At 68.9% G+C, this 46777-nt stretch carries 47 protein-coding genes and 1 tRNA gene (1 of these 48 running past the window's edge); 25 read left to right on the top strand and 23 right to left on the bottom strand.

Annotated features, from left to right (window positions below; translation table 11 throughout):
• Nucleotides 1-577: 577 nt before the first annotated feature.
• Entirely contained in the window at nucleotides 578-1060 is a 483-nt protein-coding gene (locus tag HQ308_RS18765) for a Hin recombinase (RefSeq protein WP_222647486.1), read from the bottom strand.
• Nucleotides 1057-1695, bottom strand: a complete 639-nt coding sequence (locus HQ308_RS18760; protein ID WP_027505624.1) for a YoaK family protein — start codon at nucleotides 1693-1695, stop codon at nucleotides 1057-1059. Before HQ308_RS18760 ends, HQ308_RS18765 begins: the two co-directional genes overlap by 4 nt.
• A gap of 40 nt (nucleotides 1696-1735) precedes the next feature.
• Between HQ308_RS18760 and HQ308_RS18755 the strand changes: the two genes are divergently transcribed.
• The gene (locus tag HQ308_RS18755; RefSeq protein ID WP_222647485.1) at nucleotides 1736-2155 is read left to right on the top strand and encodes a DUF732 domain-containing protein; all 420 of its coding nucleotides are present in this window, start codon (nucleotides 1736-1738) and stop codon (nucleotides 2153-2155) included.
• Here the strand turns inward: HQ308_RS18755 and HQ308_RS18750 are convergent.
• Nucleotides 2119-3684: an AMP-binding protein gene (locus HQ308_RS18750; RefSeq protein WP_222647484.1), complete on the bottom strand. Its 1566-nt coding sequence runs from the start codon at nucleotides 3682-3684 to the stop codon at nucleotides 2119-2121. The two genes, HQ308_RS18755 and HQ308_RS18750, sit on opposite strands and share 37 nt — an antisense overlap.
• A 66-nt stretch (nucleotides 3685-3750) precedes the next feature.
• Between HQ308_RS18750 and HQ308_RS18745 the strand changes: the two genes are divergently transcribed.
• The gene (locus tag HQ308_RS18745; protein ID WP_222647483.1) at nucleotides 3751-4527 is read left to right on the top strand and encodes a LuxR C-terminal-related transcriptional regulator; all 777 of its coding nucleotides are present in this window, start codon (nucleotides 3751-3753) and stop codon (nucleotides 4525-4527) included.
• On the opposite strand, the gene HQ308_RS18740 is transcribed toward HQ308_RS18745, so the two are convergent.
• The 4 genes from HQ308_RS18740 to HQ308_RS18725 all read right to left on the bottom strand — a co-directional run bounded on the left by HQ308_RS18740 (nucleotide 4516) and on the right by HQ308_RS18725 (nucleotide 8507).
• A complete protein-coding gene (locus HQ308_RS18740; protein ID WP_222647482.1) occupies nucleotides 4516-5694 on the bottom strand; it encodes a winged helix DNA-binding domain-containing protein in 1179 nt (392 codons plus the stop codon). The genes HQ308_RS18745 and HQ308_RS18740 overlap by 12 nt on opposite strands.
• A gap of 189 nt (nucleotides 5695-5883) precedes the next feature.
• Nucleotides 5884-6132 carry a hypothetical protein gene (locus HQ308_RS18735; RefSeq protein WP_027505620.1) on the bottom strand — a complete coding sequence of 83 codons (249 nt, stop codon included), beginning with the start codon at nucleotides 6130-6132 and terminating at the stop codon, nucleotides 5884-5886.
• A gap of 11 nt (nucleotides 6133-6143) precedes the next feature.
• Nucleotides 6144-7355 carry an acyl-CoA desaturase gene (locus HQ308_RS18730; protein ID WP_027505619.1) on the bottom strand — a complete coding sequence of 404 codons (1212 nt, stop codon included), beginning with the start codon at nucleotides 7353-7355 and terminating at the stop codon, nucleotides 6144-6146.
• Between the two features lie 30 nt (nucleotides 7356-7385).
• Complete coding sequence (locus HQ308_RS18725; protein ID WP_222647481.1) at nucleotides 7386-8507, bottom strand: ferredoxin reductase; 1122 nt, start codon at nucleotides 8505-8507, stop codon at nucleotides 7386-7388.
• 202 nt (nucleotides 8508-8709) lie between these two features.
• On the opposite strand from HQ308_RS18725, the gene HQ308_RS18720 reads away from it, so the two are divergent.
• Both HQ308_RS18720 and HQ308_RS18715 read left to right on the top strand, forming a co-directional pair.
• The gene (locus tag HQ308_RS18720; protein WP_056446144.1) at nucleotides 8710-9387 is read left to right on the top strand and encodes a TetR family transcriptional regulator; all 678 of its coding nucleotides are present in this window, start codon (nucleotides 8710-8712) and stop codon (nucleotides 9385-9387) included.
• Nucleotides 9388-9407: 20 nt separating this feature from the next.
• Nucleotides 9408-10217: an alpha/beta fold hydrolase gene (locus HQ308_RS18715; RefSeq protein WP_222638473.1), complete on the top strand. Its 810-nt coding sequence runs from the start codon at nucleotides 9408-9410 to the stop codon at nucleotides 10215-10217.
• On the opposite strand, the gene HQ308_RS18710 is transcribed toward HQ308_RS18715, so the two are convergent.
• Together HQ308_RS18710 and HQ308_RS18705 are read right to left on the bottom strand one after the other, a co-directional pair.
• The gene (locus HQ308_RS18710; protein WP_222647480.1) at nucleotides 10214-10810 is read right to left on the bottom strand and encodes a GyrI-like domain-containing protein; all 597 of its coding nucleotides are present in this window, start codon (nucleotides 10808-10810) and stop codon (nucleotides 10214-10216) included. The genes HQ308_RS18715 and HQ308_RS18710 overlap by 4 nt on opposite strands.
• Complete coding sequence (locus tag HQ308_RS18705) at nucleotides 10807-12138, bottom strand: MFS transporter (RefSeq protein WP_235578968.1); 1332 nt, start codon at nucleotides 12136-12138, stop codon at nucleotides 10807-10809. The genes HQ308_RS18710 and HQ308_RS18705 overlap by 4 nt, the downstream gene beginning before the upstream one ends.
• 23 nt (nucleotides 12139-12161) lie before the next feature.
• Between HQ308_RS18705 and HQ308_RS18700 the strand changes: the two genes are divergently transcribed.
• The gene (locus HQ308_RS18700; protein ID WP_222647479.1) at nucleotides 12162-14174 is read left to right on the top strand and encodes an NADPH-dependent 2,4-dienoyl-CoA reductase; all 2013 of its coding nucleotides are present in this window, start codon (nucleotides 12162-12164) and stop codon (nucleotides 14172-14174) included.
• A 39-nt stretch (nucleotides 14175-14213) separates the two neighbouring features.
• Complete coding sequence (gene cmrA / locus HQ308_RS18695) at nucleotides 14214-15020, top strand: mycolate reductase (RefSeq protein ID WP_222638476.1); 807 nt, start codon at nucleotides 14214-14216, stop codon at nucleotides 15018-15020.
• 4 nt (nucleotides 15021-15024) lie between these two features.
• On the opposite strand, the gene HQ308_RS18690 is transcribed toward cmrA, so the two are convergent.
• Complete coding sequence (locus tag HQ308_RS18690; protein ID WP_222647478.1) at nucleotides 15025-16599, bottom strand: helicase HerA-like domain-containing protein; 1575 nt, start codon at nucleotides 16597-16599, stop codon at nucleotides 15025-15027.
• Between the two features lie 123 nt (nucleotides 16600-16722).
• Here HQ308_RS18690 and orn point away from each other — a divergent pair, with 123 nt between their 5' ends.
• Both orn and HQ308_RS18680 read left to right on the top strand, forming a co-directional pair.
• On the top strand, nucleotides 16723-17325 hold the full coding sequence (orn, locus tag HQ308_RS18685; RefSeq protein WP_222630093.1) for an oligoribonuclease: 603 nt from the start codon (nucleotides 16723-16725) through the stop codon (nucleotides 17323-17325).
• An 80-nt stretch (nucleotides 17326-17405) separates the two neighbouring features.
• Nucleotides 17406-17478, top strand: a tRNA-His gene (locus tag HQ308_RS18680).
• Nucleotides 17479-17532: 54 nt separating this feature from the next.
• On the opposite strand, the gene HQ308_RS18675 is transcribed toward HQ308_RS18680, so the two are convergent.
• Nucleotides 17533-18756, bottom strand: coding sequence for a DUF4185 domain-containing protein (locus HQ308_RS18675; RefSeq protein ID WP_261776299.1), 1224 nt, complete (start codon nucleotides 18754-18756; stop codon nucleotides 17533-17535).
• Nucleotides 18757-19271: 515 nt separating this feature from the next.
• Here HQ308_RS18675 and HQ308_RS18670 point away from each other — a divergent pair.
• Nucleotides 19272-20021, top strand: a complete 750-nt coding sequence (locus tag HQ308_RS18670) for a M23 family metallopeptidase (RefSeq protein ID WP_308115821.1) — start codon at nucleotides 19272-19274, stop codon at nucleotides 20019-20021.
• A 4-nt stretch (nucleotides 20022-20025) separates the two neighbouring features.
• On the opposite strand, the gene HQ308_RS18665 is transcribed toward HQ308_RS18670, so the two are convergent.
• Nucleotides 20026-21240 carry an Ig-like domain-containing protein gene (locus tag HQ308_RS18665; protein ID WP_261776298.1) on the bottom strand — a complete coding sequence of 405 codons (1215 nt, stop codon included), beginning with the start codon at nucleotides 21238-21240 and terminating at the stop codon, nucleotides 20026-20028.
• A 481-nt stretch (nucleotides 21241-21721) separates the two neighbouring features.
• On the opposite strand from HQ308_RS18665, the gene HQ308_RS18660 reads away from it, so the two are divergent.
• Genes HQ308_RS18660 through HQ308_RS18645 form a run of 4 tightly spaced genes read left to right on the top strand, consistent with a single transcriptional unit; the run spans nucleotide 21722 to nucleotide 25162 of the window.
• Nucleotides 21722-22114, top strand: coding sequence for a molybdopterin-binding protein (locus HQ308_RS18660; protein WP_027505607.1), 393 nt, complete (start codon nucleotides 21722-21724; stop codon nucleotides 22112-22114).
• Nucleotides 22114-22932, top strand: a complete 819-nt coding sequence (locus tag HQ308_RS18655; protein WP_308115822.1) for an ABC transporter permease — start codon at nucleotides 22114-22116, stop codon at nucleotides 22930-22932. The genes HQ308_RS18660 and HQ308_RS18655 overlap by 1 nt, the downstream gene beginning before the upstream one ends.
• Nucleotides 22929-24038: a sulfate/molybdate ABC transporter ATP-binding protein gene (locus HQ308_RS18650; RefSeq protein WP_222647477.1), complete on the top strand. Its 1110-nt coding sequence runs from the start codon at nucleotides 22929-22931 to the stop codon at nucleotides 24036-24038. The genes HQ308_RS18655 and HQ308_RS18650 overlap by 4 nt, the downstream gene beginning before the upstream one ends.
• Nucleotides 24035-25162: a TetR family transcriptional regulator gene (locus HQ308_RS18645; protein WP_027505604.1), complete on the top strand. Its 1128-nt coding sequence runs from the start codon at nucleotides 24035-24037 to the stop codon at nucleotides 25160-25162. Before HQ308_RS18650 ends, HQ308_RS18645 begins: the two co-directional genes overlap by 4 nt.
• Nucleotides 25163-25198: 36 nt before the next feature.
• Here the strand turns inward: HQ308_RS18645 and glgX are convergent, their stop codons facing one another.
• Entirely contained in the window at nucleotides 25199-27253 is a 2055-nt protein-coding gene (gene glgX, locus HQ308_RS18640) for a glycogen debranching protein GlgX (protein WP_222647476.1), read from the bottom strand.
• 150 nt (nucleotides 27254-27403) lie between these two features.
• Here glgX and HQ308_RS18635 point away from each other — a divergent pair, with 150 nt between their 5' ends.
• On the top strand, nucleotides 27404-28267 hold the full coding sequence (locus HQ308_RS18635; protein WP_222647475.1) for a YhjD/YihY/BrkB family envelope integrity protein: 864 nt from the start codon (nucleotides 27404-27406) through the stop codon (nucleotides 28265-28267).
• Here HQ308_RS18635 and HQ308_RS18630 read toward each other — a convergent pair.
• Nucleotides 28200-28925 (bottom strand): CDP-alcohol phosphatidyltransferase family protein, encoded by a 726-nt coding sequence (locus HQ308_RS18630; protein WP_222630079.1) that lies wholly within the window; start codon nucleotides 28923-28925, stop codon nucleotides 28200-28202. The genes HQ308_RS18635 and HQ308_RS18630 overlap by 68 nt on opposite strands.
• 10 nt (nucleotides 28926-28935) lie before the next feature.
• A complete protein-coding gene (locus HQ308_RS18625; RefSeq protein WP_027505601.1) occupies nucleotides 28936-29232 on the bottom strand; it encodes a hypothetical protein in 297 nt (98 codons plus the stop codon).
• Nucleotides 29233-29445: 213 nt separating this feature from the next.
• Between HQ308_RS18625 and HQ308_RS18620 the strand changes: the two genes are divergently transcribed.
• The 3 genes from HQ308_RS18620 to HQ308_RS18610 are packed head-to-tail and all read left to right on the top strand — an operon-like array spanning nucleotide 29446 to nucleotide 33312.
• A complete protein-coding gene (locus HQ308_RS18620; protein ID WP_056446171.1) occupies nucleotides 29446-29811 on the top strand; it encodes a PLD nuclease N-terminal domain-containing protein in 366 nt (121 codons plus the stop codon).
• Nucleotides 29812-29860: 49 nt separating this feature from the next.
• Nucleotides 29861-31564 carry an ABC transporter ATP-binding protein gene (locus HQ308_RS18615; RefSeq protein WP_222630073.1) on the top strand — a complete coding sequence of 568 codons (1704 nt, stop codon included), beginning with the start codon at nucleotides 29861-29863 and terminating at the stop codon, nucleotides 31562-31564.
• Complete coding sequence (locus HQ308_RS18610; protein WP_222647474.1) at nucleotides 31561-33312, top strand: ABC transporter ATP-binding protein; 1752 nt, start codon at nucleotides 31561-31563, stop codon at nucleotides 33310-33312. The genes HQ308_RS18615 and HQ308_RS18610 overlap by 4 nt, the downstream gene beginning before the upstream one ends.
• Nucleotides 33313-33315: 3 nt before the next feature.
• Here the strand turns inward: HQ308_RS18610 and HQ308_RS18605 are convergent, their stop codons facing one another.
• Together HQ308_RS18605 and HQ308_RS18600 are read right to left on the bottom strand one after the other, a co-directional pair.
• Complete coding sequence (locus tag HQ308_RS18605) at nucleotides 33316-34236, bottom strand: MSMEG_6728 family protein (RefSeq protein WP_222647473.1); 921 nt, start codon at nucleotides 34234-34236, stop codon at nucleotides 33316-33318.
• Between the two features lie 105 nt (nucleotides 34237-34341).
• Complete coding sequence (locus HQ308_RS18600) at nucleotides 34342-35343, bottom strand: LacI family DNA-binding transcriptional regulator (protein WP_037185774.1); 1002 nt, start codon at nucleotides 35341-35343, stop codon at nucleotides 34342-34344.
• Between the two features lie 161 nt (nucleotides 35344-35504).
• Between HQ308_RS18600 and HQ308_RS18595 the strand changes: the two genes are divergently transcribed.
• The 3 genes from HQ308_RS18595 to HQ308_RS18585 are packed head-to-tail and all read left to right on the top strand — an operon-like array spanning nucleotide 35505 to nucleotide 38372.
• Nucleotides 35505-36428 carry a sugar phosphate isomerase/epimerase gene (locus tag HQ308_RS18595; RefSeq protein ID WP_027505594.1) on the top strand — a complete coding sequence of 308 codons (924 nt, stop codon included), beginning with the start codon at nucleotides 35505-35507 and terminating at the stop codon, nucleotides 36426-36428.
• A 35-nt stretch (nucleotides 36429-36463) separates the two neighbouring features.
• A complete protein-coding gene (locus HQ308_RS18590; RefSeq protein WP_027505593.1) occupies nucleotides 36464-37498 on the top strand; it encodes a Gfo/Idh/MocA family protein in 1035 nt (344 codons plus the stop codon).
• A 1-nt stretch (nucleotide 37499) separates the two neighbouring features.
• A complete protein-coding gene (locus HQ308_RS18585; RefSeq protein ID WP_056448610.1) occupies nucleotides 37500-38372 on the top strand; it encodes a sugar phosphate isomerase/epimerase family protein in 873 nt (290 codons plus the stop codon).
• Between the two features lie 19 nt (nucleotides 38373-38391).
• Here the strand turns inward: HQ308_RS18585 and HQ308_RS18580 are convergent, their stop codons facing one another.
• Nucleotides 38392-39054, bottom strand: coding sequence for a GNAT family N-acetyltransferase (locus tag HQ308_RS18580; protein ID WP_222647472.1), 663 nt, complete (start codon nucleotides 39052-39054; stop codon nucleotides 38392-38394).
• An 82-nt stretch (nucleotides 39055-39136) separates the two neighbouring features.
• Between HQ308_RS18580 and HQ308_RS18575 the strand changes: the two genes are divergently transcribed.
• A complete protein-coding gene (locus HQ308_RS18575; RefSeq protein WP_222647471.1) occupies nucleotides 39137-40162 on the top strand; it encodes an LLM class flavin-dependent oxidoreductase in 1026 nt (341 codons plus the stop codon).
• On the opposite strand, the gene HQ308_RS18570 is transcribed toward HQ308_RS18575, so the two are convergent.
• The gene (locus HQ308_RS18570) at nucleotides 40136-40717 is read right to left on the bottom strand and encodes a TetR/AcrR family transcriptional regulator (protein ID WP_222647470.1); all 582 of its coding nucleotides are present in this window, start codon (nucleotides 40715-40717) and stop codon (nucleotides 40136-40138) included. The two genes, HQ308_RS18575 and HQ308_RS18570, sit on opposite strands and share 27 nt — an antisense overlap.
• Nucleotides 40718-40752: 35 nt before the next feature.
• Between HQ308_RS18570 and HQ308_RS18565 the strand changes: the two genes are divergently transcribed.
• The 3 genes from HQ308_RS18565 to HQ308_RS18555 are packed head-to-tail and all read left to right on the top strand — an operon-like array spanning nucleotide 40753 to nucleotide 42465.
• Nucleotides 40753-41700 carry a DMT family transporter gene (locus HQ308_RS18565; protein ID WP_222647469.1) on the top strand — a complete coding sequence of 316 codons (948 nt, stop codon included), beginning with the start codon at nucleotides 40753-40755 and terminating at the stop codon, nucleotides 41698-41700.
• Nucleotides 41697-41993 (top strand): hypothetical protein, encoded by a 297-nt coding sequence (locus HQ308_RS18560; protein ID WP_222647468.1) that lies wholly within the window; start codon nucleotides 41697-41699, stop codon nucleotides 41991-41993. The genes HQ308_RS18565 and HQ308_RS18560 overlap by 4 nt, the downstream gene beginning before the upstream one ends.
• Before the next feature lie 28 nt (nucleotides 41994-42021).
• Nucleotides 42022-42465: a Rieske 2Fe-2S domain-containing protein gene (locus tag HQ308_RS18555; protein ID WP_222647467.1), complete on the top strand. Its 444-nt coding sequence runs from the start codon at nucleotides 42022-42024 to the stop codon at nucleotides 42463-42465.
• Here the strand turns inward: HQ308_RS18555 and HQ308_RS18550 are convergent.
• The 4 genes from HQ308_RS18550 to HQ308_RS18535 form a co-directional block, all read right to left on the bottom strand.
• Nucleotides 42446-43945, bottom strand: coding sequence for an amidase (locus tag HQ308_RS18550; RefSeq protein ID WP_222647466.1), 1500 nt, complete (start codon nucleotides 43943-43945; stop codon nucleotides 42446-42448). The two genes, HQ308_RS18555 and HQ308_RS18550, sit on opposite strands and share 20 nt — an antisense overlap.
• Before the next feature lie 87 nt (nucleotides 43946-44032).
• A complete protein-coding gene (locus HQ308_RS18545) occupies nucleotides 44033-44674 on the bottom strand; it encodes a luciferase family protein (protein ID WP_222647465.1) in 642 nt (213 codons plus the stop codon).
• 92 nt (nucleotides 44675-44766) lie between these two features.
• Nucleotides 44767-45465, bottom strand: a complete 699-nt coding sequence (locus HQ308_RS18540; protein ID WP_037185699.1) for an aquaporin — start codon at nucleotides 45463-45465, stop codon at nucleotides 44767-44769.
• A 217-nt stretch (nucleotides 45466-45682) separates the two neighbouring features.
• A complete protein-coding gene (locus HQ308_RS18535; RefSeq protein ID WP_222630003.1) occupies nucleotides 45683-46102 on the bottom strand; it encodes an Asp23/Gls24 family envelope stress response protein in 420 nt (139 codons plus the stop codon).
• 232 nt (nucleotides 46103-46334) lie between these two features.
• Here HQ308_RS18535 and HQ308_RS18530 point away from each other — a divergent pair, with 232 nt between their 5' ends.
• Nucleotides 46335-46777, top strand: the 5' portion of a protein-coding gene (locus HQ308_RS18530; RefSeq protein ID WP_231476307.1) for an RNA polymerase sigma factor. 232 nt of this gene lie beyond the right edge of the window; the window shows 443 of its 675 coding nt (coding positions 1-443); its start codon is at nucleotides 46335-46337; its stop codon lies off the right edge, out of view.

Genomic DNA, 46777 nt, shown 5'->3' with positions numbered 1-46777 from the left:
TTCGGGGTGAGGGAGGCGTTAGCGTGGGACACGAGGACCTCTCGGTTGTCGGTGCAGTTGTGGTAACCACACCGATACCGGAGGTCCTCACCTATCTGTTGTCGCCACGCCGTCCACAACGTCCCTGACCATTACACGTGCGCGTCCTCGATACGTGGTAGGGCTTACCACAGTGTCGCGCCACCCGCAATCAGTGCGCGCGTGCGTTAGAGCGAACGTCTGAGCAGGAGTTATCTGTGCATCAAGCGTGGCCGAGTTGGCGTGCGAAGACAGGGCTTAGGTCTTCTGCCGGTGCGGTCAGACCGTCTAGACCTACCGATTGCGGACTTCCCCCTAGGTAGCCGCTGTGTCTACGGTCGGAGGGCTGGTCTGACGTGTCGAGAGGCTGACTTCAAGGCAAAGGCGATACTTGTACCGCCGCGCTGTCCATAGGTGCCGCGGCAGGGCCTTGGCTGTTCGATCAGTCATCAGGCCCGATCCTGACCTGCGCCAACTGGCACGAGCAATCGTCACACTGGCGATCGAGATCCAGAAAGAGGACCGCAAGAACAACGACGCCCAGGACAGAGCTGCCTGACTACGTCTCCTCATCTCGGGTTGTCCACCGGTTGAACTTGGGTGGCCGCAGCGTTACACCCGACTTCTTCAGGGCTTTGCCGACGCTGCTGGCCGCGAGGCCGCACTGCCGGCCCAGCTCCACGGTGGATTTCCCTCGCTCGTAGTGCCACGTCAGCTCAGCGAGCAGCTTTGCGTCGATGCGAGCTCGCGAACGAGTCGCCACTCCCCTGCTCGCGAGCAGCCGGGCGACAGTCTGCCGATGGATCCCGAACAACTCGGCGACTTGCGGTGCTGTCTTGCCAGACATGTACTCCGCAACGAGCTGGTCCAGCTCAGGCTCGGACAGCCGACGTTGAGGTCGGTAGTTGTGTTTCTCTACCTTGACCTGCGGTTCTCCGCGGTGCGGTGCGCCTGCAAGTAGCAGGTCCACCTCCCGACACAGCCCGGTCAACGGGGTGTTTTGTCTTGAAAGCGATTCGCGTAGGCGCACCACGGCGCTCATTCGCCCATCGAGAAGACGACGACGGCAGCCACGAGCACCGCGATCAGCGCCACCACGGGTGCGCCGAGTCCGACGATCGCGAAGGCCGCGGCGCCGAGAATCGCTCCGCCCGCGAGCGCCGCCCACATCAACAGCGGGCGGACCCAGGATTCCGAGCTGCGCCCCTGGATCCGAGCGGCGATCGTGCGTGCCATGGTCACGAGCGTCCCGGTCATGTACGTGAGGCTGATGCCGCCGTCCCGCTCGAACACCGCGTTCTCGGCGCCCATCGCTGCCGCCACGATCAGAGCGGACACCAGGGTCGCGCCGCCGCCGAGGTGCACGACGCCGGCCGCCGCCAGCAGTACCGCGACGAGCAGGAGGACGACGGTCTTACGACGCCGGCCGGCGAGGTCGCCGACGAGCGACCCGGTGACGACCCCGCCCACGAACGACACGATCACCACGAGCCCGACGGACGCCGCACCGAGATGTCCCGCAGTGAGTTCGACGGCCGCCCGAGTGGTGTTGCCCGTCATGAAGGAGACGAAGAAGCCGCCGAGAGCGAGGAAGCCGACGGCGTCGACGAAGCCCGCCACAGCGGCGAGACCCAGCGCCACGTGGGCATCGCGGCGGCGGTCGTGGGTGCGCTTCACGCGGTCATTGGATCACCACGAGAGCGGTAACGTCGCACCGGTGACCCGCCGCACCGCTACCCTTCTCCTCCTCGCGACTCTGAGCGTGGCGGGGTGCGGCGGTGACCCGGCGACACCCCCGGCCGACGACCCGGCTCCGGCGACCTCGACGTCCGAGGCGCCCAGCACGCCGTCGGTGGCCGGTCCCTCCGTGCCGACGGGGCCCGACGCCGTCGCCGCGGACGACCTCTTCATCGCAGGGTTGGACAGTGGCGCCATCGAGTACACCGACCCGGAGACGATGAAGATTCTCGGACGCGGCATCTGCGCCGAACTGCAGCAGGGGCAGCCGGTGATCGCCGAGGTGGACGCCGTCACGACGGGCAGCCGCGGCAAATGGGACGAGAGCGCCGCGGGCGCCATCGTCGGTACCGCGATCGGCGCCTACTGCCCCGAGTTCCGAGCGCTGCTGCCCGGCTGACGGCTCCGGCGCAGCAGGAAGCGCTGCACCTTGCCGCTGGGCGTCTTGGGCAGTGCGTCGACGAAGTGCACCGTGCGCGGGTAGGCGTGCGCGGCGAAGTTGGACTTCACCAGCTGCTGCAGCTCGGACTCCAACTCGGCGGTACCCGAGACGCCCTCCGCCAGAACGACGTACGCCTCGATCACCTCTCCGCGGATGTCGTCGGGTTGGCCCACCACCGCCACATCCATGACCGACGGGTGTTCCACGAGAACGCTTTCGACGTCGAAGGGCCCGATCCGGTAGCCGGCCATGATGATGACGTCGTCGTTACGCGCGGAGAAGAAGTAGGAGCCGTTCTCGATGCGTCCGGCATCGCCCGTCAGGTACCAGGACCCGTCGTCGGTGAACCGTTCGGCTGTCTTGTCGGGAGCGTCGACGTATCCGGTGAACCACATCAGCGGGCTGCCCGCCACCTCGAAGCCGATCTGATCCTCGACGACTCCGGCGGTGAAGCCCGGCAACGGCTTTCCCATCGACCCCGGGATCAGCGGCTCACGCACCGCGTCGTGCCAGGCGTTGACGATGACCATTCCGTGCTCGGTCTGGCCATAGTGATCACGCACCGGCACGCCGAGCGCCGACTCCGACCACACCAGAACGTCCGGCGTCAGCGGCTCCCCCGCCGACGACGCCCGTCGCAACGTGATGCCACCGACCGACGGGTCCTTGCTCAGGCTCCGGTACACCGTCGGCGCCGCCGCGAAGTTGGTGACCTCGAACTTCTGCATCACCGCGACCGTGAGCGCGGGGGTGAAGCCGGCATGCAGCATCAGACTGCGACGGCCCATCGCCATCGGGCCGAGAATGGCGTAGTAGAGCCCGTAGGCCCAGCCGGGGTCGGCGGCGTTCCAGAAGACGTCGTCCTCGGACACGTCCAGGCCGTAGGTCATGTAGGCAACGAACGACGCCAGCGCCGACACAGGCACCGGCACGCCCTTCGGCTTCCCCGTCGTGCCGCTGGTGAAGAGCTGGATCATCACACCGTCGCCGCCCACGGCCACCGAGGCCGCCATCGGCTCGTGCTCACGAACCAGAGCGTCGAAGCCCTCCCCCGTCTCGATCACCGTGATGCCCTCGATCGAGTAGAGCTTCTCGCGCTGGTCGGTCTCGGTGATGACGACGCGCGCCTGCGCGGCCTCGACGCGCATCGCGATCGCCGGAGTAGCGAAGGCGGTGAACAGCGGGACGTGCACCGCGCCGAGTCGCCAGAGCCCGAGCAGGGCGACGACCAGTTCGAGCCGCTTGCTCATCAACACTCCCACGCGGTCACCCCGGCCGACGCCCATCTCGGCGAGGCCCGTCGCGAATCGCGCCGACAGCTCGTGCAGCTCGCCGTAGGTGAGGTCGCGCGCCGTGAGATCGCCTTCGATGAAGGTGAACGCGATCGCCGCCGGGTCGTGGTCGTCGCACAGCAGGGCGGCGAGGTCGGCGTCGGCGGATCCGTAGGTCGCCAGCAGGCGTGCGACATCGTCGGTCAAGGTCGTCATGGTGAGAGTGTGGCGCGGAACACTCGCGGCCCGATACCCTCCGAAGAGGGTAGGAAGACGGAGAACATGATCGACACACATTTCGACGCCGCCGTGGACCGGTTGCGCGCCGGTTCGGGCGTCACGCTCGCTTTCGGCGGAGTCATGACCGCGGGACGGCGATTGACACTGCGCCATTTCGCCGGGCAGTCCGTCGGGGCGCTCGACGGTGTCGAACTCGAGGCAGGTCACGGTCTCGGCGGCAAGGTGTTGCAGGTCAATCGCACCGTCGCGCTCGACGACTACATGCGGACTCCGAAGATCAGCCACCGATATGACGCCATCATCTCCGCCGAGGGCCTGCGCGCCATGATCGCCGCCCCCGTCGTCGTCGGGCGGACAGCCGTCGGCGTGCTCTACGGCGCGATGCACACGGCCGGGCACATCGGGGATCGCGTGCTCGACGTGCTGACCCTCGAAGCGGGGGTTCTGGGCCAGGACCTCGCCGTCGACGAGGCGCGGCGCGATGCCGACCGGCTGCGCGAGGACGTCCGTCAGACGTACACGCGGCTGCGGGCAGTCGCGGCACGGTCGGACGCACCCGAGCTCACGTCCGTGCTCGACTCGATGCGCGCCTTCCTGGAACCCGCCGCACCGACACCGTCCGCTCCGCACGTGACGGCCCGCGAACGGGACGTGTTGTCGCTGGTGGCGCTGGGCCGGTCGAACATCGCCATCGCCGAGGAGCTCGGCCTCACCGTGTCCACAGTCAAGAGCTACATGAAGTCGATCATGGCCAAGCTCGACGCGTCGACCAGACACGAAGCCGCGCACGCCGCCCGGCGTGCAGGCCTAGTTCCCTGATCCTGTCCGCAGCGCCTTCTCGAGCGGAGTCGGAAAGGTCGGGGTGATGGACGCGCCGTCGAGATGGGTCTCGAGACGTGCAGCCTCCGCCGCGACCTGCTCCTCGTCGGCCTTCTCGAACAACCGGAACACCACCTCACCGGCGCCGCATACGGCCCAACCGCCGACCACCCGGCCGTTCGACCACACCGTGGGGCCGACGTTGCCGAACGTGTCGAACAGATCCGGTCGGTACTCGTCCGGCAGGAACCATCGCCGATCCTTCCACCCCATCGGCGTCGGATCCAGCGCGGGCAGCAGCGCCACACCCCCGTCGGCACCGCTGATGTCGCCGCTGCGCAGCATGATTCCCCCACCCGACGACAGCTCGACCTCCTCGACGTCGAGAGCGGCGAGGGCTTTGACGGTGTGACCCTTGTTCCATCCGGTCCACCACTGGAGGTCCTCGGGAGTCGCCGGACCGAACGCCTCCAGCCAGGTGCGCGCCAGGCGAACTCGCGCATCCGCCTCCTCGATCGGCGGCACACCGTCGGGCCACCACGCGCTCACCGGTGCCCACGTGTGGTGGCGCGAGGTCCAGTTTCCCCGCGGTTCCACGCGCACGATGCGCCCCTCCGCCGACAGCAACGTCAGCAGCGACGACGTCACGTAGCGACGGACGTCGTACTTCTTGTCCGTGGTCGGGAGGAACGCGGTGCGCAGTTCCGGTACGGCGGTGGACAACTCGGCTCCCGTCGCGGTGCCCGACGCAGCCAGTGCCGCATCGACACCCGACTCGAGATGGTCGAGGAACGCCGGCACGTCATCGATCACCGGGTCGGTGGGCAGGGTCGAGAGTTGCTTCGCCAGACGCGTTCTCAGGGTTCTGGCCACCCCGGCGCTCGAACCGGACTGCACGACGGGCATGAACTGCTTGTCGATGACGAAGAGGGTGCGGCGCATCGCCATGACCCGCACCAGCGAGCGGCGGGTGTACAGAGCGTCGCGCACGTCGTCCAGGGTCGCGGTGGTCGATCGCGCCAGAACCTGCAACGACACGCTCGCCGCATCCGTGGCGTGGAGCGCGACGATGCGCTGGACCACGCCCTCGGGCGTCAGCGACGACCCCAGACCCACGGCATGCCGGTGCACCAGGATCTTGCGCCGCTCCTCGTCCGTCACCTTCATCGGGACAGTGTGACCGACCCCGCCGCCGTGCGCACCCATGCCGGGCGCACATACCCCGCGGCGCAGTTCGCGTGGTGCTCCCCCGATGGGCAGTGCGTGAGACGAACCGCGGTGCGCGAGTCCCAGCCCGGCCCACACGACAACGGCGCCGCACCCGTCATGGGTGCGGCGCCGTCGTGAGGCTCCGGGTCAGCGACCGTTCGACCGTCTGGACGACTCCTCGAAGTCCCCCTCGATCACCTCGAAGGTGCGCGTGTCGGACTGTGCCCGGCGCGACGCTTCCCTCATCTCGATGCCGTCGGTGACGAGGTCACCGATCTCGCGGGTGACGTCGCGGACTGCCGTGGCGATGATGACCGCGATGCGTCCGACGTGGGTCGCCGCGGACTCGGTCAGTTCCTGCACGGTGTCCTTGTTGCGTTCGAACTTGCCGACCATGGCACTACCTCTCAGGCTGCAGCTTTTTCGCGCTCGATGATCACACCGGTCACCTTGTCCACACCGGTGAAACGGTCGGGAAGGGCGAGTCGGAAGATCTTGCCCCACACAGTACCGATCTGATGGAAGAAGCCACCAGTGTTGTACGGAAGGCCGTACTCCTCACAGAGCGCCTTGACCTCGGGTGCGATCTGCGGGTAGCGGTGCGCGGGCAGGTCGGGGAAAAGGTGGTGCTCGATCTGGTGCGAGAGGTTGCCGGACATGATGTGGAACAGGTCCCCACCCTCGATGTTCGCGGAGCCGAGCATCTGACGCACGTACCACTGGCCGCGGGTCTCCTGCGCGGTCTCCTCGACGGTGAACGTCTGCACGCCCGTCGGGAAGTGGCCGCAGAAGATGATCGAGTAGGCCCACACGTTGCGGACGATGTTGGCGGTGAAGTTGCCCACCAGCGTCGGAACGAACATCGGCCCGGTCAGCGCGGGGAAGACGATGTAGTCCTTGAGGACCTGTCGTCCGGCCTTCTTCCACCAGCCCTCGAGCAGGGGCTTGACGTCGTGCCACTTGCGCTTGCCCTGGATGACGTTCTCGGCCTCCAGGTCGTGCATCATGACGCCCCACTCGAAGAAGGTCATGAGCAGGAACGCGTAGATCGGGTTGCCCAGGTAGTACGGGTTCCACTTCTGCGCGCTGTCCATCCGCAGGATGCCGTAACCGATGTCGCGGTCCATGTCGAGGATGTTGGTGTACGTGTGGTGCATGTAGTTGTGCGAGTGGCGCCACTGGTCACCGGGGCAGGTGTTGTCCCACTCGAAGACCTTGGAGTTCAGGCCCGGCTCACGCATCCAGTCGTACTGGCCGTGCATGACGTTGTGACCGATCTCCATGTTGTCGAGGATCTTCGACAGGCTCAGGGCGCTGACGGCGGCGATCCAGGCCGGCGGGAAGAAGCCGAAGTACATCAGTCCGCGACCGGCGACCTCGAGTCCGCGCTGCGCCTTGATGATCTTGAAGATGTAGTCGCGGTCCTCCTGACCCAGATCCGCGACGGTGCGGGCGCGCAGGTCGTCGAGCTTGCGTCCGAGTTCCTCCACGGCTTCGTAGCTCAGGACGACAGGTCCGTCGGTTCCCGGCTCGTCCATCACGTCGACGCCGGACGTCGCGGTGTCGGGCGCCGAGCTGGAACCGATGAACGGGAGAAAGGACAGTGAGAGTCCGAACATGGTGACCTCCTCTTCGAGTATGTGGATGGGTCAGACGTCGATGTCGACGTCGCCCACGGGGACGGAGATGCAGAGCTGGATTTCGTTGTCCGGATCGGAGTCGAGCTCACCGGTCTTGACGTTGCGGGTGCATCCCGACTTCTTGATTGCCGTGCAGGTGAAGCAGATTCCCATCCTGCAGCCGAATTCCGGTGTCAGCCCGGCATTCTCGGCCTGCTCCAGGAGGGTGGCGCCGTCGTTCTCCGCCTCGACGGACGAACCCGAGAACGACACGGTTCCCGAGGCATCCCCGTCGACGACCGGAACTGCGGTGACGAACTCCTCCGAGAACAACGACTCGGAGAGTCCGAGTTCGTCGAACACCGACCTGACACCCTTCATCAACCCGGGCGGCCCGCACAGGAACGTCTGCGCCGAGGCGTGCCAGGGTGCTGCGACGTTCAGATGCTCGGTGTCGAAGAATCCGTGCAGATGACCACCGTTCTGCTGATCGGTGTACGCGTACAGAACGTCCACGTTGTCGTTCTCGGCCGCGATGCGGTCGAGTTCGGCGCGGTAGCAGACGTCGTTCTCCGTGTAGGCGTAGTGCAGGAACGCCACGCGTCCGGTGTACCCCTCGTGCACCAGCGTGCGCAGCATCGACATCACCGGGGTGATGCCGCTTCCACCACTGATCAGCAGAACGTGGTCCGGCCGCGGGCTCGGGAGCTCGAAGGTGCCCGTGGCCGGCGCGAGATTGACCACGAGACCGGGCTTCGCCGAGGCGACCAGGTAATTGGACACGATGCCGTCGGGCTGAGCCTTGACGGTGAGCTCGATCGTGTCGTCGTCGGTTCCGGCGGTACCTGCCGGGGAGTAGCAACGCGTGTGCCGGACGCCGTCGACCACGACACCGATCTGCACGAAGTGGCCGGCGGAGAACCCCTTCCACTGCCACGTGGGGCGCAGCGTCAGCGTGACGGTGTCGGCAGTCTGGTGACGGACGGCCACCACCTCGGCGCGCATGTCGTCGACAGTCATCATGGGGTCGACGAGTTCGAGGTACCGATCGACCGCGTGCGGCGTCGTCAGCGTCTCGAGCAACCGGGGCCGCAACCTGGACAGCAGCGAACTGCGACGGCCGCGCGATGTGGGGGTGGTGGCGATGCTCAAGTCGTCCTCCTCGAATGACGGGCCGGTGACCGGATCACTTCTCCAGTGCACACTCGTTCACTGGAACCGAGTGTGACAGCCCGTACCGGCAACTTTCAAGGCCAATGTGACGACGGACACGTACCGTGAGCAGCAGTGACCCGCCAGGCTCTCGCGCGGCGGAAGTGCACACCCATACACCGATGTCGGTTAATGTCGGGGAATGTCCGAGAATTCCGTAGGTTCCACGACGGCCAGCAGGGCCGAACGCAAGGAACGCACCCGGCGGGCACTCGTGGACGGAACGCTGGACGCCATCGCGGACCGCAGTTTCTCCAGCGTGAGCCTGCGGGAGGTCACGCGCGCGGCAGGAATCGTGCCGACGGCGTTCTACCGCCACTTCGCGTCGATGGAGGACCTCGGAGTCGCGGTCGTCGAGGACAGCATGCGCGTCCTTCGCAAGATCCTGCGCGACGTCCGTCGTCACCCGTCCGCGGACAACGCGCGCGAGTCGCTCGAACTGCTGGTGGGCGAGATCCGCGAACACGACGTCCAGTTCCGCTTCCTCATCCGCGAGCGGTCCGGCGGAGTGGTGGAGGTCCGGCGCGCGATCGAGACCGAGCTGCGAATGATCGTGCACGAGCTCACTCAGGACCTGTCCCGGATCCCCGCCCTGTCGTCGTGGCCCGGCGATGATCTCGAGATGGTCGCCGACCTCATCGTCAACACGATGCTGGCGACGGTGGTGGACCTGGTCGAGGTGACGCCCGCCGGCGCGGCCGAACGCGACATCGTCGAACGCGCGCTGTCCCAGCTGCGCGTGATCATGCTGGGAATGGGCCAGTGGCAGCCTCGGAACGTCCGCGGCGCACGGACGTCGGCAGCCGCCCTCGGAGCGTGAGGACCCGATAGCCTTTCCCCATGCAGATCTCAGTCGGTGACCTGACCTTCGACGCGGACCGCTACGGAACCCCCGGCGACCGCCCGGCCCTTCTCCTGCACGGTTTTCCCGAGACGTCCGCGAGTTGGCGCGACGTGGCGATCCGCATGGCGGACGCGGGCCGCGACGTCGTCGTGCCGAACCAGCGCGGGTACTCCCCCGGTGCCCGTCCGACCGGTACCGACGCTTACCGCATCGACCTGCTGGTCGCCGACGTCATCGGAATGCTCGATGAACTGGGCTTCGCGGCAGTCGATCTCGTGGGGCACGACTGGGGGTCGATCGTCGCCTGGTACGTCGCGGCGCTGCATCCGGATCGCGTGCGCACCCTCACCGCAGTGTCCGTCCCGCACCCGGCCGCCTTCGGATGGGCGATCCGCGAAGACGAGGACCAGAAGAAGCGCAGCGAGTACATGACTCTCTTCCGCCGGCCCGGCAAGGCGGAGGATCTGCTGCTCGAGGACGACGCCCGCCGGTTGATCGCCATGTTCTCCGGTGCCGCCGATCCGACGATCGTCTCGCAGCATCTTCCGGTGGTCGGCCGGCGTGAGACGCTCACCGCCGCGCTGGAGTGGTACCGCGCCATGACGCGCGACTTCGCGGATCTCCCGTCCGTCGAGGTGCCGACCACCTACGTGTGGGGTAACCAGGACACCGCGGTCGGCCGCGCCGCCGCCGAGCGGTGTGCCCAGCACGTCACCGGCCCGTACGAGTTCGTCGAGTTGAGTGTCAGCCACTGGGTGCCCGAGGACGATCCGGACCGACTGGCGGACGAGATCCTCGCGCGTTAGCGCGTGACCGGTTGTCGCAGAATCGTTCTCAGTTTGCCGGCCACCACACGCCGTGGGTCGCCGAGATAGATCTCGTGATGACGTCCCGTCATCCGGAGCGAGTGCGCCGGGACGACGACGTCGTGCATGTGCGCGAGCACCGGCGCCTCGTCGTCGTAGGACCCGACGTGCAGCGTCTGCACGCACAGCCCCTCGTCGAGACGTCTCAGGCGCACGTCGCCTGTCCGCGGGCCCGCCTTCTGTTCGCGGACGGTCTCCAGATGCTCGGCCGTGATCCAGTCGGGAGTCATGATCATCGCGGTCCATCGCCATCGCGACGGGTCCCGCTCGCGGGTGAACGACGCCCAGTCGTCCGCCCACCACAGCGCTTCGAGCGGCATCACCACGTGGTCTCTGCCGAGTTCGCGCTTGCCGAGGAACTTCAGGCCGTACGCGAGCGGATACAGAGACGACACCGCGTCGGTCCAGGCGGTCGTGTTCGGATCACCGTCCCCGTCGACCGTGAGGTACTGCAGGGGCGGCACCTCGACCACGTCGAACACCCCGAGTCGAGCGCTGTACGTCGCGATCTCCTTCTTGTGGTCGACCTTCACGCCGCCGCGTCCCTCCCCCGATCACCCTCGGGTGCCGCGACGCGGAGCAGGGCCAGTAGCCCGGCCGCCAGCACCAGCACGATGCCGATGATGCCGGCCCGATCCGCGTCGAAGAGGAAGACGAAGAGTCCGAAGAGGCTCGGAGCGAGGAACGAGACCGCGCGTCCCGTCGTGGCGTAGAGGCCGAACATCTGGCCTTCCCGGCCGGGCGGGACTATGCGGGTCAGGAAGGTGCGCGACGCCGACTGCGCGGGTCCGACGAACAGGCACAGGATCAGTCCGAAGATCCAGAACATCAGGGGACCCGAGACGGCGAGCAGGACCAGCCCGGCGACGATCATCGACACGAGCGAGACGACGATGACGAGCTTGGGCCCCAGCACGTCGTCGACACGCCCCGCGACGACGGCGCCGAGTGCGGCGACGACGTTGGCGGCGACCCCGAAGAGCAGCACGTCGGCACTGGAGATGCCGTACACGGTGACGGCCAACACCGCTCCGAAGGTGAAGACCCCGGCCAGACCGTCACGGAACAGAGCGCTCGCGACGAGGAACCACACGGTGCGGCGGTCGGTGCGCCACAGCTCGGACACGTCGCGCCACAGCACGCGGTACGACTCGAGGTAGCCGGCTCGCGCGGCCGCCGCCTCGGGGTCGGTGACGGGGAGTTCGGGAACCGCGAAGAGCACGGGAAGCGAGAACACGAGGAACCACACCGCCGCGAGCAGCGCCACGAGCCGGATGTTGAGGCCGTCCTCGGTGGTGATGCCCAGCAGGCCCCGCTCGTCGCCGTCGCCGGCGATGAACCCGAAGTAGCACATCAGCAGCAGGACGATGCCGCCGAAATAGCCCATCGCCCAGCCGAATCCGGACACCCGACCCAGATTGTCGGGCGTCGAGACCTGACGCAGCATCGCGGTGTAGGGCACCTGCGCCACCTCGAAGAGCACCGAGGCGACGGACAGCAGGATCAGGCCCAGCCACAGGTAGTGGTAGTCGTCCTTCACGAAGAACAGTGCCGCCATGCACACGACGGTCGCGGTCGACAGTACGAAGAGGAGCCGTTTGCGGCGACCTCTGGCATCGCTGCGCTGACCGGAGACGGGAGCCAGGACCGCGACCAGAACTCCGGCGATGCCGAGCGACCACCCCAACCACGACGTGGCGGACACTCCGCCGGGCAGATCGGCACCCACCGAGTCGGTCAGGTACACCGAGAACACGAACGTGAGGATCACGGCCTGGAAGGCGGCGCCGCCCCAGTCCCAGAAACCCCACGCCAGCACCTGCTTCTTCGTCACGACACCGGGCGCGCCCACGACCACCATGTCTCGCAGCATAGGGTGCCGAGATGACCGACTTCCCTGTTCTGCTGTCGCCGATCACGGTCGGTCGTACGACGTTGCCCAACCGAGTGATGATGGGCTCGATCCACACTGGACTCGAGGATCGGGCGAAGGACGTAGAGAAGCTCGCCGCGTACTTCGCCGAGCGCGCCCGAGGTGGTGTGGGACTCGTCGTCACCGGGGGCTACTCCCCCAATCGCACCGGCTGGCTGCTTCCGTTCGCGGCCAAGTTGACCAACCGTCTCGAGGCCCGTCGCCACCGACGCGTGACCGATGCCGTGCACCGCGAGGGTGGTCGGATCGTGCTGCAGATCCTGCACGCGGGCCGCTACTCCTACCATCCGCTCTCCGTGAGTGCGTCGGGTGGGAAGTCGCCGATCACCCCGTTCCGCGCCCGCGGCCTCACCGATCGGGGCGTGGAACGGCAGATCAGCCACTACGTCCGGTGCGCGCGCCTGGCGCAGCGCGCAGGCTACGACGGCGTCGAGATCATGGGCGGCGAGGGCTACTTCCTCAACCAGTTCCTCGCACCGAGGACGAACCGTCGCACCGATCGATGGGGCGGGTCCGCCGAGAACCGGCGCCGCCTTCCGGTGGAGATCGTGCGTCGCATCAGAGCAGCGGTCGGACCGGACTTCCTGCTCTCGTTCCGGATCTCGCTGGCCGATCTGGTCGAGAACGGTCAGACGTGGGACGAGATCGTGGCACTCTCCACCGAACTCGAAGGAGCCGGGATCGATCTGTTCGACTCCGACTTCGGCTGGCACGAGTCGCGCGTGCCCACCATCGTGACGTCCGTACCGAGGGCCGCGTTCATCGACTTCACCCGCCGCCTCACCGAGGTGGTGACGGTGCCGGTGGCGGCGGCGAACCGGATCAACATGCCTGAGGTCGCCGAACGCCTGCTCGCCGACGGCAGCGCGCACCTGGTGTCGCTGGCCCGCCCGATGCTGGCGGATCCCGACTGGCTGCTCAAGGCGAGGAACGGCCGACGGGACGAGATCAACACGTGCATCGCCTGCAACCAGGCCTGTCTCGACCACGTCTTCGTCCACCGCAAGGCGTCCTGCCTGCTCAATCCGCGGGCCGGGCGGGAGACCGAACTCGTGCTGTCCCCGACTCGCTCCGCGAGAACGGTCGCCGTCGTCGGCGCCGGCCCGGCGGGACTCGCCACCGCGGTCGCACTGGGGCAGCGTGGTCATCGCGTCACCCTCTTCGAGGCGCGCGACGAGATCGGCGGCCAGTTCGCGATCGCGCAGCGCATCCCCGGCAAGGAGGAGTTCGCCGAGACGGTCCGCTACTTCACCCACGCACTCGCCGCAGCGACGGTCGACGTTCGGCTCGGCACGACGGCCGGCGCCGCGGACCTCGTGCACTTCGATCGCGTCGTCCTGGCCACGGGTGTGGTGCCGCGCATCCCGTCCATTCCCGGCATCGATCACCCCAGCGTCGTCACGTACGCCGAGGCGGTGCTCGGCCACCGCGACGTCGGCAGGCGCGTGGCCGTCATCGGGGCCGGCGGCATCGGTGTCGACGTCTGCGAGTTCCTCACCACGGAACACTCCTCGACTCTGGACACCGCGGAGTGGCGCCAGGAATGGGGAGTCACTGACGATCCGGCGGCCGCGGGTGCCGTGGCCACCGCCGTCGCTCCCCCCGCGGCTCGCGAGGTGTACCTGCTGCAGCGGACGGCGGGACGGATCGGGACGCGACTCGGCAAGACCAGCGGCTGGGTGCATCGCGCTGCCCTGCGAAACAGGAACGTGACGCAGTTGTCGGGGGTGCGGTACGACCGGATCGACGACGACGGACTTCACATCACCGTCGACGGACGGACACGCGCACTGGAGGTCGACACGATTGTCGTGTGCGCCGGTCAGGAGTCGGTGCGCGATCTTCTGGACGATCTCACAGCTGCGGGAACGGTGGTCGACGTCATCGGCGGCGCCGACGTGGCGGCGGAGGTGGACGCGAAGCGGGCGATCGAACAAGGGACCCGCCTCGCGGCCGCCCTCTGACGTCGCGTGCTCCGAAGGGTCACGCTAGCCTCGGTGACCGTGAGCCTCCCCGCACCCACCGCAGAGTCCCGTGCCGTCGTCACCGGAGCGTCGTCCGGCATCGGAGAAGCACTCGCCACCGAACTCGCTGCCCGTGGTCATTCGCTGATCGTCGTCGCCCGTCGAGGCGAGTTGCTCGAGGCGTTGGCGGCGAAGCTGACCGCCGCGCACGGCGTCACCGTCGAGGTCCGCGTGAACGATCTGTCCGATCCCGTTCAACGCCAGACCCTGGCGGACGAACTGGCCGGCCGCGACATCTCGGTGCTCTGCAACAACGCCGGCATCGCCACCTTCGGTCCGGTGTCGGCGCTGGATCCCGCCTATGAGCGCGCCCAGGTGCAGCTCAATGCTGTTGCGGTGCACGATCTCACGCTGGCGGTCCTGCCCGGCATGATCGAGCGCGGCGCCGGCGGCATCCTCGTCACCGGCTCGGCCGCAGGCAACATGGCCATCCCCAACAATGCGACCTACGCCGCCACCAAGGCGTTCGTGAACACGTTCTCCGAGTCGTTGCGATCGGAGCTCGCCGGCACCGGCGTGCACTGCACGCTCCTCGCACCTGGCCCGGTCCGCACCGAGACGCCCGATCCCGCGGACGCCTCCATCGTCGACAAGCTGGTGCCGGACTTCCTGTGGATCGACAGCGCGTACACGGCACGGCTGTCTCTCGACGGGCTCGAGAAGAACAAGATGCGCATCGTTCCCGGAATCCTCAGCAAGGGCATGTCCGTTGCGGGCCAGTACAGTCCGCGCTCGATCAGCGCTCCGATCATCGGCAGCTTCTACAAGAAGCTCGGCGGTTCCTGACCTTCTACCTCCGACGGCGGCGTCCGGTCCCGAAGATGCTCCGTGAGATCTCGCGACCGGCCGCACTGGCTGCCGACCGCAGGAAGCTCTTCACGGCGGGGTTGGCCATGATGCGTTCTGCGGCCGACGGCCCTTCCGGCTCCGGCGCGGGCAGCGGCGGCAGGTCGTAGGTCTGCGGCAGCGGCGGGAACTCCGGCTGCTGCGGCGTCGGTTCGGGGGCCATCCGTGCGTTCAGCAACTCGTACGCGGACTCGCCGTCGACGGTGGTGCCGTACGTCGCGTACAACGGACTGGCGGTCGCGGCGGCCGTGATCGCGTCCGTTCCGATGGTGTCCATCAGCGACTGCGGCGGACGAATCCTGGTCCAGGCCACGGGAGTCGGCGCGCCCCGCTCGGACAGCACCGTGACGATCGCCTCGACGGTCCCGAGGGTGGTGAGTGCCTCCTCCAGGTCGTAGTCCGCACTCTTGGGATACGTCCGTACCGTCTTGGTCAGCGCCTTCTGGTCGTCCGGGGTGAAGGCGCGCAGCGCGTGCTGCACCCGCGCGCCGAGCTGGGAGAGCACCGGCCCGGGAACGTCCGACGGCAGCTGCGTGCAGAAGAAGATGCCGACACCCTTGGAGCGGATCAGTTTCACGGTCTGCTCGACCTGCTGGAGGAAGGCCTTCGACGCGTCGGCGAAGAGCAGATGTGCCTCGTCGAACACGAACACCAGTTTCGGTGCGTCGAGGTCCCCCTCCTCCGGCAGGGTCTGGAAGAGATCGGCCAGCACCCACATCAGGAACGTGGAGAACATGACGGGACGCGCTGCGAGAGCGCCGAGTTCGAAGAGGGTGACGATGCCGCGTCCGTCCGGTGCGGTGCGGATCAGGTCCTCCGTCCGCATCTCCGGCTCACCGAAGAACGTGTCGCCGCCGTCGGCCTCCAGGTTCACCAGTGCCCGCAGGATGACACCGGCGGTGGACGACGAGACGCCGCCGATGCCCTTCAGGTCGGCCTTGCCCTCGTCGCTCGTGAGGTGCGTGATGACGGCACGCAGATCCTTCAGATCGAGCAGCGCGAGCCCCTGCGTGTCCGCCCAGTGGAAGATCAGTCCGAGGGTCGACTCCTGAGTCGCGTTGAGCTGCAACACCTTGCTGAGCAGGATCGGGCCGAACGCCGTGATGGTCGCGCGTACCGGCACCGCGCCACCCTCGGTACCGAGGGAGAGGAACTCGACCGGGAATCCCGTGGGCGCCCACCCGTCCGCGCCGGTCTCGCCGGCCCGGCCGCGCAGGCCGTCCGAGTCGGCGCCCGGAGCGGACAGTCCCGAGAGGTCGCCCTTGACGTCGGCCAGCACCACCGGAACACCGGCCGCGGAGAGCTGTTCGGCGATCACCTGCACGGTCTTCGTCTTGCCGGTTCCCGTGGCGCCGGCCACGAGGCCGTGACGGTTGACCATCTTCAGCGGTAACCGGACCCGTGCGGTCGGATCCGCGACGCCGTCCAGCACCACACTGCCGAGTTCGATGGCGGGACCTTCCGTGGCGTACCCCGCTGCGATCGCGGCCGCGCGGCCACCCTCCGTCGGTTCCGTCATCGTCACTCGTGCTCCCGTTCTCGTGTCGCCGGCGGTACGGGCTGAACTCTATCGCCGGTACCGACACGTGCGGGTCTACTGTGGCAGCGGTACCGATGGACACGACGGATACCGAGGATGTGCGTGAACGACAAACTGGTGTGGATCGACTGCGAGATGACGGGCCTCGAGCTGGGCTCGGACAAGCTCATCGAGATCGCGGCCCTGGTCACCGACAGCGACCTCAACGTTCTCGGCGACGGCGTGGACATCGTGATCCACTGCGACGACGACGCACTGGCCTCGATGCCGGACGTGGTCACCGAGATGCACGCCAAGTCGGGGCTCACCGAGGAGGTCCGCGCGTCGACGGTCACGATGGAGCAGGCGCAGGAGAAGGTGCTCGAGTACATCCGGCAGCACGTTCCCGCCGGCACCGCGCCGCTCGCCGGCAACTCGATCGGCACCGACCGCGGCTTCATCGCGCGGGACATGCCGGAACTGAACGACTACCTGCACTACCGGATGATCGACGTCAGCTCCATCAAGGAGTTGTGCCGCCGGTGGTACCCACGCATCTACTTCGGTCAGCCTCCCAAGGGCCTCGCGCACCGGGCACTCGCGGACATCGAGGAGTCGATCCGGGAGCTGAAGTACTACCGGCAGACGGCCTTCGTGGCGGCTCCGGGACCGACCACCGAGGAGATCGGCGCCGTCGTGACGACGCTGACCGGTGGCGACGCGTGACACAGGGAACCGATTGGCTTCCCGCGTATCGGTCACGCTAGTATCGAACGCGCTGCATCGCCGCAGGGTGTGCAGCAATGGTGGGCGTAGTTCAGTTGGTAGAGCACCAGGTTGTGATCCTGGCTGTCGCGGGTTCGAGTCCCGTCGTCCACCCCGAACACGAAGGCCCCCGACTCGCGAGTCGGGGGCCTTCGTCGTGCGTGGGGCTCAGCGGGGCAGCGCGTCGAGGTCCGTCCGCATGAGGATGACGTTGTAGGACGAGTACTGCGACGCCGTGAAGTACAGCGAGTCACCGGCCGACCTCGGGTGGATGTAGGGCGCGTAGAGGCCACCGCCCGGGTAGTTGCCGATGTCGTTGTTCACCACCAGCGCGGTGGGAGCGCTCCACGGCCCCTCGGGCGCCGACGCGGTCCGCGCCATGATGCGGCCCTCGACGTCGTTGCCGTACAGCATGATGTAGCGACCGAGATACGCATTCCACGCGACGGACATCTCCCCGACCGGCTGGCCGACCACAGGAGCGGCGGCGGCCAGGTCGGAGGTCCAGGACCCACCGTTCCAGTACTCGTACCGGGTGAGGTCCAGCATCGCGTCGGGTGCGACGCGGGCCAGGTAGGCCGCACCGAGACGGCCGTTCGGTGTCCCGTACTGGTACACGAACCCGTCCTGGCCGCGGACGAACGCCGCCTGCTGGAAGCGGGCGTCCAACTGCTCCGTACCGGGGACGGTCACGCCGCTGTTGAACCGGATGGTGGCGGGCTCGGGGAACCACGTCTGCCCGTTGTCGCGCGACGTCGCGATTCCCGCGTAGTTCGTCGACCACACCGAGCCGCTCCACTCGCGGACCGACATGAAGTGCAGATACTGCACGCCGTTCACGGCGATCGCCGACGTGGGAACGATCGTGTACTCGACAGGTGAGAGCCCGAGAGCCGAGAGCAGTTGGGTCGCGAATCGCGGATCGTTCCCGGCCACCACCGCACCGGAGTTCACGTCACCGGGCACACCGTCGGCGAACGTGATGCCGTCCGACAGGTCGGTGTCGTTGCTGCGCAACAGAACATTGTGCCGCCACTGCCCGCCCGGGACCGCGCAGTTCCCGAAGGTGTCGCCGAACGCCATGAGGGTCTGACCGGCTCCGTTGTCCCAACTGATGCCGAGATCGGTCCCCGAGATTCCGAAACGATCGAACGTCCGGTTCACACTCTCCTGACCGGTCACCCACCCCACGGTGGATGTCGACGGCCCGTTGTAGGCGGGCACCGGACCCTGCCGTCCCGCAGGTGGCTGACCGGGAAAACCTGTTCCGTCGATTCCGGTACCGGGAAGTCCTCCACACGGTTCGGCCGCCGCCACGGGCGCGAGCACCAGGCTCACTCCCCCCACCAGTGCCAGTGCCAGCGCAGCCGCCATCGCCCGTTGTCGTCGCATACAGAACATCCCCCACAGTCGCGCCACACGCGGCAGTAACCCGCCCCCGAACGCAAGGTACCAGTCCGGACACGGTCCGATCTCCGCACCGGGACGGCCCCACCGCCGAATTACACGTATGTGTTTTCGCAGGTAGGCCGGCACAACCGAATTACGTTGGTGTAATTGAGCATTCGTGTTACCGAGCGATACTGCTGTCCCGTAGAGTGACCCGTGGCGCTCTTGGGGAAGGTGCGCCGTGTGTTACTCGTGTTGTTCGCTCGACGGACGTGAATGCCAAGGGAAGGGCATTCGACTTCGCCGAGCGGTGCGCCGTGGGCGACTGCTCGTCCGGTACCGGTCGGTGAGACCGGTACGGGTCAGAGGGACGTCGACGGCCGTACCGCCGTGGACAGCGCAGCAGCGACGGGACTCCTCCCCCGGGTCGGCGCCGACCGAATGGCGACGCCCGTGGGCGCATACGGAGGTAGCTCGTGCACCGAACATCACACTCGAACACCGCATCACAGGACGCCGTGGACGCATCGCCGTCACCGGTGCGCCGCCGTGGTCGCTGGGGATCAGCCGCCATGGTGGGCGTCGCGGCCACCGGAGCTCTGCTCTTCGCCGGGACACCCACGGCCGCAGCAGCACCCGCGCTTCCGCCGCTCCCCGCTCTGCCCGCGTTCCAGATTCCCGGTGTTCCGCTGAGCGCCAAGCAGCAGGCGGCGATCCTCGCCGCCGTCTTCGACGCGACGGGCGTGCTGGTGCAGGAGGTCGCGGGGCTCGTTCTCGGCGACGTCACCCTCACCCCGGTGACTCCCGACGCCGCGCCGGACGCCACGTCGCCCTTCCAGGCGGCCCCGCTGGGCGTCGGCGGATCACGACTCCCCTTGACGCCCGGCACCTTCGAGGTCACGTCCGGTTACGGCGGGCGCAACAACCCGACCGGCGGCGGACGGCAGAACCACGAGGGCATCGACCTCGGAGCCGCGCAGGGCACCACGATCTACGCGGTCACCGGCGGCACCGTCACGCAGGCCGGTGACGCGGGCGACGGGTACGGCAACCTGGTGAAGATCCAGAAGGGCGACACGGAGGTCCTCTACGGACACCAGAGTCGCATCGATGTCGCCGTGGGTGACACCATCGCTCCCGGTCAGGCCATCGGCGCGGTCGGCAGTACCGGCGACTCCAACGGCCCGCACCTGCACTTCGAGGTGCGACGCGGCGGCGAGGCCGTGGACCCGGTCGGTTACCTCACCGCTCTGGGCCTGAAGGTCTAGCGGCTCAGACGGACTGGGCGTTGCCGGCTTTCCACTCGTCCCACGGGATGTTCCAGTCGCCCAGTCCGTCGGTACCCGACAGTGTTCCACCCACGGTGTTCTTCACGACGGTGATGTCACCACGCTTGGTGTTGTCGTAGACCCACTTCGCGTTCGACGGGCTCAGGTTCAGGCAACCATGGCTGACGTTCGAATAGCCCTGTGATCCGACGGACCACGGCGCCGAGTGGAAGAAGATGCCGCTGTACGACATTCGCGTCGCCCAGTCGACCGGAGTGCGGTAGCCCTGCGCGGAGTCCACGGCGACGCCGTAAGTCGACGAGTCCATGACCATGGACGCGAACTTGTCACCGATGATGTAGACCCCGTTGTCGGTGGGCGAGCTGTCCTTGCCCATCGACGTCGGCATGGTCTTGACGTCGACTCCGTTGACGGAGAACGTCACCTGCTTGGTGGCGTCGTCCGCGGTGGCGATGACGGCGTCACCGATCGAGAAGGACGACGACGCGTTCTCCTGGCCGAAGAGTCCCTCGCCGAGGTCGCGACCGAAGACGTCCACCGTCACGGTGACGCGAGTGCCGGGAGCCCAGTAGTTCTGCGGGCGCCACCGCACCTCTTTCTGGTTGACCCAGTAGAAGGCACCCTCGACCGGCGGGTCCGTCACGACGGTGATCGCGTTCTGCGCGGCGATCTTGTCGGGGATCGGCTCGTCGAACTGCACGGCGACCGGTTGGCCGATGCCCACGATCTCGTTCTCGGACGGCAGCAGGTACGGCTTGGTGACGTTGTCCGGCGAACTGGTGGTGAAGGACGAGACGGACGACGCCTCACCGCCCAGACCGTAGGCCCGCGTACGCAACGTGTAGGTGCCGTTGTAGTCGAGCACCTCGCTGTTCGTCCAGGACGACCGATCCTCGGACAGTGCTCCGGGGACAGGGGTGCCGGCGTCGTCGGTGAGCGTCACCTCGGACAGGGTGCCGTCCGCCACGGTCACCGCGACCGGAGCACTCGGGGAGAATCCGACGGACGCGTCGGGCGCCGGCAACGACACCTTCGGCTTCATGAGCTCCGACAGCGGGTTGGAGTCGATCGGTGCGGGAGCCGCCGTCGGTGACTGACCCGCCCCCGCCGTGCACCCGGCCGCGGAGAGTGCCAGCACCGTCATCGCGGCCACCAGAGTCGAGCGCCCACGACGGGTCCTACCCCACGACATCGTCATTCTCTCGACTCCACTCACCTGCGCCCGAACCATCAGCTATCACGCACATGATGCCATCCACCTGGGATTTCTCACCACTCCGGAGCTGGGGAACACGGTCACGGTCGAGTACCGATCGAGCATCGACCCGGCTCCTCATCAGCGGTCCGGAGCCTCTGCCAGCGGGAATGCGGACCGGGCGTCCCGTTTCACTGATCGCGGGTGCTGTTGGTGTGCGTCACAAGTGACCCTGCACAGCACGATGCCGCCGAGCGTGAACTCGGCGGCATCGAGGACGGAGTCGGCCGTGCGCCTCTCGGCAGAAGGCCGCTCGTAGCGGCGAAAGGGGTGGTACCCGGGGCATGGATCCGACTCCGTCGAGCTGTGCAACGCCGACACCTCCGAGTCTGTTCCCGGCCGCTAGCATCACGTGGATGCGCGCCCTCGGTCCCACGTCGTCCGCATCTGCGCCGCGCCCCGTCTCGTTCCGGCGTGCGGCCCGATGAGTGATCTGCGTGTCCGAGACGCCGCCGCCCTGGTCGGTGTCAGCGACGACACCGTCCGCCGGTGGATCGAGAGTGGTGTCGTCGAGACGTCGAAGGACTCGGCCGGACGCACCGTCGTGAACGGCGCCTCGCTCGCGGCGCACGCTCGGGCCCGCGCCGCCGCACCGCCGGATCCGAGCGGCACGGTCAGCTCCGCGCGCAACCGTCTGGCCGGACTCGTCACCTCGGTGGTCGTCGACACGGTGATGGCCGAGGTACAGATGCAGTGCGGCGCGTTCACCGTGACGTCGCTGATGAGCGCAGAATCGGTGCGGACACTCGGACTGGAACCCGGCAGCGTCGCCGTCGCGGTGGTCAAGGCGACCACCGTCATCGTCGAGACACCGTGATCTCCGTCCTCGCGGGCGGGACGCGCGGCCACCGCGACGCGGTGCGTCCGCCCGCCTGGATCCTCGTGCCTGCCGGACTCGGCACGGCGCTCGTCGTGCTCCCTCTCGTGGCGATGCTGCTCTCGGTCGACGTGGCTCGCTTCGTTCCGCTCGTCACCTCGGAGTCGTCCCGGGCCGCGCTGCTGCTCAGCCTGCGCACGGCGGCCGCCAGCACTGTCCTCTGCATCCTGCTGGGGGTGCCGATGGCCCTGGTCCTCGCGCGGTCGACCGGGCGGATCGTCGCCGTCGTGCGCGCACTCGTCCTGCTCCCCCTCGTCCTGCCCCCGGTGGTGGGTGGGCTCGCCCTGCTCTACGCGTTCGGCAGGCAGGGACTGCTGGGTGAACACCTGCGGGCGTGGGGCATCGACATCGCCTTCACCACCACCGCGGTGGTCCTCGCGCAGACGTTCGTCGCCCTCCCCTTCCTCGTGATCAGTCTCGAGGGCGCACTGCGCACGGCGGGCACGCGGTACGAGGTCGTCGCCGCGACCCTCGGAGCCTCACCCGGCACCGTCCTGCTGCGGGTCACCCTTCCCCTGGTCCTGCCCGGGCTGGCGTCGGGTGCGGTGCTCTCCTTCGCCCGCGCGCTCGGCGAGTTCGGCGCCACCCTCACGTTCGCCGGGTCGCTCCAGGGCGTCACCCGCACCCTCCCGCTCGAGATCTACCTCCAGCGCGAGACGGATCCCGATGCGGCGGTGGCCCTCTCGCTGGTCCTCATCGTCGTCGCGGTCGTCATCGTGATCCTCACTCGCAGTCGGCGTCCGGCAGGCGTGCTGTGACACCCACCGACACCTCGGTCGTCCTCGACGTCCGTCATCGAGCACGCGGCGCCGACCTCACGCTCACGGTGCCATCGGGCGGTGTGGTGGCGATCCTCGGGCCCAACGGTGCCGGGAAGTCGACGCTGCTGTCGATGGTGGCCGGACTCGTCCGGCCCGACGACGGCGTCGTCCGCATCGGAGCGCGCACCCTCACCGACAGCGCACAGCGCATCGACGTCCCGCCGCATCGCCGACGGGTGGCTCTCCTCGCCCAGGACGCGCTGCTGTTCCCACACCTGTCGGCGCTGGCGAACGTCGCCTTCGCGCCCCGCGCACGAGGTGCCGGACGAGCCGAGTCCGAGCGACTCGCGCGCCGATGGCTCGAGGCCGTCGACGCGGCAGACCTCGCCGATCGGCGGCCACGCGCACTGTCCGGCGGACAGGCCCAACGCGTCGCCCTCGCCCGCGCACTCGCGGCCGACCCCGACGTGCTCCTTCTCGACGAGCCGTTCGCGGCGCTCGACGCCGAGTCCGCACCGGCCATGCGCCGCGTGCTCCGCGAGGTACTCGCCGAGACCTCGCGCACCACCCTGCTGGTGACCCACGACCGGGTCGACGCCCTGACGCTCGCCGGTGAGGTGGCCGTCGTCGACGCCGGACGAGTGGTCGAACACGGCACCGTCCGCGACGTTCTGACGGCTCCGCGTACCCGGTTCGCGGCCGCCCTCGTCGGAGTGAACTCGATCGAGGGCACCATCACCGCTCCGGACACGCTCACGACCGCGTCGGGTGTCGCCGTGCAGGGCCGCGCCCCGGATCCTCTCGACGCGGGCTCGTCGGCGGTGGCCCTGCTGCATCCCACCGCCGTCTCCGTCTTCGTCGACCCACCGCGGGGCAGCCCCCGCAACGTGCTGCCCGTGCAGATCGGCCACGTGGAGTCCACCGGCTCGTCGGTCCGCATCACGTCCGCCGCGGCCGCGGGTCTGCCCGCGCTGCACGCCGACGTCACCGTCGCGGCGGCCACCGAACTCGACCTCGTGCCCGGCCGTCGCGTCCACTTCGTCGTCAAGGCCGGCGAGGTGGCACTGCACGCCGCGGCTCCCGGCGCGCCCACACCGCGGTGACCGGTGGGTCGCCACGGCCGCGGCGACTGCTCGACGCGGCAGCGGATCTGTTCGGCGCCCGCGGCTACGCGGCCGTCGGCATCGACGACGTCGCGGCGGCCGCGGGCGTCTCGGGGCCGTCGGTGTATCGGTGGTTCGACTCGAAGTACGACCTGCTCCGCACGCTGCATCTGACCGCGGTCGAACGCCTCGAACGGCGCATCGCTCGGGAGGGCGCTCCCGCCGATCACCACGCGCTCGCTCTCGGCGCCCTCACCGTGCGCCGCTCGCTCGGCACGCTGCGCCGCGACCGCCCGCATCTGCACGACCCCGACATCGGTTCGGTGACCACGGTTCTCGATGCCGTCACCGCGGCAGCACGTCGTGCCGATCCGATCCTTCGGCCCTCTCGCGACTCCGACGTCACGACTCGGGCGGTGCTGTCCACCCTCTCCAGCATCGGAACGCACCGCCTCACCGTCCCCGCCGCCGCGGTGCTCGAGGTTCTCGACTCCGCGTGCGCCGCGGTCCTCTCGGCGGACCTGCCGGACGCTGTCGACGATCCGGAACTCCCGCACGGCGTCCCGCCCGTCGGGCGACGGGACGCACTCCTGCGCTCGGCCGCGGCGCTGTTCGACGAGAGCGAGCCCGCCGACGTGACGATGGCGGCCATCGCCTCCTCGGTGGGCATCGCGGCGTCGAGCACCTACCGCTGGTTCGGCGGCAAGACCGTGGTGCTGGACGAGGTGTGCCTCGGCGCCGCGCGCCGGGCGGCAGACGAGACGGCGCGTGTGCTCGCCCGGTCGGACACGCCGCACCAGGCGCTGGCCGGGCTGGCGCGGCGGCGCGTGGCCCTCGCGACGCGGGCGCCGGCACTGCGGGTACTCCGGCGCCACGGCCTCTCGACCGGTCCGGCGACGGCACGCGAGCTCACCGTGATGGCTCGCCAGGAGCGCGGAGAGTGGGTGCACCTCCTCGCGTCGACGATGCCGGGACGCTCGCGGGCACAGTCGTCGGTTCTCGTCGAAGCAGCGTTCACGGTGGTGGACGACCTGTCACGGCACGTCGACGAGCGCCGGCTCGCCGCGGTGATCACCGCGATGCTGGGTGTGGACGACGGCGGGCCCCGATCACCACATCGGTGATCGGGGCCCGCGTCGGATCTGCCGTGCCGCGACCGGCTACTGAGCCTGCAGCAGCGTGAACGACCTGTCTCGTACCAGCAGTGACGTCGGGTCCTCGCCCACCTGCTGCTCGGGGTCGCTCGAGATCGTGAGTGACCACGTCTCGTCGGGCAGGGTGAACTCGACCGGGGTGTCGGAGGCGTTCATCAGCCACAGGAACACGGTGTCCTCGGCCGACGACTTGAACAGCACGGCGATCGACTTGTTCGATCCGGTGGTCCAGTCGTCGTCACCCATCGCGACGCCGTCCGCACGCTGGAAGTCGATCGTGTCGGGTCGACCGCCGCTCGTGTCGGTGGTGGTGTCGTCCTCGCCGTGGCGGAACCACACCGGACGCAGCGCCGGATGCTCGCGGCGGAGTGTGATCAGCGCCGTGGTGAACTCGACGAGTGCGTCGTCGGCGACCGCCCAGTCGAACCACGAGATCTCGTTGTCCTGGCAGTAGGCGTTGTTGTTGCCGCCCTGCGAGCGCGCGAGTTCGTCGCCTCCCAGGAGCATCGGAACGCCGGCCGAGAGAAGCAGCGTGCCGAGGAAGTTGCGGCGCTGGCGATCGCGCAGCGCGTTGACGTCCGCATCGTCCGTCGGACCCTCCGCGCCGCATCCCCACGACCGGTTGTCGGACTCGCCGTCCTGGCTGTCCTCGCCGTTCTCCTCGTTGTGCTTCTCGTCGTACATCGTGAGGTCGGCGAGAGTGAAGCCGTCGTGCGCGGTGATGAAGTTGACACTCGCGAGGGTGGGCCGGCGATCGTTCTCGTAGACGTCAGGGCTACCCGAGATACGTTGCGCCAGAGCGGGAAGGCTACCCTCCTCGCCGCGCCAGAAGTCGCGGACGTCGTCGCGGAACTTACCGTTCCACTCCGACCACCGCGCCGGGAAGCCGCCGACCTGATAGCCGGCGGTGTCCCACGGCTCGGCGATCAGCTTCACCGGGGCGAGCACCGGATCCTGATGCACCATGTCGAGGAACGCGCTGTGTCGGTCGAGGTCCTCGTCCTGACGGGTCAGGGTGCTTGCGAGGTCGAAGCGGAAGCCGTCGACGTGCATCTCGGTGACCCAGTAGCGCAACGAGTCCATGATGAGGGCGAGTGCGGCGGGATGGCCGACGTTCAGGCTGTTGCCCGTTCCCGTCGTGTCGTAGTACGAGCTGTGGTCCTCGGGGACCAGCCGGTAGTAGGACGCGTTGTCGATTCCCTTGAGGGACAGGGTGGGTCCGAGGTGGTTGCCCTCGGCGGTGTGGTTGTAGACCACGTCGAGGATCACCTCGAGGCCGGCCGCGTGCAGCGCCTTGACCATCGACTTGAACTCGGTGACCTGCCCACCCGTGTCGCCCGCACTGCTGTACTCGTTGTGCGGCGCGAGGAAGCCGATCGAGTTGTATCCCCAGTAGTTCCGGCGACCCTCCTCGAGCAGGTGCGAGTCCTGGACGAACTGATGCGTGGGCAGCAGTTCGACGGCGGTGATGCCCAGCCGTGTCAGGTGCTCGATGGCGGACGGATGCGCGAGACCCGCGTAGGTCCCGCGGACGGCCTCGTCCACGTTCTCGTCGAGCTGGGTGAAGCCCTTGACGTGCACCTCGTAGACGACGGACTCGGACAACGGGATTCGCGGCGCGGCGTCGTCTCCCCAGTCGAACGAGTCGTCGACGACCACGGACCGCGGCATGAAGGGCGCGGAATCGGCGTCGTTGCGGGTCTCGGGCTCGTCGTGATGGTGGGAGAACACCGCTTCGTCCCATTCCACGGACCCCGCAACGGCTTTCGCGTAGGGGTCAAGGAGGAGCTTGGCGGCGTTGTGGCGCAACCCGGCGGCCGGATCCCACGGGCCGTCGACCCGGAATCCGTATCGCGTTCCGACGGACATGTTCTCGACGATGCCGTGGAACACGTGGCCGGTGTACTCGGGCAGTGTCGTCGACGACAGTTCGGTACCGTTCTCGTCGTACGTGACGACGGTCACCGACTCGGCCGTCTCGGTGTAGACCGCGACGTTCGCGCTCCCGTCGGGTCGAAGACTGACACCCGGGGGGTAGGGGGTGGAAGGCTGTCGTGTCACTGATGGCACCAGTTCTCTGTCGTAGGTCCAGCTCGTGGAGGGACCGGAAGTCACCCACGGAAGTCGTGCGGGTCCCAGCGTTCTTACCCGCGCACCGCCCGGACGAAACGGTGCAGGTTGAGCGCACGGGCCACCGGGTAGACATGCCCCATGACGGGCGTCCGCACGACTCGACGCATCGTGCGTGAACGAACGTCCGTCGCGGCGGGAATGCGACGTCGGCTGGCGGCACGCGACACGGCCCTGGTGGCGGCGGGCATCACGTTCTACGGCGGCATCGCCGTCGTGCCGATGTTGCTGTTGGGTCTGCGCCTCACCACGCTGCTGCTGGGTGAGGAGACCGTCGTCGGGTACGGAGACGCCATCGCCGGACTGCTGCCGGGCGCAGCGGGCGCCCCGGGTGCGGTGCGGACCCTGTTCGACGCCGGGACCCACCTAGGGTGGCTGGGCGGCCTGGTCGCGATCCTGCCCGCCACCTTCTACGGCGAGGGCATGCGACGGGCCCTGCTCGTCTACGAGCCCGTGCGCGAATCGTTCGTCGGCTGGCGCGGTCGCGCGTCGGCGCTCCCGGTCCTGATCGTCACGCCGCTGCTCACCATCCCCGTTCTCGTGGTGGGCAACGCACTCGCCTCGGTGAACGGCGGCATCGGCGCGGGAGCGTTCCGCGTCTGGCTCGGATTCGTCACCGTCTGGCTGGTGCTCGCCGTACCCATCGGATGGACGTACCGGGTGGTCGCGCCGACCACCCTCTCGCGTACGGCCGTCGCGATCGGTGCCCTGACCACCGCGTCCTTCGTCTCGGGATTCCTGCAGGGCTACGTGCTGTTTCTCGCGATACCCATCGACTGGTCGGGCCCGTTCGGCGGCCTCGAACCCGTCGGAGCGGCCGTCGCCACGGTGCTGTGGCTGTTCCTGCTGCACATCATCGTGCTGATCGGCTGGGTGTTCACTCTCGAGTGCGACCGGGTCGCGGAGCGGGAAGCGCACTCAGAGCGTGATGGATCGACACGCTGATCTGACTGAAGCCGACGACGGCGAGGATCAGGGACACGGCGGCGCCGATGGTGCCGAACAGCGGACCGGTGTCCACCACCGAGGCTCCCAGGAGAGTCACCACGACGGCGATCACGCGGGACGGGCGCTCCCACACCGTCACGACTCCGATCGACGCCATCCCCGCGGACACCGCGCGTGCCCGCGCCGTCTCGTGCAACAGGGTGAGCAGCGCGACCGCGACCACCAGGGGTGCGGGCGCTCCCAGCACGAGGAGAACCGCGAAGACGAGCATGTCCGAGAGTCGATCGGCCACCGAGTCGGCAACGTAGCCGAATGCCGTCGATCGACCGCGGAGCAGTGCGACGGCGCCGTCGAGGCTGTCCACCAGCGCCGACAGGACGAGAAGCAGTGCCGCCGCGCCGGCGCCCCACGGACCGGAACCCGCGACGGCGAGAGCCAGGACAGCGAAGAGAACCCCCACAGCGGTGACCGCGGTGGGGGCGACGCGCGCCCGCGCGAGCGGGCGGGCCAGAACGTACGTGATGGTCAGCCAGCCGTGCACCAGTGCCGACGAGTGCACGTCGTACCCTCCGTGCAGCTCGGACCACGCACGGAAGTACTGCGTGCGAGTTCTCGGCACGGTGACGACGGGTTCCGACGCATCGGAACCCGTCACGTGATCGTGGTCAGTGACCACCGGGATCGGTGAGGGACTTGCCCTCGGCCGCCTTGACGCGCTTGCGCTCGAGCAGGACCACGGCGAGGCCGGCGAGCAGGAGAACCGGGCAGGCGATGCCGGCGACCAGCACCCATCCCTCGAAGCCGCCGCCCGCTGCGGTCAGGCCCAGTCCGAGCGCGACGAAGCCCAGCGCCATCAGGAAGTAGCCCGGCCATGCGCGGCTGTCGGTGATGGCCTCACCGGCGTGCGCACGCGTGGTGCGTGCGAAATCCTGCGGCTGCTCGTTCTCGTTCTGCGCGACCACGACTTGTCCTTTCGTCGATACATCCGTGCATGCCCGTCGGACCGCCGGGGGAAACCCGGTCGGTGGGCGCTCACAGAGGGCATTCGGAACCACCTACCCCCGCGACGGCTCGTACGGAGTGACGAGGGCGACGTCGGGCGCTAGGGTGAGCGCGTCAACAGACCATGCGGTTCGTGAATCGGGACGTGAACCGCTCTACGTGAGGACGCGCCCGTGCCCTATCTCGGCCTGATCGTCGCCGTGCTCTGGATCTTCTGCCTCATCGACGTCATCACGGCCGACGAGGGTGGCATCCGCCACCTCCCGAAGACGGTCTGGCTCCTGCTCGTCGTGTTCCTTCCTCTCGCCGGGTCCGTGGCCTGGCTCGTGGCGGGCCGGCCCGTCGGCGGCGGCATCTGGGGCGGTCCCGACGCGGGACGCCGACCGAGCGCGACCCGTTTCCCCGAATACGACGTCCGTCCCGGCCGCGCGGTCGCGACGAACTCCGAGTCCGACGAGGAGTTCCTGCGTCGGTGCCGGGAACGCGCTCAGCAGCAGCGCGACGCCGCCCGTCGCACCAGGAATCCCGAGCACGACTGACGCGTACGCGTCGTCCCGACCGGTCGGCCACGTGGGTTAGGGTCGGCTAATGCATGACGCACCTCCGTCGACCGGCGGGGCCATCCTGCGCCGCACCACCCGGCGCCACCGTGTGCGACTCGTCGGTTCGTCGGCCCTGTTCTGTGTGCACCAGTTCTGCGAGACGATGGTGCCGGTCGCCATCGGTCTCATCATCGGCCGCGCGGTCGAGACCGGCGACGTCACCGCGATGATCGTCTCGTTGCTGGGGCTGGCGGGCCTGTTCGTCGTCCTCTCCTACGCGTACCGCATCGGCGCCCGCATCATCGTCGTCGCGATCGAGCGGGAAGCACACCTGCTACGCGTGGAGGTCGCGGGACGCGTGCTCGACCCGCGCGGCGTCCAGGTCGATCTCGGCCCCGGCGAGCTGTTGACGGTCAGCACCTCGGACGCCGAGAAGACCTCGTGGGCGCTCGACGCCATCGCCCGGGTCGCCGCCGCTGTCACCGCCCTCGTCGTCACGGCGGTGGCACTTCTCGTCATCGATGTGCCGCTCGGGCTGGCTGTCGTCATCGGCACGCCTGTCCTTCTCCTTCTCCTCCAGTTGTGTGCGCCGTTCCTCACCCGCGCCGCGACCGATCAGCAGGCGGAGGTGGCCCGCGTCTCAGGTCTCGCCACCGATCTCGTCAGCGGCGTACGGCCCCTCCGCGGTATCGGCGCCGAGGACGTCGCGTCCCGGCGGTTCGTCCAGTCGAGCCGACGTGCACTGGCCGCGACGATGCGTCTGGCCCGTGGCAACAGCGTGTATCTCGGTGTCTCGGCAACGGTGGGCGCGCTGCTGTCCGCCGCCGTGGCCGGCACGGCCGGGTTCCTTGCTCTCGAGGGCCGAATCTCCGTCGCCGAGTTGATCACTGTCGTCGGACTGGCGCAGTTCCTCATCGAGCCGCTGAGTTCGCTCTCCCGACTTCCCGGCTTCCTCGCGGTCATCCGCGGATCAGCGGACCGGTTGGCATTGGTTCTCGGCGCCGACCCGGTGGTCACCTCCACCGGTACGCGGTCCCCCGACACCTCGTCCGTCGGACTCGACGACCTGTCCTACGGGACCTTGACGCATCTCGACCTGCATCTAGGGCGCGGCGAGATCGTCGGCGTCGTCGCCTACCGGCCGCAGGACGCCGATGCATTGGCCGCCGTCCTCTCCGGGCAGGTGTCGCCCGACGACGTCACCGGACGGCTGACGGTCGGCGGCGTCGACGTGACCGAGCTCGCGCTCCCCGAGGTCCGCCGCACCGTGCTGGTGGAACCGCACACGTCGGATCTGTTCGCCGGCACGGTGCGGTCCAACATCGCCCTGGACCGCGGGAGCGACCTCGACGCCGCGGTGACCGCCTCCGCCGTCACCGACATCGTCGCCATGCACGACGGCGGTCTCGACCATCCGGTGACCGACCGCGGTGCCAGCCTGTCCGGTGGGCAACGTCAACGAGTCGCCCTCGCCCGCGCACTCGCGGCGCAGCCACCGGTACTCGTCCTCCACGATCCGACCACCGCCGTCGACGCGGTGACCGAACACGCCATCGCCACCGGCATCGCGGGACTGCGTCACGACGGCGACGCCCGCACCCAGACGACGGTGCTCATCACCACCAGCCCCGCGCTCCTCGCGGTCACCGACCGCGTCGTCGTGCTCGACGAGGGGCGCGTCGCGACCGTCGGCACCCACCACGGGTTGGCGGAGACGGACGAGCGCTACCGAGAGGCGGTTCTGCGATGACCGAACCGACCGCACTGCTGCCCATCGCGAGTGGACGGCGATGCTGGGCGTTCCTTCGCGGCGAACTCCGTGCGCGGCGGGGATCGGTCGCGCTCACCGTCGCCATCGGCGTGGTCGCGGCGGCGATGGCGCTGATTCCCGTGTACGTCTTCGGCATGCTCGTCGATCGGGTGACCGAGGGCGCACCGACGTCCACGATCGTCGGTGTCGTGACGGTCATCGGCGCCGCGGCGGTCGCGGGCGGTGTCTTCACCGGGATCGGCGCCTACACCGTCAGTCTGCTCGGCGAGAAGATGTTGGCCTCGCTGCGCGAGCGCGTCCTCGGTCGCGCACTCCACCTCCCGGTGAGCACACTGGAGCGAGTCGGCAAGGGAGACCTGCTCTCCCGCGTCGGGGACGACATCGCGGTGATGGCGAAATCGCTCGGCGAAGTGGTGCCGAACATCCTCGCCGCCGTGCTGCTGGTCCTGCTCAGTCTGATCACGATGCTCGGGCTCGACTGGCGTCTGGGACTCGCGGGCATGGTCGCGATCCCGATGTACGTGATGGCCCTGCACTGGTATCTGCCGCGGTCCGCCCCGATGTACGCCGCCGAGCGCGTCGCGATGGGCGAGCGCGCCCAGTCTCTGGTCAGCAGCATGCAGGGGGCCCGCACCGTGCGGGCGTACGGCATGGAGGGTGAGCACCTCGCGCGCATCGACGCATCGTCCGGCAAGGCTCGCGACATCGCCGTCACCGTCTTCCGTCTCTTCACCCGGTTCGGCTCGCGCAGCAACCGGGCGGAGTGCGTCGGCCTCTCGGTCATCCTCACCGTCGGCTTCCTGCTGGTGCGCGAGGACGCCGTCACCGTCGGTCAGACCACCGCGGCGGCACTGCTGTTCCACCGGCTCTTCAACCCGATCGGCATGCTGCTGTACTCGTTCGACGACATCCAGTCGGCCGGGGCCTCCCTCGCACGACTGGTGGGCGTCATCGATCTGCCCGACGACCGCTCCCCCGGGACCGAGGCGGAGCCCGCCGACGGCACCGTCGTCGTGACGAACCTCCGCCACTCCTACGACGGGGTCGACGACGTCCTGCACGGGATCGATCTGCGGATCGACGACGGCACGACGGTGGCGCTGGTCGGCTCGACCGGCGCCGGCAAGTCCACCATCGCCGCGCTCGTGGCGGGCTCGATGCGAGCGGACTCCGGATCGGTCCGGGTGGGCGGGGTGTCGCTCGACGACATCGGCTCCGATCGACTGCGCCGGCACGTCGCGATCGTCAGCCAGGAGGTGCACGTGTTCGCCGGACCGCTCATCGACGATCTGCGGCTCGCGGCACCGGACGCGGATCGGGAGACGGTCGAACACGCGCTGCGGACGGTCGGCGCGCACTCGTGGGTGAGCACCCTCGAGGACGGTCTCGACACGGTGGTCGGCGAGGGCGGCGTCGAGCTGACTCCGTCTCGCGCGCAACAGATCGCACTGGCCCGCATCGTCCTGGCCGATCCGGCGGTCGCCGTCCTCGACGAAGCCACCGCCGAGGCCGGCAGCGCCGGCGCGCGCGACCTCGAGGAGGCCGCCCGGGCCGCCACTCGCGGACGGACGACTATCGTCGTCGCCCACCGCCTCACCCAGGCGGCGAGCGCCGACAGCGTCGTGGTGCTCGAGCACGGCCGCATCGTCGAGCAGGGGCCGCACCGGGACCTGGTGGAGGCCGGCGGCCGGTACTCCGAACTCTGGTCCGCGTGGCGAGGGCGCTAGTCCTCACGTCGTCAGACGGAGCGACGGAACAGCCGCGAGCTCGCGCGGCACCGCGGCACCGGACGTGACCACCAGCGCGTACTCCCCGGCATCGCGCACGGTCGCGCCACGGCGGAACACGCGCAGACGCCCGGGATCGCGGCCCTCGGCCCGCATCGCCTCGACGTCCTCGGGGGTCGGCTCGCGCGCGACGGACGCCGACACCGTGCCGCCCGGCTCGGCGGACGGTTTGGGCAGCGGGAGGTCGGGAGCGAGCGGGTCGGTGTCCAGCAGGAGAGCCGTGCGGCCCGGCCGCACCAGCGCTGCAGCGACCGTCAGCAGACGGTGGTTCGTCGTCCGCACCTGCGCGGATCGGCCACGGTGCAGGGCCCGCAGGGCGGACCACTCCTCCGTACCCGGGTCGAACAGCTCTGCGGGCGCGCCCATCTCGATCATCGAGGACACCACGGCACTGGGCGTGGTGTCGCCGACCGTCAGGGGCCAGCGCGGGAAGAGGGATCCGGGCCAGACGTACCCGGTCTCCCCCGCCCAGTCGGCCGGGTACGCCTGCGGCGCCTTCGCGGCCAGGGCGTGACGATGGCTCGCGTGCACCGAGTCGTCACCGAGCCAGGGCGGCAGTCGGCCGTCGTCGCGCAACTCGTCGTACGTCCACGCACGCCCATCGCTGTAGTCGAGGAGCCGTGCCTCCAGGGCCTCCGCCCGCCCGCGGGCCGCCCACTCCCGGCAGGTCGCGATCCCGTAGGCCACGAGCGCCGGGGTGAATCCCCGCCACATCACCACCGCCGGGTGGTTCTTCCACCCGTAGGAGGGCCACACCAGGGCGCGCAGGATCTGGAAGGTCTCGACGCGTTGCTTCCCGAGCCGCTTGTCGTCGAGCAACTGTGCGCTGCGGGCGAAGCCGGGGTCGGGGAGAAACGTCTGCATCCCGAGAGGGTGACCGACGAGGGCCGCGTCGAAACGAGGGTGCGCTGCGCCAGTGCGATCTGCTCGAGTCGAACCCCGGGTCGGGTCGACCGCTCGCGAACGGCGTCAGGTGCGCCGGGCCGTCTGACGCGCGACCGTGCGCACGGGCCCGGTACTCCCGCGCACGACGAGTGACGGCTCGACCACCAGCTCGGCGGGCGCGAGGCTCTCGTCCTCGAGGCGGGCGATGGCGAACCGCACCGCCGTCGCGGCCAGACCCTCGGCGTCCTGCCGGACGGTCGTGAGATCGATGCGCGAGAGGTGCGCCAGCTCGCTGTCGTCGTATCCCACTACCGAGACATCATCGGGCACAGCGATTCCGGCACGGTGGAACGCGTCCATCAGTCCCACCGCGCACAGATCGTTGCCGGCCATCACCGCGGTGGGCACCCGCCGCTCGGCGACCATGCGCGTTCCGGCGGCACTGCCCGCCTCCTCGGTGTGCGCACCCGGCCACACCACGGCGGGAAGACCGCGCTCGTCCATCGCGGCACGGAAGGCGGCGCGACGCTCGGTCGCACCGGAGTCGGTACCACCGTCGACGTGGTGGATGTCCACGTGCCCGAGACCGACGAGGTGGTCGACCGCCTGACGCACTCCGTGGTCGTCGGCGCTGCGCACGATGTCGAAGTCGGTGGCTGGCAGGGCCCGTCCGATCATGACCACCACGGCCCGCTCCTCGAGATGCGCGACGTACTCGGGTGAGGACGACGGACCGAGCAGGATCACGCCTTCGCAGCGATGGCTGAGCAGCGCCTCGATCGCCTTCGTCTCGTCCCGGCCGGGCGCACTCGCGGACAGCAACACCTCGTACCCGGCCGCCTCGGCCACGGGATAGATGTGGGTCACGAGATCGGCCTGGAACGGCTGTCGCACGTCGATCACGACCCCCAACGTCCTGCTCCGCCCGCGCGCGAGGAGTCGCGCAGCGTTGTCGGGTCGATAGTCGAGTTCGCGCGCAGCGGCGAGGACACGGTCGCGAGTGTCGTCACTCGCACCCGGTTTGCCACTGAGGACGAACGACACCAGGGTCCGGGACACTCCCGCCAGAGCGGCGACGTCACTCATCGTCGTCTTGCGGCTGCGGGGCGGCGTGGACACCGGCACTCCTCTGGGACGGGGCTTGACACGGAAGCGTGATCCACCTCATAGTAACTTAAGCGCGTTACTTAAGCGCGTTAGTGCCACAGCACGAGCGCCGGACATTCTTCGAGAGGAACCCCCGAGACATGAGCACGATTCGCGTCGGATCCGCCCCCGACTCCTGGGGAGTGTGGTTCCCCGAGGATCCTCAGCAGACCCCGTACGGCCGCTTCCTCGACGAGGTGTCGGCGTCGGGCTACGAGTGGATCGAACTGGGCCCGTACGGCTACCTGCCCACTGATCCGCAGAAGCTGCTGTCGGAGTTGGGCTCTCGGGGTCTCAAGCTGTCGGCGGGCACGGTGTTCGAACACCTGCACCAGGACGACGCGTGGGACGCGGTGTGGACTCAGATCGAGGACGTCGCCAAGCTGACCGCCGCCGCCGGCGGCAAGCACGTCGTCGTCATCCCCGAGATGTGGCGTGACCCCTCCACCGGCGCGGTGCTCGAGGACCGCGACCTCACGGCGGACCAGTGGCGCAAGAAGACCGAGGGCATGAACGAGCTCGGTAAGCGCATGTTCGAGCAGTACGGCGTCAAGGCGCAGTACCACCCGCACGCCGACAGCCACGTCGACACCGAGGAGAACGTGTACCGCTTCCTCGACGGCACCTCGAGCGAGTTCGTGAACCTGTGCCTCGACACCGGCCACATCAGCTACTGCGGCGGTGACAACATCGCGATCATCGAGCGGGCGCCCGAGCGCATCGGGTACCTCCACCTCAAGCAGGTGAACGAGGAGGTCCGCGCCAGGGTCGCAGCGGAGGATCTGCCGTTCGGCGAGGCCGTCAAGCTCGGCGCCATGACGGAACCGCCGCTCGGCATCCCGGACATGCCCCCGCTCCTGAAGACCATCGAGCGCCTCGCGGACGACGGCAAGCTCACCGCGGACATCTTCGCGATCGTCGAGCAGGACATGTACCCGTGCGCCGTCGACGCTCCCCTGCCGATCGCGCAGCGCACCCGGAAGTACCTGGGCTCCTGCGGCATTCCCGCCGTCACGTTCGCCTGACCACACTTTCGCACCTACAGAAACGGATTGACACGATGACCACCGAACTCCGCATCGCGGTCCTGGGTGTCGGCATGATGGGTGCCGATCACGTCGCCCGCATCACCTCGAAGATCACCGGCGCCCGCGTCGCCGTGATCAACGACTACGTCAGCGCGAAGGCCCACGAACTCGCCGCGACCATCCCCGGCTGCCGCGTCGTCGAGGATCCCCTCGACGCGATCGCCGACCCCGAGGTCGACGCCGTCGTCCTGGCCACTCCCGGCCCGACCCACGAGAAGCAGCTTCTCGCGTGTCTCGAGCACGGCAAGCCCGTCATGTGCGAGAAGCCGCTGACCACCGATGTGGCCACGTCCCTCGCCGTCGTGGAAGCTGAGGCCGCGCTGGGCAAGAAGCTCATCCAGGTCGGATTCATGCGCCGCTTCGACACCGAGTACGACCAGCTCAAGGCACTCATCGATTCCGGCGAGCTCGGCCGTCCGCTGGTGGTGCACTGCGCACACCGCAACCCCGCCGTGCCGCCGCACTTCGACAGCGCGATGATCGTGCGCGACTCGCTGGTGCACGAGGTGGACGTCACGCGCTTCCTCCTCGACGAGGAGATCACGTCGGTGCAGATCATCAGCCCGTCGGCCAATCCATCGGCACCGCAGGGCCTGCGGGATCCGCAGATCGCCATCTTCACCACGGAGTCCGGTCGACACGTCGACGCCGAGGTGTTCGTCACCACCGGCGTCGCCTACGAGGTGCGCACCGAGGTCGTGGCCGAGCACGGCAGCGCGATGATCGGTCTCGACGTCGGCCTCGTCCGCAAGTCCGCTCCCGGAACCTGGGGCGGCACCATCACTCCCGGCTTCGTGCAGCGCTTCGGCCAGGCCTACGACACCGAGATCCAGCGCTGGGTCGACGCGGTGAAGGCCGGCGCCGAGACGGGCAACTACGTCGACGGCCCCGGAGCGTGGGACGGATACGCTGCAGCCGCGGTGTGCGAGGCCGGCGTGAAGTCGCTCGAGTCCGGTGCCCCGGTCGCCGTCGAGATGGTGCAGCGCTCGTCCATCGTCGGAGCCTGAGATGAAGATCGCGCTCGATCCGACGCCGTTTCATCATTCGCACTCGCTGCTCGAGCTGCCCGCCGTGGTCGCCGATCTGGGGTACGAGTGGTTGCAGCTCACCCCGCACGTGGACATGATCCCGTTCTTCAACCATCCCAAGGCCGACGACGGGTTGGTCGCGAAGTTCCGCAAGGCGTGCTCGGACGCCGGCGTCGGGATCGCGTCGGTGTTGCCGGTGCTGCGGTGGTCCGGTCCCGACGAGGACGCCCGCGAGGCGGCCGTGCGGTACTGGAAACGCGCCATCCAGATCACCGTCGACCTCGGGGTGTCGACGATGAACACCGAGTTCTCCGGTCGACCGGAGAAGCCGGAGGAGTCCGAGCGGGCGTTCTACCGGTCGATGGAGGAACTGGTCCCCATCATCGAGCGCGAGGGTCTCGACGTCCTGATCGATCCGCATCCGGACGATTTCGTCGAGGACGGGCTCGCCGCGATCCGCACCATCCGCGGGATCAACTCCCCGAACATCGGGATGGTCATCGTGGCGTGCCACCAGTTCCACATGGGTGGCGACCTGCCGGCGATCATGGCCGCCGCCGGGGACATGGTGCGTCTGGTGCACGTGGCGGACACGATGGATCATCACCGTTCGCACGGGTTGCGGTACATCACCAATCCGCCCGGCAACGCGGTGCGGGTGCACCAGCACCTGAAGATCGGGGACGGAGACGTCGACTGGGACCAGTTCTTCGGCGGCCTCGGCTCACTCGGGTTCTACGACAACGACACCGTCATGGTGTCGAGTGTGTTCGCCGAGAACGAGAACGCCCACGACGTCTCCCGCTACCAGCTCGAGACGATGACCCGGTACGTCGAGAAGTACCGGGCCTGATCGCCTCTCACGAGAAGTGTCAGGACGGCTGGACCCCGGGGGTGCGCACGATCATGGGCACCCCCGGGAACACCGCCGCCATCTCGGCGCGCGACTTCCGCAGCGCCGCAGTGCCGTAGCCCTTCTTCCGGTGTCCGGGGTGGATCCACACCCGGAGATCGATGTCGCCACCGGCGAGCTCGCCGAAGACGATGCCCACCTTCTCCGCGCCCTCGTGTGCGACGAACCACGCGGCCTGCTCGGAGTCGAGGCGGTCCCGTGCCGCCGCCAGCTCGGTGTCCAGATCACCGGCTGCTCCGCCGGATCCGTCACCCGCGGAACCGACGTCCGCGAGGCGGGCGGCGAACAGGTCGCGGTCGTCGTCCGAGAACGCTTCCAGCACCAGGGTCTCTCCCGCGCTGGCAGGACGCTCGGCCAACGTGAAGTTCAGGCGACTGTCCAGGTCCTCGAGCTCGGCGGCGTTGCTCCGGCGGGCGTCCTTGGTGAGGCTGGCGAACGACATGCCCATGACTGCCTCGCCGCCCAACCGTGACGTGCCGAGCAGGGTGGCGATCGCCTCCACGGCGTCGGGCCGGGTCTCGGCCTCGACGATGACGTCGAGCACCTCGTGACGACGTTCGAAGGCCGCCAGTAGGGCGGACGTGATCTCTCGGCGAGCGGCAACATGATCGTGATCGGTCATCGCGTGATCATAGGGCTTCGCCCCCGTGCGCGGTTTGCGTACTCGGGGATGCGCGAAAGGCTCGCGGGGGGATCATGGACCCATGCACCCGAGACCGCTGCGCAGGATGGGTTTTCTCACGATCGGACTGTTCGACGGGGACGACCCCGCGGCCGGGCACGAGTCGACGCTCGCGATCATCGAGCTGGGCGAACGTCTCGGCTTCGACAGCGCCTGGTTGCGGCATCGCCACCTGCAGTACGGCATCTCCTCCCCCGTCGCCGTGCTGGCCGCCGCATCGCAGCGGACCTCGCGGATCGAGTTCGGCACCGCCGTGACTCCGCTGGGGTGGGAGAACCCGGTGCGGCTGGCCGAGGACCTCGCCACCGTCGACATCCTGTCCGGCGGGCGCCTGAATCCCGGGGTCAGCGTGGGCCCGCCGATGAACTTCGACCGGCTCAGGGATGCGCTGTACCCCGACACCGCCGATCGGGAGGACTTCAGCTACGCCAGGGTCGAGCGGCTCCTCGCCGCAATCCGAGGCGATCGTCTGACGGACTTCGAGGGGATGGACGGCATCGAGGTGCATTCCTCACGCGCACAGCCTCATTCGCCCGGTCTTGCGTCCCGGATGTGGTACGGCGGAGCGTCGCTCGGGTCGGCTCGCTGGGCCGGCGCGAACGGTATGAACTTCCTGACGAGCAGCGTCGTGAAGGCCGAGGAGGACGACGACTTCGACCGCATCCAGCTCTCCCACATCGAGGCGTTCCGCTCGGCACACTCGGCGGGGAACGGTGCTCGGGTCTCGCAGGGCTTGGTGGTGATTCCGACCGACTCGGCCACACCGAGCCAGCGTGCCCGCTACCAGGAGTACGCCGATGCCCGTCTGGGCCGCACCCGGTCACCGGTCGGCCCGGCCCGCCTGCTGTTCGCTCCCGATCTGGTGGGCACCACCGAGCAGCTCGTGGAGCAGTTGCAGGCGCGCGCAGCCTTCCGGGAGATCGACGAGGTGGCGTTCGCTCTGCCTTTCAGCTTCGACCACGACGACTACGTGCAGATTCTCACCGACATGGCGACGACGCTCGGGCCGGCGCTCGGGTGGTCACCGGCCGGTGGGCTCGAGGAGTAGACGCGCGGCAGCACGCGCACGGTCGAAGGGCCGCTCGACCACTCCCATTCCCGCGCACACCAGCGCGCCCTCGTGCACGAGCATCAGCAGGTCGGCCGTGCCCACCGGGTCGGGCACGCCTGCGGCCGTGAGGATGTCGACGAACAGATCGGCCATCCAGCGCTTCTGCCCGATGATCACCGGATAGGCCGGGTGGGCGGGGTCACTGATCTCCGCGTGCGCGTTGACCATGCTGCATCCCTTGCCACTTCGCTGCGCCGTCCACTCGGCCGAGGCGACGAACACCGCATCGATCCGATCGCCGGCGTCGTCGGCGGAGACGGCACCCAGCCGGACGGCGAGGAACTCGCGCCACTGACGGTCACGTTCCCGCAGGTACTCCACGACGAGCCGTTCCTTGGACTCGAAGCGGTCGTACAACGTCTTCTTCGTGACGCCGGCTCGCGCCGCGATCGTGTCGACGCCGACCGCGTGAATGCCCTGCTCGTAGAACAGCTCGTCGGCCGCGGCCAGCACGGCACGCGCCTTCGGCGTCCAGGCGACCTCGGATGTCATGTTTCGAACTATACCGATCTGTGTAGTCTGCTGTCATGAGTAGACAGATCGGTATACCTGTGGATCGACGCACTGCCGTCGGGTCGGTACTGGCGGGCGCGGCGTTCGTACTCTGCTGGTCGTCCGGTTTCATCGGCGCGAAGATCAGCGGTGAGGACGCTGCCGTCACCACCGTCCTGATGTGGCGGTTCCTCCCCCTCGCCCTGCTGCTCGCACCGACGTGGCTCCTCGGGTCTCGCCGAGTTCGAGGCCCGGACCTGCGGCGGCAGGTGATCGTGGGCTTTCTGTCGCAGTCCGGCTACCTCCTCACCGTGTACTGGGCCATCGGCCTCGGGGTCTCCACCGGCACCACGGCCCTCGTCGACGGAGTGCAGCCACTCGTCGCGGCAGCGCTGGCGGGCCCCCTGCTGGGCGCGGCGGCCTCGGGCCGACAATGGATCGGGCTCCTGATCGGTGCTCTCGGCGTCGCGCTCGCCACCGTTGCGGACGCCACGGCGACCACCGCGACCACCCCGGCGTGGGCCTACCTCGTTCCGCTGGTGGGAATGATGTCTCTGGTCGCCGCGACCTTCGTCGACCGTCGCGCCCAGCGACCGGCACCCGTCAGCGCCCTCGGAATCCACTGCGCCACATCGGCCGTCGTCTTCACCGCCGGCGCGGTCGCGACGGGCACCGCGGTACCGCCGACGACACTCGACTTCTGGGCGGCGACGGCGGGACTGGTGGTGTTCGCGACGTTCGGTGGGTACGGGCTGTACTGGTATTCGCTCGACCGGGTGGGGGTGACGAGGGTGAACGCTCTGATGTTCCTCGTACCGCCCGTCACCACCGTGTGGGGCGCCCTACTCTTCGGCGAGCCGTTCACCGCCCTCACCGCGATCGGTCTGGCGCTGACCTTCGTGGCCATCACTGTCGTCACGATGCGTCCCCGGGCCGGAACCCGACGGGACATCCCGGAGTCGTCGCTAGCATCGGTGTCATGACGGACGGCCGGGAGTACACCGAGGACGGCCACCACATCGTGATCGACGGGCGGAAGTGGCGCGCCACCGATCCCGACATTCCCGAGGGGCGCGGCGCCGAACTGCGGTCGATCCTGATGGCGTGGCGACGCGACGTCCGCCGGACCGGCGGCGCCGCGGAGTCCCGCGCCGGTGTACAGGCCGCCAAGGTCGCTCTCGGCGAACGCGGCACGCCGTGGTGGGAACAGTCCGACGACGAACGCCGCGCGCGTTGGGAGACCGACGTCCCGAGGCCCGGTACCGACGACGCGTAGTCGGCCGCCGTCCGGGTAACCCCCGCCCATGGCCGACGACCGCGCCCCCGCCCCGCGACCGCGCAGCGTGCTCCCACCCGTGCTCCACGATCAGCCGATCCGGGCACGCGGGCGAGACCTCGTGCGTGTCGCCGATCTGGACGAGAGGGGCGTGGCCGAGGTGCGCACCGACGACCACGGGGTGCTCGCGGTCGGCATCCGGCCCGACGGGACACCGTTCGCCGTCGGGAACACGTGCCGACACCAACTCGCCAAGCTCGGGCGCGGGCGGGTGACCGAGAACGGCTGCCTCCAGTGCCCCTGGCACAGGGCGGAATTCGACGTGACCGACGGGTCCATGGTGTCCGGGCCCAAGGGAGTGATCTTCGGTTTCCCGCCCTACTCCGCAGTGGTGGCCGCCGTCGGACGCGCCGTACCGCTCACCACCGCGCAGGTGGAGATCGTCGACGGCGTCATCCGACTCGCTCACTGACCACGTCCGCGGGGATCCTGTCGAACCACGGCCGCGCCACCTCGAGCTCCGCGGCGAGCACCAGCAGCCGAGTCTCCCCACCCGGTGGCGCCAGGAAGTGCACGCCGACTGGCAGACCGTCGACTGTCGCCGAGAGCGGAACACTCATCGCCGGCCGCCCGGTCAGATTGGCCGATTGCGTGTACGGGACAGCGGACAGGCTGCGCATCACCGCGTCCTGCACCGCGCCGAGCCGTCCGAGAATCGGTCCGAGTCGCAGCGCGAGCGCGAGCCGGGCGCCCACCCTCTCGACGAACGGGGTGTCGAAGGCGCCGATCAGCGGCGCGGGACCCGCCGTCGTGGGTGTCATGAGCAGATCGAAGCGGCGGTGGAATGCAGCGATGGCGCGGACGTGGTCCTGCCAGCGTGCCAGCGCCGCATCGTGATCCACCGCTCTCGTGGCGCGCCCGATCTCGGCGAGGACCAGCGTGTCGAGTTCGAACTCCGTCGTGGTGGGCCGCGCCGTGGCCGACGCGGACGACACCTCGGCGGCGAGGTGGACGAACCACGGCACGAGGAAGTCTCTGGCCAGCTGCTCCTCGTCGAACGGCGAGGCGACCTCCTCGACGGTGTGGCCCAGTTCGACGAGCAGGTCGCGGGCGCGGTCGAGCGCGGCGAGGACGTCCGGGTGGGGTGCGTCGTTCAGCGCCGATCGCGCCGCGACCCCGATCCGAAGCCGAGGACCCGGCCGGCCGAGTGCCTCCACATGGGGCGTCGACGGGGCCGCGAACTCGAAGGGCGCGTCGTCGTCCGCGCCGCGCACGATGTCGAGGAACGCGGCCGAGTCGCGCACGGAGCGGGTGAGCACACCGGTGACGGCGCTCCCGAAGAGCATCTCCCCGGCGCGGGGCCCGGCAGGGACGACTGCCCGGCCAGGCTTGAGTCCGAACAGGCCGCAGTACGCCGCGGGGATGCGGATGGAGCCGCCGCCGTCACTGGCGCCGGCGACGGGCACGATGCCCGACGCCACCGCGGCGGCCGAACCACCGGAGGAGCCACCCGGTGTGCGAGCGGGATCCCACGGGTTGCGGGTCGCACCGTGCGCCTGCGGCTCGGTGACTCCCTTGGCGCCGAATTCGGGTACGGCCGTGCGTCCCAAGACGATGACCCCGGCGTCGAGCCACCGTTGCACCACGGTGTCCGTGACCCGGGGCCTGGACGACGCCCCCGAGCGTGACCCCGACGTCTCGACGATCCCGGCCTGAGCCTGGAAGAGATCCTTGAGCAGGAACGGCACTCCCGCCATCGGACCGGACAAGGCGCCCGCGGCCCGCACTCGCGCGGCATCCTCCTGCCACTGCACGAGGGCGTTCAGGGTGGGATCCACCTCGCGCGCTCGCGCGATCGCGACCTCGACCAACTCCGCGGCCGTCACGTCGCCGGACGCGACCAGCTGGGCGAGCCCGGTCGCGTCGTGGGCCCGATACTCGTCGAATCTCATGGCGCTCAGACTAGGTGCGCGTGCCGCCGACGAGCGCCGGTGTCGTCGAAGTCTGGACACCGCACGGCCCGTGACCCCGCGAACCGATCACGTTCCAGCAGAGACGATCGCCCGGTCCACGATGCGCCGCAGATGCTGCTGCTCTGCCTCGTTCCGAGGTGCGTAGAGGTAGAGATAGCTGTCCGGCAGTCCCACGAGGGAACGCCCGGCCAGCGGATGCCGCTCTCCCCAGCCACGCGAGACGATCTCGGCGACGTCCCGCGGATCGGCGACCACGTGCATCGACCCCTGCGCGTCGTGCACGTGGGCGATCTCTCCGCGAGCACGCCGAGCGGCGGCGCTGCGCGGGTGATCGACGTGGAGCGCGTCGCCTCGACGTTCCAGATGGCTACGCGCGCTGTGGCATCCGTCGGTGGAGCTCAGGATCGTCAGGTGATCCTGCAACGACCGGACACTGACGGGATCGCCGTCGGACACCACCTGCCGGTGCGGGATCGGGAACGGTGCCATGACGGGTCGACTGCCGCGGTCCGGCAACTCGAGCGCACCGACGGCGGCCCGGATATCGTTGTCGCGCAGTCGAATGGTCTCTCGACAGAGGGGGCGTAGAGCGGTCATGACCACCCAGCCGACCGGATTGTCGGGGAGCCCGCCCGGCCCGATCGCGCGCCAGCGTCGATAGTCGTCCAAGATCGCGCGCAGACCTGGCGTACGACGAACCGTGTTCATGACCCACCCCCATGTGCGACGGCCCCCACGACCGACCGTCGCATCATGCCCCGGGTGCACCCGGCGAGCAACGGGCTCGTCGCACACGAGAGTCAGTGCGCGGCGACCGCCTCGGCGGGCCGCACGGCCTTGTAGGCGAGTGCACCGACCACACCACCGATCAACGGGAAGACCAGGAACACCCACAGTTGCGAGAGTGCGCTTCCGCCGGCGATCAGCGCAGGCCCGATGGAGCGCGCCGGGTTGACCGACGTCGAGTCGACCCCGATGGCGAGCAGATGCACGAACGCGAGCGTCAGTCCGATCGGAACCCCGGCTGCCGCAACGGAATGCGGCCCTGTCACGCCGAGTACGACCAGCACGAGAACTGCCGTTGCCACGATTTCCACGATCGCAACGGCGAGAAGCGAGTAGTTTCCTGCCGAGGCGTCGCCGTATCCGTTGGCGCCGAGACCGTCGACCGTCCGGTCGTATCCGGGTCGACCCGTCGCCATGGCGTAGACCACCAGGGCGCCGACGAGTCCGCCGATCACCTGTGCGGCGGCGTATCCGGCGGCGCGGGCGGCCGTCATGCGGCCCGTGACGAGGAACGCGAGCGTGACCGCCGGGTTGATGTGGCAACCTGACACGGGTCCGAGCACGAACACCATCGCGAGCAGTGTCAGGCCGAAGGCGAGCGCGATTCCGGTGGTGCCGACGTCGTCGCCCGCCAGGACGGCGGTGCCCACACCTCCGATCACGAGAACGGCGGTGCCGATGGCCTCGGCGATGTAGACGGTGAACTTGGTCATCGTCGTCCTCCTCGTCGGGTGCGGCGCTCGTCGATCTTGCGCTTGGCGTAGCCCCACGTCACGCGGCCCAGGCCCTCGAAGAGTCGGCTGGACAGGCTCCGACGGGCGCTCATGCGCGCACCTCGTCGGTGCATTTCTCGATCGTGGTCATCATGGTTCCCTTCTTCGACCGGCCCGCGGAGCGCGAGTCGGTGTGTGTGGTCGGACGAGACTGTGGTCAGGCGGCCGTGCGGTGGCCACCGACCTGCACGTCGTGCACGACGACGTCGACACGGCTGCAGGTGAGTCCGGTCAGTGCCGTCACCGCACTGGAGACGTTGCGGCGGACGTCCGCTGCGACGTCGGCGATGGATATTCCGTAGTCCGCCACCAGATCGAGCGAGACGACTGCGGTGCGGTCGTCCACCTCGACCGACACCCCCTGTGTGTGCCTCGCCCCGTCGACGCCCACTGCGGACCGGAGTACGTCCAGCGCACGAGAACCGGCCGGTTCCAGGGCGTGGAGGCCCGGTACCTCTCGTGCGGCGATGCCGGCGACGGTGGCGACCACGGCATCCGCGACGACTGTGCGGCCGCGATCTCTGCGGTCGGTTCGGTCGTCACTGTGGTCGACGGTCGATGCGACGGACGTCCTCACGGCGTTTCCTGTCGCAGTCTGCGGGGCGTTCACTTCAGGTCCTCTCTCTGGACTGTGACGGCTCGTCACAGTCATTGAGTCGGGTCCTCACCACGAAAACGCACGTCGGAAATCAAGTGATGCGCATCACATCGGTTTGCGCGTGATCCTGCGCGGGAACAGTCACGTCGGGGGAAGTAGTTGCTTCATCAATCTTCGGGGTGGGTCACTCCGACGGCGGTTCGGGGGAACAGTGCTCAGTCGTCCGTCGATCGCGCCCGATCCCGGCAGTCCCGACGTGGCCGGTGATGTCAGCCTCCCGTCCATCGCAGCACCGTCGGCGGACCGCGACACGTCCACTCGTCCGACGTTCGCCGCCGACCACCGCGAGCTCGGCGATCGCGCCCTCGCCGCCGCCGCGGGCATGGGCGACCGACGCGCGTTCGAGGAGATCGTGCGCCGACTCGGACCGGACATGCTGCGCTACGCAACCCACCTCCTGTCCGACCGAGGCGCTGCCGAGGACATCGTCCAGGACGCGTTGGTCGACGCCTGGCGCGGACTGCGCCACTTCCGTTCCGACTCGTCGCTGCGCACCTGGTTGTTCAGCGTCGTCTCCCACAAGGTGACGGATCATCGGCGGCGCCGCAGCATCGCGCCCGTCGAGGACTGGGTGTTCGAGAGGCCGAGCCAGGA

The organism is Rhodococcus sp. BP-241, assembly GCF_019836145.1.
GTDB lineage: Bacteria > Actinomycetota > Actinomycetes > Mycobacteriales > Mycobacteriaceae > Rhodococcoides.
This window is presented reverse-complemented; position numbering and strand designations above follow the sequence as displayed.

Coding starts and splice junctions, on each gene's coding strand:
- HQ308_RS18550 (WP_222647466.1), bottom strand. CDS start 43,945: ATGAGATTCGACGAGTATCGGGCCCACGACGCGACCGGGCTCGCCCAG.
- HQ308_RS18600 (WP_037185774.1), bottom strand. CDS start 35,343: ATGAGTGACGTCGCCGCTCTGGCGGGAGTGTCCCGGACCCTGGTGTCG.
- HQ308_RS18580 (WP_222647472.1), bottom strand. CDS start 39,054: ATGACCGATCACGATCATGTTGCCGCTCGCCGAGAGATCACGTCCGCC.
- HQ308_RS18720 (WP_056446144.1), top strand. CDS start 8,710: ATGTCCGAGAATTCCGTAGGTTCCACGACGGCCAGCAGGGCCGAACGC.
- HQ308_RS18585 (WP_056448610.1), top strand. CDS start 37,500: ATGAAGATCGCGCTCGATCCGACGCCGTTTCATCATTCGCACTCGCTG.
- HQ308_RS18675 (WP_261776299.1), bottom strand. CDS start 18,756: ATGCGACGACAACGGGCGATGGCGGCTGCGCTGGCACTGGCACTGGTG.
- HQ308_RS18660 (WP_027505607.1), top strand. CDS start 21,722: ATGAGTGATCTGCGTGTCCGAGACGCCGCCGCCCTGGTCGGTGTCAGC.
- HQ308_RS18605 (WP_222647473.1), bottom strand. CDS start 34,236: ATGCAGACGTTTCTCCCCGACCCCGGCTTCGCCCGCAGCGCACAGTTG.
- HQ308_RS18615 (WP_222630073.1), top strand. CDS start 29,861: ATGCATGACGCACCTCCGTCGACCGGCGGGGCCATCCTGCGCCGCACC.
- HQ308_RS18565 (WP_222647469.1), top strand. CDS start 40,753: ATGAGTAGACAGATCGGTATACCTGTGGATCGACGCACTGCCGTCGGG.
- HQ308_RS18555 (WP_222647467.1), top strand. CDS start 42,022: ATGGCCGACGACCGCGCCCCCGCCCCGCGACCGCGCAGCGTGCTCCCA.
- HQ308_RS18545 (WP_222647465.1), bottom strand. CDS start 44,674: ATGAACACGGTTCGTCGTACGCCAGGTCTGCGCGCGATCTTGGACGAC.
- HQ308_RS18570 (WP_222647470.1), bottom strand. CDS start 40,717: ATGACATCCGAGGTCGCCTGGACGCCGAAGGCGCGTGCCGTGCTGGCC.
- HQ308_RS18595 (WP_027505594.1), top strand. CDS start 35,505: ATGAGCACGATTCGCGTCGGATCCGCCCCCGACTCCTGGGGAGTGTGG.
- HQ308_RS18575 (WP_222647471.1), top strand. CDS start 39,137: ATGCACCCGAGACCGCTGCGCAGGATGGGTTTTCTCACGATCGGACTG.
- HQ308_RS18705 (WP_235578968.1), bottom strand. CDS start 12,138: ATGGTGGTCGTGGGCGCGCCCGGTGTCGTGACGAAGAAGCAGGTGCTG.
- HQ308_RS18635 (WP_222647475.1), top strand. CDS start 27,404: ATGACGGGCGTCCGCACGACTCGACGCATCGTGCGTGAACGAACGTCC.
- HQ308_RS18745 (WP_222647483.1), top strand. CDS start 3,751: ATGATCGACACACATTTCGACGCCGCCGTGGACCGGTTGCGCGCCGGT.
- HQ308_RS18560 (WP_222647468.1), top strand. CDS start 41,697: ATGACGGACGGCCGGGAGTACACCGAGGACGGCCACCACATCGTGATC.
- HQ308_RS18730 (WP_027505619.1), bottom strand. CDS start 7,355: ATGTTCGGACTCTCACTGTCCTTTCTCCCGTTCATCGGTTCCAGCTCG.
- HQ308_RS18700 (WP_222647479.1), top strand. CDS start 12,162: ATGACCGACTTCCCTGTTCTGCTGTCGCCGATCACGGTCGGTCGTACG.
- HQ308_RS18735 (WP_027505620.1), bottom strand. CDS start 6,132: ATGGTCGGCAAGTTCGAACGCAACAAGGACACCGTGCAGGAACTGACC.
- HQ308_RS18765 (WP_222647486.1), bottom strand. CDS start 1,060: ATGAGCGCCGTGGTGCGCCTACGCGAATCGCTTTCAAGACAAAACACC.
- HQ308_RS18590 (WP_027505593.1), top strand. CDS start 36,464: ATGACCACCGAACTCCGCATCGCGGTCCTGGGTGTCGGCATGATGGGT.
- HQ308_RS18740 (WP_222647482.1), bottom strand. CDS start 5,694: ATGAAGGTGACGGACGAGGAGCGGCGCAAGATCCTGGTGCACCGGCAT.
- HQ308_RS18540 (WP_037185699.1), bottom strand. CDS start 45,465: ATGACCAAGTTCACCGTCTACATCGCCGAGGCCATCGGCACCGCCGTT.
- HQ308_RS18715 (WP_222638473.1), top strand. CDS start 9,408: ATGCAGATCTCAGTCGGTGACCTGACCTTCGACGCGGACCGCTACGGA.
- HQ308_RS18750 (WP_222647484.1), bottom strand. CDS start 3,684: ATGACGACCTTGACCGACGATGTCGCACGCCTGCTGGCGACCTACGGA.
- HQ308_RS18610 (WP_222647474.1), top strand. CDS start 31,561: ATGACCGAACCGACCGCACTGCTGCCCATCGCGAGTGGACGGCGATGC.
- HQ308_RS18665 (WP_261776298.1), bottom strand. CDS start 21,240: ATGACGATGTCGTGGGGTAGGACCCGTCGTGGGCGCTCGACTCTGGTG.
- HQ308_RS18690 (WP_222647478.1), bottom strand. CDS start 16,599: ATGACGGAACCGACGGAGGGTGGCCGCGCGGCCGCGATCGCAGCGGGG.